We start from the raw sequence: 57,671 nt of genomic DNA on the forward strand, positions 1-57,671 counted from the left end.
CGTTACACCTGTGTCGTCCTTCGCACAGTCAGCGCACGAATCTCGGGTCATCATCGATACTGACATCGGCGACGACATCGACGATGTCTTTGCTGTTGATCTTGCACTCATCAGCCCGGAGACTCATGTCGTCGGTATCTCCGCCGCGTGGGGTGACACCGCTCTCCGTGCGCGCATGCTGGATCGACTGACCTGTGAGTTTGGACGGGAAGATATCCCAGTCCTGATCGGGCCCGAGACCGCAACCAAAACTACCTTCTCACAAAAACCCTGGGCCATGCAGGGGATCGCTCGTTCACATGGCGATGCCGTCGGCTTTCTACTTGATCAGATCGAGAAGTATCCGGGAGAAATAACTCTCCTTGCGCTTGGGCCGCTCACTAATGTCGGCGCTGCCATCGACCGCGACCCCGCCACCTTCCGCAAACTAAAACGTGTCGTGATAATGGGTGGATCTGTTTATCTTGGGTACGGTGACCTCGGCTACGCGCCTCCGCACGGACCGGATGCTGAATACAACATCGCCATGGATCCTCCGGCAGCTCAAAAGCTCTTTCGTTCAGGCGTTCCTATCTTCATGATGCCGCTGGACTCGACCCAGCTCAAATTCGATGAGACGAAGCGTGCTCTGCTTACGACGGTCAGCACGCCCATGACCGACAGTTTGCAGGTGCTAACGGCAGAATGGCAACGGAGTACGGGGCAAAGCGCTCCCACCATGTTTGACGCAGTCGCCGTTGCTTATGCCATCGACCCATCGACCTGCCCGGCAACTCCTCTTCATATCGAAGTCGATGACAAAGGCTTCACTCGCGTTACACCGGGCGCTCCAAATGTTCAGGCGTGCCTGCAGTCGAAAGAAGATGCCTTTCTCAAACTTCTTCTTCCGCGGTTGCTGAATCAGAAGTTAGCAGGCAAACAGGTCTGCACTGTGTTGAGCAGAGAGTAGCCAGCGATGCACTCAGGATGTAGCTAGCCCAGCACCTTCGCCGCATCCTTTGCGAAGTAAGTCACGATGAAATCTGCACCGGCGCGACGGATTGAAAGGAGCGACTCCATCATTGCCCGGTTCGGTTCAAGCCATCCGCGCTGAAACGCCGCATGAAGCATCGAGTATTCACCCGATACCTGATACGCGCCCATCGGCAGATCATATCTTTCCCTTGATGCACGAATGACATCCAGATATGGCATCGCAGGCTTCATCAGCAGCATGTCAGCACCTTCGGCGATGTCCTGATCGATCTCGCGCAGAGCCTCGCGTAGATTCGCGCCATCCATCTGATAGCTCCTTCGATCTCCAAACTGCGGAGCCGAATCAGCCGCCTCGCGGAACGGTCCATAAAAGGCGGATGCAAACTTCGACGCGTAACTCATCACGGGAGTCTGTTCGTGCCCACCTTCATCGAGAGCTTCGCGAATTGCCTCTACACGGCCATCCATCATGTCGGATGGCGCGACTATATCGGCACCGGCCTTTGCGAGCGACGCCGCAGCCTTCGCGATCAATGCAACGCTCGAGTCATTCTCAATCTCGTAGTGATCGCCGTCCCGCGCAACGACGCCGCAGTGTCCGTGCGATGTGTACTCGCACAGACAAACATCCGCAATGGCCACCAGGGAATCAAGGCTGCGATTCTTCTTTATTGCGCGTAGCGCCTGCTGGACGATTCCATCGTCAGTCCACGCTCCCGTAGCCTGCTCGTCTTTCTCCGCAGGCAGACCAAACAGGAGCAGTCCACCTAATCCCAGCGCGGCACAGGACTCCGCTTCCTTTATGGCCTCGTCAATCGATAGATTGAAGACGCCGGGCATTGAGCTGATCTCTTTGCGAACCCCTTCGCCGGGGCAGATAAACAGAGGGTAGATCAGTGCTCCAGGATGGAGGTGGGTCTCGCGAACAAGGGACCGTATCGCCTCGGTTCGGCGTAGACGGCGCAAACGCGTAACTGGGAAGTTCATCCCATTAGTTTACGACCAGCCCTCAGCTTCGGTCAGCGATCGCGTCGTACTCAAGGCCTGAAGTGCTCGGAGCCAACACCCATAGCGTATAAATCCCCAGCGCCGTACCGAAGAGCGGCTTCAGCAGCGTCAAAACCGCCACGATGATGGCGAATGTTCTACCCCAAGGTCTTCGCGTTAGCAGGCTATACCCAACAAACACTGCCAGCCCCGCTGTCACCACCGTGTACGCCGCAACTATAGGCAACAAAGCCCCCGTCCATGGTTGCCCAAAAACGTGTTGATGGTTGAATGGCCAATCATAGGCGAAGCTGTGGAATGCGAAGACTTTCAAGAAGAACATGCCCATCAGGCCGCTGATAACCCGGTAGGCCCCGAAGACACACCAAAGAATCCCCAGCGTTTGTAGATTCCGCTGCACGCGCGGCACCACTGTCGGCACTGGCGGTTGTGGATAAGCCGCATACATCGGCTGGGCAGCGACAACCTGCGCTCCGCATCTTGAACAAAAGTGAACACCATCCACTACAGGAGCACCACATCCCTGACAGACCATCTCACACCTCCAAACACGTAAGGCGCCGGGCCCTGCGCTCACATTGCTACGTACGGGTTCGGTCTACAGTTCCATGCGAGGGTACGATAAAAGAAGTGAATTCACCAGAACTATTGCCGATCATCCCGTCCCCGCTCCATGAATCGAGCGCAGCGTCCCTCGAGTGGCCCCGCCTTCGCGATTACATCGCCGCGCGCACTTTTTCGCCGCTTGGCCGTGCATGGGTGCTTGCGCTCGAACCGTGCGCCGACCTCGTCTGGATCGACCAGCAGCAACAGCGCACCGCCGAGTTGCGCGCCATGCTCACGAGGGGAGGTAGCTTCGAGTTTCGCGGTCTGTTCGATCCCACCGTGCTCCTCGACAAAGCTCGCATCGAAGGCGCCGCATTGGAATCCACGGAGATCCGCGACCTCCTCGTTGTGGTCGAGCGGGTTGCAGCGTGGCGCAACCTCATTGACCCGCCAGCTAATGGCACTCGCTACGAGTGGCCCAGCATCGCATCTCTCTCAGCTCCATTGCTTGATCATGATCTCGCTCCACTCCTCCGGCTTCTGCGTGGCAAGATCGAGCCCGATGGCAGTCTCAACGACGACGCTTCGCCGGAGCTTCGCCGCATTCGCCGCGCGATGGAGCGCCAACATCGCGCCATCGAAGCCAGCCTTCGCAGATCTCTGAAAAGTCTCAGCGAAGGCGGCAGCACGCAAGAAGACCTGGTTACGATCCGCGGAGACCGCTTCGTCATTCCAGTTAAATCTGAGTTCAAACGCAGGGTCCCCGGTGTTATTCATGGATCCTCTTCCTCCGGACAAACCGTCTTCGTGGAGCCTCTTGAGACTATTGAGCAGAACAACGAGCTCGTCCGCTTACTCGACGAAGAACAATCCGAGATTCACCGGATTCTTGTTGCGATGACAGGCGCGCTTGGCCAGCAATCCGTTGCTATTCACGTTGGTTGCTGCATTCTCGCCGAGGTCGAATCTCACGCTGCCCGTGCTCGCTTCGCCGAGAGTCTCAACTGCGTTCGCCCCTCCTTCACGCACGAGCTGTCGCTCACCGCAGCACGTCACCCTCTCCTCGAAATTCGTATGCGAGCCTCGGCGTTGGCAGAAGGCAGCGAACCCAGAAAGCCGGTTCCTCTCACCATCATCCTTCCTTCCGACGCAAAACAGCTGATCATCAGCGGCCCAAATACCGGTGGAAAGACAGTATCACTCAAAACCCTCGGCCTGCTGTCCCTTATGGCTCAAGCCGGCATTCCTGTCCCGGCTGATGAGGCAAAGCTTCCTCTCTTCACAAGCGTCTACGCCGATATCGGCGATGCACAATCCATCGAGCGCGATCTCTCCAGCTTTTCAGCCCACGTCGTTAACCTCGACCGCATCTCTCGCGAGGCCACCGCCGACTCCCTGGTCCTGCTCGATGAGCTTGGCTCTGCGACCGATCCTGAAGAGGGTGCTGCTCTGGCTGTCGCTATCGCAAGTTACTTTCTCAGTCTCAAAGCCTGGTGCTGTATCACGACTCACCTTACGTCGCTGAAGGTCTATGCGGCCAATCATGCCGGCGTGCTCAACGCGGCTGTCGGCTTTGACCAGCAAACCCTCACCCCTACCTACGAGCTGCGCCTTGGCGTGCCGGGAGCTTCAGCGGGTCTCAACATCGCAGAACGTCTTGGCCTGCGCCCGGACATCATTGCCTCGGCCCGCGCACAGATGACAACGCAGACCGCTGATATCGGTGCGTTCCTCGATCAACTGCATGACCAGCTCAGCGCCGCGATCCTCGAACGCGAGACCATGCAGCAGCGAGAGCGCGAGCTATCGCGAGAGAAGGCGCGGGTCGAAGTCGAAGGCCGCGTCGAACAGAAGGCGCGCACCAAAGAACTTGAAGGCAAACTCAACTCCCTCCTCGAAGACTTTGCCTATCAGCTCCGCGAGACTGTCAAATCCATCGACGACAAGGCACTCGCGAAGAAGATCTCGCGCGACTCGGAACTTCGCATGGCCACACTGCGTCGAGAGTTCTCCGAACAGTTCAACTCCACCGTTGTCGCCCACACCAACCGCGCCGATAAAAATGATCCGGCTGCCCAGCCCCATATTCCCAAAGGCATTAAGGTCGGCGATCTCGTTAAACTCAAATCGCTTGGCCGTCAGGCAAGAGTTGATCGCATCATCGACGCAAAGAACTTTGAGGTCTCCATGGGGCCCATGAAGATGCGCGCTGCCATCGACGATATCGCCGAGGTCGAATCGGTCAAAGTCGTTACGCCTCTTGAAGCGGCTCGCAAACGTGGTGGCATCACCGTCGCTACAGCCAACGACGACACCGACTACATGACATCCGAGATCAACGTGATTGGCCGCACCGCCCACGAGGCACAGACTGAGGTCGAGCGCTTCCTTGACCGAGCTTTTCTGGCCGGTCTGCCTCGCATCCGTATCGTGCATGGCACTGGTATGGGTGTTTTGCGCCGCACCCTGCGTGAATATCTTCGCAACCACCCGCACGTCACGACAGTTACTGAGCCACCGCAAAATCAGGGTGGGCAGGGAGCGACTGAGGTCGAGCTGCGCCAGTGATTCCATCAAAAAGGCTGGTGTGATTCTTATGCTGCGGCGATACGTTGCAGGAGATTGTTCTGTTCTTTCTGAGACTCGGCACCGATCGTGAAGGCATCTAAAACGCCTGTGCCCAGGGCATATCGAATCGCCTCAGAGGGCCGGTTGCGAAGATCTCCCTGACCGAGAATCTTCATGCCAACGATCCCTTTTCCTTGAGCGCGCATCTGTTTGATGACGCTGACCACCGTCTCGGGGTCGGCATCCATGTGGGAGCCAATTGGGTTAAGGCGGACGAGATCGATATCGACCCATGAAGATGCGGCTGCCGCTCGTAGTGCTTCAATACTGTGACAGGAGACACCGTGAGCGCGGATGACACCCTTCTGCTTGGCTTCGGATAGAACGTCCATGACACCGCGGTAGCGTGTCGTCCAGTCACTCTCCGTTACGCAATGAATGAGCACAACGTCGATGTGGTCGATGCAGAGTTCTCTCCTGAAACGATCAAGATCGGCACGAACGCCGGCGGCATCGCGCGTGTCAGTTTTAGTTAGAACGGTGACTTTATCGCGTGGGAGTTGCTTGATGGCCGCGGCAACATAGGGGTGGCTGCCGTAGGAGTCCGCAGAGTCAAAGAAGCGCAGGCCATTCTCGTGGTAGCCGTTGAGGAGGAGGTTCGTCAGGGGAGATGTTCCAAGTCGGGTTTGATTGGATCCACCAGCGAACCCCACTGTGCCCGTACCCATCGCTAACCTGCTGGTTCGAATACCTGTTTGGCCGAGAACGACTTCATCCTGAGCAGTGAACTTGTGTGGCAATGGGTCAGGATCGATAAGTGCAGCGCGAGCGACAGCGCTTTTAGCGAGAAAAGCAGCGCCCAAGCTATTGGCCGACCGGCGAAGGAAGTCTCTCCTTAGCATGGTGCGATCTCCTTGCGGGTTATGATACGCCTTCAAAAAACTGAAAGACCCTCCTTCTGCTTCGGGCACCCTAGGTGCAGTCCGGGCATTTGATTAAAACAACGCCGTTGATATCAGATTAAATAGGTCGTATATTGATTTAGCGGACTAATTCTGACGAAGACGTTGCCAAGTGATGACTGCCTTCTTCGGACCAAATGACCTACTTACTTTTGCCAATGCGCCTTTGTGGCGTAGCAGCCGAAATGCGTCTTAAAGGCGAATGACGATGAACCTAATCTTTTCTCAACGCAGCTTTTTCATTTGCTGCGCGACTGTTCTTCTAAGCGTTGCTGTTCCGAGGTCGGAAGCTTACGGCTACGCTGATCAAATCACGGTGAAGACTCCTCGTGTTCTGTGTCACCTTCGGCTTCGTTCGCTGACCTTATGATTCGGGTTACCGATCCGACTGGCGCAGTCGTAGACCGGGCGGAGATCGAAGCTCGTTGTGGGCTAACGGTGGTAAGCGCTATCACGGGTGGCGATGGCAGCGCTGCGATCCATCTGCGCGGTGGTAACTACACTCTTACGTCCAGTGCTCCTGGCTTCGCAGAAAAGACCCTCCAGATTCATCTTCCCCTCGACGCTCCTCTATCGATAAAGATGGACCTGGGCTCTGCTACCGATATCGTCAACGTCTCTGGCGACAGTGGCTTCGTTCCCTATGCGTCGAACGCTGGATCGAAGACCAATGCGCTGCTCATCGAGGTGCCGCAGTCGATCTCGATCGTCAGCGAGCGGGAGAGGGAAGCACGCGAAGTAATTATCGGGTGACTTCTCTCATCGCGACATCATCACGTCGTCAACGGCAGACGCCCGCGTTCTCACCATCTGGCATTATGGTCAGAATCACACCGCAGGCGACTGGATTCTATGGGCCATGCATCCTCTCCACTTCGGCACGTTGTGGGGCACATCCATTAAGATCCTCTGGGCTCTCTGCGGACTGGCCCTCGCGATCGTTGCGGTCACCGGGCTATTGATGTACTGGAATCGCTTTCTTCGCCATCAACTCGAATGGTTGAATACTCGATCTGAGTCTTGCGAATTGCACCAATAGGTCAGACTGATGATGGAACCTCGAGTTCCCGTTTGGCGCTCAGCGCTTTGTTCCCGGTGATGACCGACAGGGCAGAGCCCCTTCCGACCCGGGCGTCGGCGATAGGCTTTTGGCCAGTGCGGATGCAGTCGATGAAGGCTCGGCATGCGGTGGTCGTAAGATCTTCTGTGACGGGAATGTCGAGACGCTTCCCTGCACCACGGTACGGCATTTCTCCTGCGGGACGATAGGATGCGCCGGCTGTTATCGCTTTGACCTTATCGCCGGGCTTTGACGCGAGTTGGTTGGCGCGTTTTGGCTCGTAGAAAAATCCCGCGTCTTCGAAAGTGAGATTCAGGCTGCCCTTTGTGCGGTAGATCCAAAGCTGGTTGCCTACCTCGGCGTTGTCGGTCAGAGAGCTGAAGACGAAACGCCGGCCCTTGGAGTAGCTGAGTATAGCCTGAACGTTGTCGTCATTCTCGCGGCCGTCGTGGTAGACCGCGATGCTGCCGGTGGCGTACGCAGCTTGTGCCGTTTCACCGAAGACCCAATTTGCGATGTCTATGTGGTGTGAACCCAATTCGGCCAGCAGTCCGAGGGAGTATTCGTTATAGAGGCGCCAGTTGATGAGACGTTCAAGAGACGGGTCGGCCACAGGGCGGCGCCAGTCGCTATTGCGATGCCAGTAACCATAAACGTGTGTCACGTCGCCGATTTCGCCTCGACGTACGTAATCGATGGCGGAGCGAATCCAAGGGGCGTAGCGGTACTGATGGCCTACCTGAAAGATCTGTTTGCCGGCATCCACGGTTTTTACAATGTCATTTACTTCGGCTACGGTGAAGGCCATCGTCTTCTCTCCGTAGACGTGGCGTCCACTTTGCAGCGCTGCGATGACATGTTGTGCGTGAAAGCTGAGTGGAGTTGCGACGACGATAGCATCAAGGTCTTTGCGGTCAACGAGAGCACGATAGTCGGAGTGCGCTGCTACGGTGTAGCCGCATAACTGGTTGAGTTCCTGAAAGCGCGGCGCGTATACGTCAGCTGCCGCGCCAATGGTCACTCCGGGTACGCGTAGAAAATTCCGGATAAGCTCTTTTCCTCGGCTTCCGGGCCCAATGATTCCAAGGCGAACAGGTGCAGGGGCAGCAGGATCACCAACATTCGCCTCTGCGAAGGAGGTTATCGACTTCGCTAGGAGTGTCGCCGCGGATAGACCTTGAACAAATAAACGTCGATTCATCATCGTGTTCGTATTCCCTCTTCCTGTTTCGTTTCATGTCGCGTTTGAAGTGGATTTGGCCATTGAATGGCGCGATAGCTCGGGCTATCAGGAGTGCCTGACACAATCACAGCCGCAGTTTGCGGGAGGTCTTGCAGAAGACGCGCTGACGCATCCGCACGCATGACGAACATCGCCTTAGTTAAGGCGTCGCTGTCAGTAGCGGAGGGTGCTATGACGGTTGTCTGAAGCATGTTCTCGATTGGATGCATCGTGTGTGGATCAAGAATATGGCAATAACGATGGCCGTTCTTGATGAAGAATTTTTCCGTACAGGCGGAGGTGGATAACGAAGTATCGGTAAGGAGTACGGTGCTGAGGATGCGTCCGCTACGCGCGGGATCGGCAATGTTTATCGGCCAGCCCTGCGATCCGGGAGGCGCGCCAATCGCGTAGATAGTACTGCTTCCGGCGGAGATGAGCGCGGCAGAGACATGTTCCTGGTGTAGCAGCGCGACGATGCGATCGACCGCGTACCCTTTACCAATTCCACCTGGATCGAGTTCCATCGCACTCCCGTTGATGAACGAAACAGTGCGGGCCGATGCATCGAGATGTATGTTGGTCCAGCCCGTTTGCCTTTTTAGAGCGAGAAGCTCTGCCTCCGACGGGATGCGCCCCTGATTAAAGAAAAATCCCCACGCGCGCATTATTGGGCCGACGGTGATGTCAAAGGCTCCGTTCGAACGACTGCTCCATGAGACTGAGGTCTGAAGGAAATCGAATGTCTCGGGATCAATGGTGACGGGATGTGTGCCGGCTTCACGGCTGATTCGTGAAAGTTCGCTGGAGGGACGATAGTTGCTGAGGAGCTTTTCGATCCGGTCAACCTCTTCGAAAGAGAGCTGCATCCATCGGTCGGCCGTCTCCTGATTCGGAGCATACAGATCGATGGAGAACTCGGATCCCATGGCCCGGTGGACGTCATGGAAGAGCATGCGAGGTTCCGGTTGGGCGAGCCCCGATCCTGCGACCAGGAGTGTAGATGCAACGAGAATCGTTGCCGCGCGAAGTGTCCGAATCAATCAGTGCCTCTTGGAACAGGATAAACTGCGCCCTTTAGCCGCCTACACAACTGGGATTGGATCTTTGGCAGAGGCCGGAGGGAACACTTGCACGACCCTGCCTGTGCATTGCGCTGTTGTCCCCCGTCGCACCTACATCAATAGAAGGAGAAGGAGAAGGTGACATCTCGGACAATGACTCATGATGCAAACACAAGTTTTCTGTTGGAGGGCGATGAAGAAATTGGGAGTGTTCTTCAAGTTTGAAAACTACCGAGGAACCAAATAGCAACTGCAACAATGAAATACAGGGACCTTTCCTTCAGCTGGCTCTGGGCAGGATGTCAGCGCCATAAGGGCAGTCATCCGGCTATTCTTTGACGTTAAGCGGGTGCCAGCCACAGAGTTCTTCGAGGTGCACACGATGGCTACTAGCCTTTGGTAAGGCTGGCGGTCGGCGAGGTGGAGATGGTGGTGGATGGCGGCTGGGTGACCGGTGCTGCGGGTATAGCTGGGACTGCGGCTTGTATACCGAGGTAGCTGTCGACGATGGCGGCGGAGAGGCTGAGGCTGGTAGCGATCTGTGAGACGGAGTCGCCTTGCTGGACGAGCATTTGAACCTGCTGCGACTCGGTGAGTTGGACGGTATCGTGCTCCGGGGCTGGTCTTCTGGCCGGCCGGATTGGGTGGGTGGGCGATTCGGGAGTTGGCCGGGTTGATGACGGGCCTGAGATGGGAATAGTCATGGAAACCTTTCTATGGAAGAGGATCGGCGACATAGATCGATTGCATTAGGGTGTGTCAGATCTGGACATCTTTTGTTCGACAAGGTGGGTGCTCAGTAGGGGTTTGGCTGGTTGCTGAGGATCTCTTTGCCGCCGCTCTGGGCGATGAAGTAGGCTCTGCCTGCGAGGTCGGGGAGGGGCTGGCTCAGGTCCTGCCAGAGGAAGACGCGGTGACGGTCGGTCCACTTGAGTTTGAGGGAGGTGGCGTCTTCGAAGATGGGTGGGGCGTCGGGGAAATAGGAGCCGTACCAGAGATTGGAGCTGCGGCCTTCGAAGATGTGAAGGGGCTGGGTTTCGGCGCCGGGGCGCTGGAGGTAGAAGCCGAGGGTGCTGGCGCTCTCGTACTCGCCGTGGATGATGATGACGTCGTCGGGCTTGAGTTGGGGGGCGATGGCGTTGGCTAGTTGGTAGGAGGTGAGTACAGGCGAGAAGATCTGCAGGCCGGTGTGGGCGGCGAGCAGAAAGGCGAAGGTTGCGGCAGCGAGCCAGAGGTTGCCGAAGTGAGGTTTGTAGTTGCGGCGGCAGAGCCAGTTGGCGAGGGTGCCGGTGAAGAGCGCTGTTGCGGTGAGGATGAGGGGGCTACGGAAGGCGCCCATGGCTCGGGCGTTGAGGTCGAGGAAGTGTCCGAAGGAGAGTGCGTAGTCGCTGGGGTTTTGTTTGAGGAGTGAGGCGAGGTCGGTGCCGGGGTTCGGTGTGTGAGAGTGCAGGACGAAGAATCCGGCGATGAGGGTAGCGATGGAGCCGAGGGCGAAGAGGATGACGGAGATGCGCTGGCCGGCGCGGACGAGTGGGTTGGGGACGATGAAGGATTCGGCTTCGGTGGCTTCGCGGTCGAGCCAGGTGGCGATGAGAAGCATCATGGGGGGAAGCGCGGGGAGGACGTAGTACTCCTGGCGGGTGGAGAGCGAGAAGAAGAGGAGCGGGATGAGCGCCCAGAGGCCGAGGAGGAGGTGGGTGCTTTCGTTTTGACTGAGCGTGCGGACGGAGACTAGCGGACGGAAGGCTTTGCGCCAGGGGACGGTGGCGAGGGCGCGGAAGAGAAAGGCGCTCCAGGGCATGAGCCAGATGAGGATGAGGCCTAAGAAGAGGGCGAGGGGGACGGTGTCGTAGTCTCGGGGGACGCGGAGGTTGAGGTAGCGGAGGAGATGCTCGTTGACGAAGTAGAACCAGAGCCAGCCGTGGACGCTGCCGTCGGTGGGCACGGGGACGGACCAGTGGCCGTGGGTGAAGGTGATGTTGCCGGGGGTGCCCTGAGTGGGATTTGCGAGGGCGATGAGGATGTGCCACGGCGCGGCGATTGCTAGGAAGATAAGGGTGCTTGAGATTGGGTGGAGCTGGCCGAGGCGCGTGAGGACGGCGCGGAGGTTGCGGCGGGTGAGGAGCAGGTGAGCGAGGACGACGAGGATGGGGAAGACGATGCCGATGAGGCCCTTGGTGAGGACGTTTAGGGCGCAGCCGGTGGCGAAGGCCCAGCAGAGGATCCTGCTTGGTTCACGGTTTTGCTGTGCATCGGTCTGCTCGGTCAGCCAATAGCAGAGGATGGAGAGGGTGAGGCAAAGGCAGAGATCGGCGTCGGGGATGATGATGCGGGTGAAGATGAAGATGCCGAAGCTGGAGAGTAGGATGAGGCCGGCGTAGAGGCCTGCTCGCGTGGAGTTGAAGGCGCGACGGGCGAAGCCTTCAAGGGTTAGCACAAGGGCCAGGACGGTGAGGGCGAGGGGAAGGCGCGCGGAGGCGGTGTGGATGCCGAAGAGTTTGTAGCTGAGGGCCATGCTCCAGTAGAGGATGGGGGCTTTCTCGAGGTAGCGGATGCCGTTGGCGTAGAGGGTGACCCAGTCGTGACGGAAAAGCATCTCGCGAGCGACCTCGGCGTGGACGGAGTCGGCGTCGTCGAGCAGAGGAGGGGTGATGAGGGCGAGGCTGGCGTAGATGATGAACCAGAGGACGAGGAGGATGAGGCGATTGCGGTTTGTGGGCGAGATGGAGGAAGGGATGACGGTCTGCATTGCGGGAGGTGCTCGGCTGCCTGCTCAGTTTACGTGAGGGGGCGGTGGGATCTGTGACACTGAAGGCGGCTAGTGAGAGCGGCGGCTATGATGGGGGAGCGCGATTGTTGCGCGGTGTGTTTTGGTCGATGGGATGAAAGGGACGGGCGTCTGATTGAGTGAGCTGGTGCGAGTTGCGGAGGTCGCGGGGCCGTCGACGGAGCTGATCTTCGGGGATTGGTACCCGGCGCTGCGAACGAGAGCACTGCGTGAGGGCAAGACGGCGAAGGCGATGCTGCTTGGGGTTCCTCTGCTGCTGGGGCGCACGACGGGCGGGAAGTTGTTCGCGATGCGTGACCTGTGTCCGCATCGGGGGATTCCGCTGTCGGCGGGGTGGTTCGATGGCGAGACGGTGACGTGCAAGTATCACGGGTGGCGGTTTGAGCCTTGCAGCGGGCAGTGTAGGGAGATTCCTTCGCTGACGAGCCATGAGACGCTCGACCCGACGAAGATTTATGCGAGCGCTTTTCCTTGTGAGGAGAGGGATGGGTTTGCGTGGGTGTATGTGCCTGCTCCGGGTGCTGGTCGTTTATTCGAAACGGGCAGGGTGGGTGAGGCGCTGCCGCCTGTGCCGGAGGTGCCGAAGTTTTCGGCGAAGTTTCGGAGTGCGCACCTTGTGGCAGAGCTGCCATGCAATATCGATCATGGGATTATCGGGTTGATGGATCCGGCGCATGGGCCGTTTGTGCACCAGGCGTGGTGGTGGCGGAGCCGGGCGAGTATCCATGAGAAGACGAAGCACTTTGAGCCGATTCCCGAGGGGTTTCGGATGTCGTCGCATGCTCCTAGCGCGAACTCGGCGCCTTATAAGTTGCTGGGGGTTTATGGGGAGCCGATTACGACGACGATTGATTTTGTGCTGCCGAATCGGCGGTACGAGACGATTCGCGCTGGAGAGAAGTGGTTTGCAAGTCTGACGACCGTGACGCCGATCACGCCTTCGAGTTGCAGGATCGATGTGATGGCAGCGTGGAATGTTTTTTATCATGTTCCATTTGTGACTTCGATCGCTACGCTCTTTGGGGCGCGGTTTGTGCGGCAGGATCAGCAGACGATGGTGGAGCAGGCCGAGGGGTTGCGGTTCAATCCAGGGCTGATGCTGATTGACGATGCGGACAAGCCGGCGAAGTGGTACTTCGCGTTGAAGCAGGCACGCTTGAAGGGGACAGGGGAGCATCCGCTGTCCGGGCCGGTTACGTTGCACTGGCGAAGTTGAGCAGCTTGAGTACCGTTCGCCACTCCACGTAGCGACGCTGCGTATTCCATGCTGGATTCACGTAGTTGTGGTTTAGGACTTAGCCGCATCGGTGCATACTGGATGGAATGGTTCGATCAAGACAGGCACCTATGAAGATGGCGGGACAACAGGGGCATGCACAGCGGTTTATGTCCGCGATTGAAGGTGTTATCGATCGTGAGGTTCGTCCCGACAAGGATGTTGTCGATGCGCTGCTCGACTTTTCTCCACCGGAGATGCGGGCTCTGATGTGGGTGGGACGTCGGGGTAAGTCGGTGATGAGCGATTTCGCAAAGGGGATTGGGGTACCGCTGAGCACGGCGACGCGAATCGTGAATCGACTGGTAAAGAAGGGGATCGTGGTGCGGCGGCGGTCGGACCTGGACCGCAGGATTGTTGAAGTGGATCTGAGTCCGACTGGTTATGAGTACAAGGCCAACTTCTATGCGAAGCGTTTGAAGGCGACACAGCGGCTGCTGGCTCCTTTGGACGATGAGGAGCGCGAGACGCTGCTCTCTTTGATGGAGAGGGCGTTGCAGCTCTCCTTGCCGGGGGCGGCAAAAAAAAGCAAAACAGTTTGAATCCTTTTCAACGGCGGGAAGTCTTAACGCTAGAAGATTTCACATAGCAATATTTCCATTAATCAAGTATTGTCGAATGGAAGGATCTATATTTTTGTGGCCGCGTAGTCAGCAAAGGGAGATGCAAATGAAGACCGATCTGCGAGAGCCAAACGAACAGAGTTCAATCAGTCAGCAGGTTCGCGAATGTCTTGCCGGTGATGCTTCTGCCTGGAAGGAGCTGTTTGTTTCGTACTACAGGCTTATCTACTTTCTCTGTTACAGCTTTACGAAGTCGAACAGCGATGCGGAGGATTTAACGCAGGACGTATTTTTGAAGCTCTATTGCAGCCTGTCCCGGTTCGACAGCGAGAAGGGGAGTCTTCAGAACTGGATTCGAAATATTACGCGCAACCATCTCGTGGATCACTTCCGCGCGACACATCTGATTCGTGTGAGCGACTCGCTCGATGCGAGCCGCGAACAGAAAGACGGTTGCACGATAGCGTCTCGTCTGAGGGATTCGCGGCCAACGCCGGAGCAGAGTTTCGCAACGCTTGAGATGAAGGAACGGATCTATGAAGCTCTCGGTGAACTGACTGCTTATAGTCGGAACGCAATCGTCATGTGCGATCTTGAGGACCGCAACTATCTCGAGGTGGCACAGATTCTCGGCATACCGGAGGGGACGGTGAAGAGTCGTCTTAGCCGTGGACGCGGAGAGCTGGCGAGGGCGCTTGCTGTGGACTCGGCTCGCAGGCCAGTGAGTGCAGACCGTACGCGTGCTCGTAAGGCCAGAGCTAAAGCGAGGCCGAGATTCGGATATAAGGTCGAGTACCAATCGAGCCTTGCGTAAGGCATAGGAAATAACGTGCGCGTTATGGATTGGTTTTGGCGATGGCGGCGCGAAGTGCGGGGATGCCGCCGGGATTGACTGCACCGTGGCCGCATGCGAAGCGCTCGATAGGGAACGCGAGTAGTTTTTTAGCGCTGGCTACGGCGGTGGCCTTGCTCCAGGTACCGACGTTCGGGAAGAACCACGGTGGATAGCCGCTGACGGTGAGAGCGCCTACGCTGGCGAGAGCGTCACGCCGTAGAGTGTGCCGTCACGTTCGTCGAGGAACGCGAGATGGCCGGGGATGTGGCCGGGAGTTTCGATACAGAGCAGTGAGCCGTAGCGTTCGCCTTCGGTGAGGAGACGGGTGGGACGGGCGTCGATGCCGGGGAGACTGCCTCTGATCGGTTCGTTGGACTCACCGGGTAGAAGAGATTTATCGGGTGGTTTTTGCAGGAGCGGCAGAGTGCGGGCGTTGGAGGTGAACTCGATCTCTGGGCCTAGTCTCGCGAGAAGGGCGTCGACGGAGCCGACGTGGTCGACGTGGGCGTGGGTGAGGAGGATGCGACGAATGGGTGCGCCGAGGGCGCGGGCGGCGGCGAGGATGTCGTCTGCGGAGCCGGAGAGGTTGGCATCGATGAGTGTGAAGCCGTCGGTTTCGTGGACGAGGTAGCAGTTGACGAAGCGAAGGCGAGTGAGTTGGTGGCCGTTGGCAGTGACCGGTGTCGATCTCATGTTGGATTGGATGCAGCCGCTTGGCGTGGGATTAAATTCAGAGGCGAAATTGGTTGGGATATTTCAGAGTTACTCATTTCAGATCCGAACATTCGTTTCAGTGTTCGTGTGGCGCACTTAGTCTATGCGTAATGAGTCGTGATAAGTTGGGCGCGGAGAGTGTGCATGATCCGGACCGTTTCCAAGGTGGCAAACTCAGTGTTGGCCGTTATGTTTTCGTTCTCTCTTTTGACTGCCGCTGCTCACGCGAGCGATGCGCTTCATGTGAAGACCGATAAAGGCAAGGTGGAGGGTAGCCTGACGGATGACCAGAAGGTTCGGGCCTTCAAGGGGATTCCGTATGCTGCGCCGCCAGTGGGGAATCTTCGCTGGCAGCCGCCGCAGCCTGCAGCGAAGTGGAGCGGCGTGAAGTCGGCGAAGGACTTCGGCTCTCGCTGTATCCAGTCGAGCGGCTACCCGGATATGCACTTTCATGATCCGGGACAGAGTGAAGATTGCCTGACGTTGAATGTGTGGGCTCCGGCTGGCGCTAAGCACGGCACTCTTCCTGTGATGATCTGGATCTATGGCGGAGGCTTTGCTTCGGGGAGTACCTCGGAGTCGCGGCAGGACGGCCAGTTTCTTGCGCATCGCAATGTTGTTGTTGTCTCGATGAACTATCGGCTGGCTATCTTTGGATTTTTTGTTCATCCTGAGCTGACGGCAGAGTCGCCGCATCATGCTTCGGGGAACTACGGCCTGATGGATGAGACTGCGGCGTTGGAGTGGGTGAAGAAGAACATCGCTGGGTTCGGTGGCGATCCTAAGAATGTGACTATCTTGGGTGAGTCGGCGGGCTCGTTTGCGGTGAGCGCGCAGATGGCTTCGCCGCTGGCGCAGGGGCTGTTTTCAAAGGCTATTGGGGAGAGTGGCGGAGCTTTTTATAGCGGGGGGCTGCGGTTTGAACCACGTGAGAGCCTTGAGCGGAGGAACGTTGAGTTTGCCCAGGCGGCCTTCCATACTTCAACGTTGGCGGATCTTCGCAAGTTGTCTGTCGATGAGATTCTGGAGGCGGTTCATGCGAAGACTACACCGCCACCGCCGCGATTTGGCCCCGACGTGGATGGGTATTTCCTGCCTGACTCGGTTCCTAACATCTATGCTGCGGGGAAGCAGGCGCATGTTCCGCTGCTTGCGGGTTGGAATGCCGACGAGGAGCGCGATATGGTGCTGCGGGCTAAGCCGCCGACAACGGCCGAGAGCTTTACTGCGATGGCGCAGAAGGAGTTCGGCGACAATGCGCAGAAGTTTCTGGCTGTTTATCCTGCGGGTACGGACGCTGAGGCGGTGGTCTCGGCGGGGGATTTTGCGGGCGATCGATTCATCAAATATTCGACGTGGCGATGGCTGGAGGCGCAGGTGGCTACGGGTGGTTCGCCGGTCTACCGATACAACTTTGGTCTTGGCTCGCCTGGCGACAAGTACCACGATGCGAGTCTTGGAGCTTTTCATTCGGACGATATCGAATATGTCTTCAACACGCTTGACTCGCGCGCTGAGGCTACGTGGCGACCTGAGGATCGTAAACTTGCCGATCAGGTGGCAGCCTACTGGACAAACTTTGCGCGGAACGGTGATCCGAATGCGGCGGGTTTGCCTACGTGGCCGACGTACAACGCTGCAGGTGGATGGCAGGTGATGCACCTCGATCGAACTTCTGAGTCGCGACCGGACAAACATCGTGACCGGTATCTGTTTCTCGATGAGGTCTGGGGCAAACCGAAGCAGTAGCATTCAACCTGGTGAATGCTACTGCCTGGGCTTCAGTGGAGAACCTACTGTCCGCCGACGGGCTGGTAGTTTGCGTTGGTGGTGGTGACTACGAGCTTCTTGGCGGTGGCGTTGAGCACGGACTGCTGGACGTAGTTGGTGTTGTCGGGCAGGCTGGAGAACTGTATCGCGAGGGTGACGACGTCCTTGGGGTCATCCATGTAGGTGTTGACGTTGATGCCCACGATCTTCTTCGCGGCGGTGTTGAAGGTTACGGTCATCTGGTCGCCGGGCTGGGCGTAGTCCTTGAAGACGATGTTGGTGGTGCCTGAGCCGGGGGATGGGTTGATGGAGACTTTTCCGGCTCCGAAGGCCTGCTGCATACGCTGGGCGTTAGGTGGTACGTACAAGGCGAGCAGGGTCTTGACCTGTCCCATGTAGTCCTGCATCTCACCCTTCTTTTTTTCGATGATTCTTTGTTTGAATCGGCCACCGCTTGGAGGGGGTGGGGGGGGGGAGACGAGAGACTTTTGAACGGTTCCGTCGGGGCCGTATCGGCAGATGTTCTGCGATGCGGGCTTGGCGTCGCCGTTGAGCGTGAGTTGCGTGGTTTCGAGCCACTGGTACTGATGCAGTTTCTGCTGGTTTTCAGCGACCGACTGTTTGAGAGCTGCCATCTTCTCTTGCATATCGCCGCCGGCTTGTGCCGCGGCGGGAAGGACGGAGGACAGGAGCGCTGCGGCGAGGACGAAGGCGCTCGCTTTGTTTCCGCGAAACCTGACGTCGGCGACGTGGGTTGAGCTTGGGGTGGTTCGACTCATTTGAGGATCCTCTGTACAGGAGTATGTCCTCATAGATGAGCGCGGGGAACCTGCAAATTTAATAGTTTTGCTGGCCGATTCGGGTTAAGTGGGAGTTTCCGGGGCTGAGACTAGAAGATGGTGACGCCTTCTTCGATGACGAGTTGATCGACCTTGATGTTCATGGTCTCGCCGAGCTTCTTGAAGTCGTCCTTCCACTGGTCGGTCCAGTAGTTGGTGTCGCTGCGGCGGAGGAGGTCGTTCCAGATGTTCTGGGCCTGCCAGATGGGTACCTCGAAGGGCATCTTGTGGATGGTTTCGGCGACGATGAGAGCGGTCGTAAGGGCGTCCGCGGCCGAAGGATCGCCGGCAGCGGCAGCCTCGAGGCTAACCATGGCTCGCTTCATTCGCTGGCCTGCGGCGTAGCCAAGGAGGGCGCCGTCGATGGCGATCTGGTCGCTGGTGGCGCGGCTGAGGAGTAGCTCGATGTGATTGCGGTCGAACTGGTCGGATTCGAAGGCGCGGCGGAGGCTTGCGTTGATGGCGAAACGAGCGGCGGTTGCGAGTGCGGGTGGCGCGGTCATGCCGGACTCGGTGAGGAAGTGCAGGAGCGAGGCGTGGTCGTCGTAGATCTTGCGGAGGGACTCCTCCATCTCAGAGAGGGTCTGGTTGAGGATGGTGCTGATGATGCGGTGCTGCTCGTCGGCGAAGAGTGAGGTGAGGGAGTAGGAGGTCGTGGGCTGATTGGGGGCTTCGCCCCGGTCAAAGAAACGGTCGATGAGGCGGATAACTTCAGGGAGATTGGCGCGGCGGATGGCGGTGCTGATGTCGGTGGAGAAGGTGGCGAAGGCTTCAACCTCGACCTTGTCGGCGGAGTTGTAGGCGCGGACGGCGGCGGAGAGGTTCTGGTCGCCGAGGTGAAGGACGGCGAAGCATATCTCTTCGTTCTCTTCGGTGATGCGGGAGTAGACGAGGGCGCGGCCGAGAGCGACGCGGCCACGGCCGGAGTTGAAGATCTCCTGGCTCTCGCGATGGACGTCGAAGCAGAAGAGCTCACCATGCTCGGGATAGTTCCGGAAGATGGAGCTGATGGCGTAGTGAGCGCCTACCTGCTCGAGGCCGATGCGCATGCCAGTGACGTAGCGGCGATAGACTTCGGCGCCATCGCCCATCTCGGGAACGTTGCTCTTGGCGCGGGCGAGGATCGCAAGGAATTTTTCTTCAAGGGCGGCGCCGGGTTCGCCGAAGAGCTTGGCCGCAAGCTGAAGGACACGTCCTGCGTAGGCGATGATCTGGATGGTCTCGATGCCGGATATCTCGTCGAAGAACCAGCCGCAGCTGGTGTACATGAGCTGGGCGTGGCGCTCGAGCTCCATGAGTTCGAGAGCGGTGGTGCGTTCGGTTTCGCTGAGATGGCGGGCGGCGTGGTCGGCGAAGAAGCGAATGATAGAGGCGGGGGAGCGGTCGAGGACGACATGGATGTAAGCATCGCGGGCGGCCCATAGATCTTTGAATAGGCCTGCGGAGCGCTGCTCTGCCATTGGCGCGGTCGCGTCACGAAGGTAGTCGAGGGATTCGCGGAGGGGTGCTCTCCACTCCTGATTCCATCCGGGCTTGCCGCCGTTGCAGCCACAGTTGGAGCGCCAACGTTCGACGCCGTGGGCGCAGGACCAGGAGGTATCTTCGGCGACTTCGGCTTCCCATTTCGGGGGGAATTTTTCGAGGAACTCACCGTAGTTGGTGAGCTTGGCCTGCTGACCCTCTTCGATCCAGTGCATGGCGTAAGAGAGAGCCATCTCGCCGTGTTTGTGATGGTGGCCGTAGCTCTCGCCGTCGGTTGCGACGTGTGAGAGCTGTGCTACCTCGGGGTCGCCGGGCGAGGCTGGATGGAAGCCGGCGAGGAGACGGCTGCCGAAGTTTTCGCCGCTGTTGAGAAGGCCTTCGAAGGCGATGGCGCGAGAGCTGGGGCCGTCGTAGAAGAAGACGGCGATGCTGCGGCCTTCGTCAAGGTTGATCAAGTAGGGATGTGTGGGTTCGACGTTGGCGCTGGGGGTTTGGGTCCAGGGGATTTCTGATGGGGAGGCAGTGGATGAAGAAGCAGATCCCTCCGCTGCGCTGCGGGATGACAACAAAGAGGACTCTGATGGTGATAAAGACGAGTGTGATGATACTGCGGGCTCTGTGGCTATCTTTCTGACACGGGCGCACTGGACGGGGGCGAGGATGGTGAATTTGATACCCTCCTGCGCCATGAGATCGAGGACGCTGCGATTGACGGCAGTTTCGGCGAGCCACATGCCTTCGGGCTTGTGGCCGAAGCGTGATTCGAAGTCGGCGATGCCCCAGCGGATCTGAGTTAGGGCGTCGCGAGGACTGGCCAGGGGCATGATCATGTGGTTGTAGACCTGGGCGACTGCGGAGCCGTGTCCGCTGTAGCGCTGCGCGCTGAACTTGTCGGCGTCGACGATCATGCGGTAGGTGCGAGGAGCTTTTTCCTGGAGCCAGCTGAGCAGGGTGGGGCCGAAGTTGAAGCTCATCCGCGCGTAGTTGTTCATGATGCGGATGATCTCGTCCTGCTTATTGGTGATGCGTGAGGCGCCGTTGGGGGCGTAACACTCGGCGGTGATGCGGTCGTTCCAGTCGTGGTACGGGGCTGCTGACTCCTGGGCTTCAACAGTTTCGAGCCAGGGGTTTTCGCGAGGCGGCTGATAGAAGTGGCCGTGGATGCAGACGAAGCGAGGCGCATCGGTAGCAGCGATGCTTGACTTGGCGCTCTTGGTTGATGTGCGTAACTTTGCCATGATTCCTTCGATGATGATAGTGCCGCGGCTTTGTTGCGAATGGGTATGCTGCCAGATTTTGTGATGCTTTCTTTCGATGCGCTTTAGGCAGCAGGCGGAATTTTGCCCGAGGCAAGGTCACAGGCGCGCCAGAGGTACCAGCTGGCAACCGAGCACCAGGGGTGCCACTTTTTTGCACGGCGATGCATGACGTCAGGTTTGGGTAAGTCCATCGGCGTGACTTTGTCGGCGGGTTTCAGTTTGCCGAAGGTGAGGGCGAAGCCTTTGCGTACGCCGTAGTCGTCGACGGGGAGGACATCGGAGCGCCCGAGGCGGAAGATGAGAAGCATTTCGACGGTCCATCGGCCGATGCCGCGAACTTGACTGAGGTGCTCGATGATGGCTTCGTCGGACATGCGACGGATGCGGGGGAGTGTGGGTACGGTGCCGTCGAGTGTTCTGGCGGCGAGGTCGCGGAGGGCGAGAGACTTGTTGTGAGAGAGGCCAGCGGCGCGGAGCTGCTCGTTGGGGCAGTCGAGGAGATGCTGGGCGGCGAAGTGCTCGTTGCCAGTGACGGGATAGAAACTTTCGAGCAGGCGACGATGGATGGTGGCGGCTGCTTTGCCGTGTAATTGCTGATAGATGATGCTCTCGACTAGCGCCTCGAAGGGAGATTGCGCGCTTGCAACACGCATGGTGAAAGAGCCTGCGCGTTGAATGAGTTTGCCGAGCTTTGGATCGGCAGCGGAGAGATCCATACAGGCTTGAACGGCATCGTAGCGAGGAGAACGCGGAGTGTGGAGCGGACGCGGCATAGAGTGACGGTATCGCAGGAGCGGGCGCTGCGTCTTGCGCGAGGAAGGGAATTCGGACTAAGTTGGTTTGGATTTACAAGTTCGATACATTTCCGGCAGGGTAGATGTTGTGGCGTTTTTCAGCCGATGAACAAGCATGCACGAGATGTTGTGCAGGCGCTCAATAAGCGGGTTCGATAATCGGATGTTGCAGGAAAAAAATCAGTTGCGAGTCGTTGTGGGTGGGTTGAGTCGAGCTTTTCCACTGCTATACTCGGAGTTTCGTAGAGAAGAATTTTCGCGGCGCTTCCAATTGCGGACGCCTCAATCGCCGGCTGGAGAATGCCTGGCAAACGTAGTCGGATGAAGCATAACCATTGACAGCAACTTCTCAACCCTGAGCTCAGGTAATGCAGAGGAAGCAGGAACGCACTCATGGCGCAAGTTTTTGACCGCAGTTCGAACGCGCTGGCTCGATTCAGCCTGGTATTGACGGGCGTAATCGTCATCGCGCTCGGCGTAACCCTGGACCAGCTACAACGATCACCGTGGGTGACGCGGCAGGGCCAGCGGCCGGATCAGCCGGTACCGTTCAGCCACAAACACCACGTTGAGGGACTCGGCCTGCAATGCCAGTACTGCCATACGCAGGTGGAGAAGGCTGCGTATGCGGGTATTCCTCCGACGAAGACCTGCATTAACTGCCACGCGCAGATCTGGACGAATGCAGAGTTGCTTGAGCCGGTTCGTCAGAGCTGGGCGACTGGAGCTTCGATCCAGTGGATCCGGGTGCATGACCTGCCGGACTATGTCTATTTCAATCACGAGATTCACGTAAACAAGGGCATCGGCTGCGCAAGCTGTCACGGACGCGTCGATCAGATGCCGTTGATGTATCAGCAAAACACGCTGCAGATGGAGTGGTGCTTGAACTGCCATCGCAACCCTGTGGTGAATCTGCGGCCTACCAGCGAGATTTACAACATGACCTGGGCCGGGCCTTCGAGCGAGAAGCCGGTGTGGTGTACGAGCACAACGACAACTGGCGGGCCGACCGCGCAGAACGTCAGCTGCACGACGACGAATCCTGCGGGCAAATCTCCTGAGGTTGCGATGCTGCAGATGAATACTGAATCGAATGGCCCAACGTCTAGCGATGTGCCGCCACTTGGAATTGCGATGCCCGCCAGCTATCAGAAGTTCACAAGCCAGATCGACCTGGGCAAATATCTAACGGCTCAGTACCACATTCGCAATCCGGAACAGCTGTCGAGTTGCGAGACGTGCCACCGATGATGAAGACGACTGGATTCGAAACGACTGGGAACGGAACAGAAGAGACGATGGCTGAGATGAAAGTACCGGCAGGACAACCCGTAGTGGTCACGCAGATCGCACCGGCGAAGATGACGCTTGCTGAGGTTCGTGCCAAACTGGACGGCCAGACGGGCCGGCGCTTCTGGAAGAATCTGGACGAACTGGCGGAGACGCCTGCGTTCCACGAGTTGATGGCGGAGGAGTTTCCCCGCCAGTCGACGGAGTGGGTCGATGCGGTGAGCCGGCGCGGATTTTTGAAGGTAATGGGCGCGTCGCTGGCGCTGGCCGGATTGGCTGGCTGCACGAAACAGCCGGATGAGGCGATCTTCCCGTACATCAAGCAGCCTGAGGATCTGGTTCTCGGCAAGCCGATGTACTTCGCTACTGCCTTTCCGTTCCCGACCGGGGCGATTCCGGTATTGATCAAGTCGGATTCGTTCCGTCCGATCAAGGTAGATGGAAATCCTGAGCACCCGGTCTCGAAGGGCAAATCGGACGCTTTTACCCAGGCAACGCTGCTTGATCTGTATGATCCCGATCGCTCGCAGCACGTGCTGCACCGCGGTGAGGTTTCGTCGTGGGGTGAGTTCCAGCAGGCGTTTGCGACCGCGGCGAAGAAGACGTCTGGCGGGCAGGGTATCTATTTCCTGAGCGAGACGATTACCTCACCAACGCTGGCTGCGCAGTGGAAGCAGGTGGAGGCGGCTTATCCGCAGGCGAAGATGGTGCAGTGGGAGCCGGTGAATCAAGACTCCTCGCGCGCGGCTTCGAAGGCGGCGTTCGGTAGCTATACGGACGCACAGTACAAGCTGGAAGAGGCAGACGTCATTCTTTCGCTGGATGCCGACTTCCTTGGCGGTATCGCCTACCCGGGATTTTTACCGTTGGCTGCCGGGTATGCCGAGCGGCATCGGTACGAAGTAGGCAAGACGATGAACCGTCTGTACGTCGTCGAGACTATGCCGACGGTGACCGGGTTCAAGGCGGAGCATCGGCTGGGTCTGAAGCCGAGTGAGATTACGACTTTTGCCTTGGCGCTGGCGAATGGCGCGGCTCCGCAGAGTGCCACGGCCGAGCAACAGAAGTTTTTTGCTGCGCTAAGCTCTGATTTGAAGAACAGTGGCGGCAAGTGCGTTGTCATTCCTGGTGAGCAGGCTTCGCCAGCGGTTCATGCGGCAGCTTATGCGCTGAACTCTTCGCTGGGTGCGGTCGGCAAGACAGTCATCTATACCGAGACTGTGAATCCGATGCCGAGTGAGCAGGTGGCTGATCTGAAGTCGCTGGTTGCCGATATGAGGGCTGGCAAGGTGCAGTGGCTGGTGGTCCTCGGCGTCAACCCGATCTACTCGGCACCGTGGGATCTGGGATTCCGGGATGCCTTTGCGAACGTTCCGGTGACAGTGCAGCTTGCATCGCATGTGGATGAGACAGGCGTGATCTCAAACTGGCATATCAATAAAACGCACTACCTCGAGAGCTGGTCCGATGCGCGTACGTATGACGGAACGATCTCGATTATTCAGCCGATGATCGATCCGATGTATGGCGGCAAGTCGGCGCATGACGTGCTACAGGCATTGCTCGCTGATCCGCAGCAGTCGGCTTACGACGTTGTCGTTGCGAATGCAAAGACATACATCAAAGGCGACTTCGCCGCTGGTTGGCGTAAGGCGTTGCACGATGGTTGGGTAGAAGGAACTGCGTTCACGGCGAAGGCCGGTGGTGCGGGTAAGAGCGCCGTGGCATCTCTCCCGTCAGCTGCAGCGACTAGTGGCCTTGAAATTTCCTTCCGGCCAGATCCTTCGATCTATGACGGTCGTTTCGCAAACGTTGGCTGGTTACAGGAGCTTCCCAAACAGGTGACCAACCTGAGCTGGGACAATGCAGCGATCATGAGCATCAACACGCTGGCGGAGCTGAAGCTTGATGAGTCCGACCCGGTGAAGATCTCGCTCAACGGACGAGAGGTAATTGCGCCGGCGCTGATGATCCCTGGTCATCCGGACGGCGTGATCACGGTTCACCTTGGCTTTGGTCGCGGCGTTGAGGCTGGTCGTGTTGGTCAGGGCGTCGGATTCGATGCTTACCAGATCCGTACTGTGGATGGGCTCTTGTCCGTTTCGGGTGCGACGGCAAAGAAGGTTCCGGGAACGTATGACCTTTGCATCACGAAGGTCCACAACATCGAACACCGCGGCAGCTTCGCTCAGCACGATCTGGAGAAGCCGCTTTCTGATAAAGACGGTGTCTATTCGCTGGCCGGACACGAGGCAGAGGAGCGGTCGATCATTCGATACGCAACTCTCGAAGAGGTAAAGAAGAATCCGAACTTCGCGCATGAAGGTGGCGCGAGCGGCACTCTGATCGACAAGGTTGGTTATTCGCCACAGGGCGAGACTATTCCGAAGAGCAACTCTTTCTTTCCTGACGCTTGGAACTACGAGAAGCAGGACCCCTCGACGCTGAAGATTCAGAACGCGTGGGGAATGGCGATCGACCTGAACAGCTGCATTGGCTGCAATGCCTGCATCGTCAGCTGCTATGCAGAGAACAACGTTCCCGTAGTTGGCCGCGAGCAGGTGAAGGTCGGACGTAATATGCAGTGGCTGCGGATCGACACTTACTTTGAGGGTGATCTGCATGCCCCGAAAGCACACTTCCAGCCGATGGCGTGCCAGCACTGCGAGAATGCAGGTTGCGAACAGGTTTGCCCGGTAGGTGCAACGGTGCATACCCCGGAAGGTCTCAACACGATGGTTTATAACCGTTGCGTTGGAACTCGCTACTGCTCCAATAACTGCCCGTACAAGGTTCGCCGGTTCAACTTTCTGCTGTACTCGGACTTCGACACGGAGAGCCTCAAGTTCATGAGGAATCCCGATGTTTCGGTTCGTTCGCGTGGTGTGATGGAGAAGTGCAGCTACTGCGTACAGCGGATTGAAGCGGCAAAGATCACAGCGGACAAGGAAAACCGCGAGATTCGTGATGGTGAAGTAGTGACGGCATGCCAGCAGGCCTGCCCGACCAACGCTATTACTTTCGGCAATATCAACGACAAGGCAAGCAAGGTGGCAAAGCTCAAGGCTGAGGAGCGCGATTACCAGGTACTCGCTGACCTCAACTTCCGTCCGCGCACGACCTATACGGCCGGAGTCATCAACCCGCATCCGGAGCTGGCATAATGGCGACCAAAGGACCCATGCAAGACCCGATCGTCGATCCTATGATCGAGCCGCGTACTGGCGAGTATGCGGTTATTGCGCCGGGCCATAACTTCAAGTCGGTCACGCAGAAGATTGCTGGAATCGTACTGACGTCGAACACCCCGCTGGGGTGGTTCTTTGGCCTGATTGTTGGGGCAGGCGTTGCGATGGGCCTCGTCATCGGGTGCACGTGGCTGTTTCTGAAGGGCGTTGGAATCTGGGGTGTTACGATTCCCGGAGCCTGGGGATTCGCCATTATCAACTTTGTGTGGTGGATCGGTATCGGCCACGCAGGAACCCTGATCTCTGCGATTTTGCTGTTGTTCAAGCAGACATGGCGTAACTCGATCAACCGGTTCGCCGAGGCGATGACGATCTTTGCAGTCGTCTGCGCCGGAACGTTCCCGTTGATTCACGTTGGGCGTCCATGGCTGGCATACTGGCTCTTCCCTTACCCGAACACGATGAACGTGTGGCCGCAGTTCCGCAGCCCGCTCGCCTGGGACGTGTTTGCAGTGTCAACGTATGCGTCGATCTCGATCATCTTCTGGTACATCGGAATGATCCCGGATTTCGGAACATTGCGCGACCGGGCGACGATGCCGTTGGCGAAGTACTTCTACGGTATGTTGAGCCTGGGATGGCGCGGATCGACTCGGCATTGGATCCGGTATGAGTCGGCTTCCCTGCTGCTCGCAGGACTTTCAACGCCGCTGGTGCTCTCGGTACACACGGTCATCAGCTTCGACTTCGCGGTGGCGGCGCTCGCAGGCTGGCATACGACGATCTTTCCGCCGTACTTCGTTGCGGGCGCTGTGTATTCAGGATTTGCGATGGTGTTGACGCTGGCAATTCCGATCCGCAAGTTCTACCACATGGAAGATCTGGTCACGCTGCGTCACCTGGACAACATGGCAAAGGTGATGCTCGCTACCGGTTCGATCGTGGCCTATGGATACGGCATGGAGGTCTTCATGGCGTGGTTCTCGGCCAGCCACTGGGAGTTCTTCATGATGTGGAACCGTATGTTTGGGCCAATGGGCTGGGCGTACTGGATCCTGATCCTGACCAATATTGCGATTCCGCTGACTACGTTGTGGTCGCGCAAACTGCGCGTGAACGTTGTGTGGCTGTTTATCCTGTCACTCATCGTCAACACGGGTATGTGGTTTGAGCGTTTCGTAATCGTTGTGACGAGCCTGTATCGCGAGTATCTGCCGTCGAGCTGGGGTACCTACCGGGCGACGAAGTGGGACTACATGATCTATGTGGGAACGATGGGATTGTTCACCTTCCTGTTCTTCCTGTTTGTTCGATTCCTGCCGATGATTCCGATGTCCGAGATTCGAATGATGCTGCCGCAGACCAAGGTCACCCGCGGCGGACCCGATGCTGAGACAGTCAGTAAGGAGACCGTTTAATGCCGCCCCGCGAAGGAGTTTACGGATTGCTGGCCGAGTTCAATACGCCCAGTGAGTTAGTGCATGCCACCGAGGAGGCGCGCCGCGCCGGCTATCGCCGAATGGAGTGCTATACCCCTTATCCTGTGGAAGAGGCGGCTGAGGCACTCGAGTTCCATAAGACACGCGTTCCTATGGTGTGTTTGATTGGCGGTCTTATGGGCGTTACGACTGCGTTTCTGATGGAGACCTGGATCAATGTATGGGCCTATCCACTGAATATTGCAGGGCGACCGTTGTTCTCGTGGCCAGCGTTCATTATCCCGGCCTATGAGTGGACGATTCTATTCGCCGGTTTCTCGGCGGCATTGGGAATGCTGGCACTGAATGGCCTGCCCCAGCTCTATCATCCTGTCTTCAACGCGCCGAACTTCAGGAACGGCGCTACGACAGACAAGTTCTTTCTGTGTCTCGAGGCGGTCGATCCCAAGTTTTCGCTCAGCGAGACGCGAGCGTTCCTCGAGCAGTTCCCTGCGGTCTCCGTGGTGGAGGTGGATCATTAATACGCAAGTGAGATTGACATCCCGACGCATGACCTTCGCCACAGCCGCTCTGTCGCTGTTCGTTGTGGTGGGTTGCCGTCAGGATATGCATAATCAACCGAAGTTCTTCCCGCAACGCGGTACGGATTTCTATGCCGATGGCCGCTCGGTGCGCCCGCAGGTCGAGAATACGGTTGCGCGGAATCAGCTGCATGAAGATGCGTACTTTTACACCGGTCTGGTGAATGGGAAAGAAGGCGACGGGTTGCCTTTCCCAGTGACACAACAAGTGTTGGAGCGCGGACAGGAGCGATACAACATCTACTGCACACCGTGTCACTCGCGGGTGGGTAATGGTATCGGGATGATTGTTCAGCGCGGGTATATGAAGGCTGGCAGCTTCCATTCGGCGCGGCTCGAATCGGCTCCGCTCGGCCACTTCTTTCATGTCATCTCGAATGGATATGGCGCGATGCCTGACTATTCCTCGCAGATTGTGCCGGCGGATCGGTGGGCAATTGTTGCCTACATTAAGTCACTGCAGTTGAGTCAGAAAGCGACGCTGGCCGATGTTCCCGTGGGAGCCCATGTTGAGCCATTGGCCAGCATCTCTGAGCGTGAGGGCTTGCCGGCCTCATTTGCAGACGAGTGGACTTTGCCCCCAACCGCAGTGACTGGAACGCCTGACAATGGGCTATTTGTCCTCCCGGCGCCAGGCTCTGGATCTCCCGCGACGGGAGCAGTTGCTCCGTCACGTTCTAACGCTGTTCCTCCGGCAGGCAGTTCCGCCGGACAAACCGTACCGAAGCAGTAACCTCGGAAGCTTCCGAATGAAGGCTTGAAACGCATGTCATCTGGACACGAATATTACGGAGAAGCAGGCGGCCACCACGATCATCATGGGCCGAAGACATTGCCTGCATCGCTTGCTGCACCGGAGGTTCTCTCCGCATGGCGGATACGTGCGCTGATCGTCTTCGTAGTCGCCACGCTTCTCACGGTTGCCTTTGCCTTTAGCCACGAGGGTAAGAACCACATCCTGCGCGCTTATCTGATGGGCTACATGATCTGCTTCAGCTTCGCTGGCGGTGGGCTGGTGCTGCTGATGCTGCAGTATGTCAGCGGCGGTAAGTGGGGTCTGCTGCTTCGGCGTCCGCTGGAGGCGATGACCCGCACGATCTGGCTGGTTGGTTTGATGTTCGTGCCAATCATCTTCCTCTGGAAGCACCTCTATCAGTGGGCGGCATTCCCGACCGCAGGAGCTGTGGCTCGGGCGCTATCCAACCACGCGGTTACGCTCGAACAGGCGCTGACGCTGAATGCGAAGCGCAGCATGTTGAACCCGAGTGCGGCGATCATTCAGACGGTCTTTATTTTCGCCATCCTCCTACTCTTAACGTTTCTTCTTAATAAGTGGTCTGTTGAGCGCGATGCTGACCCGGCGCGCGGAACCGAGCCCAGTTTTGACCGTTGGCGCATCAAGTTTGAGAATCTTAGCGGTATCGGGATCCTGATTTACGTCATTCTTCTCACGGATGGCGCTATCGTCTGGATCAAGTCACTGGATATTACGTGGTACTCGTCGATCTGGGGACTTCAGTTCCTGGTTGGACAAGGTTACGCGGTGCTCGCACTGTCTATCCTGACTGTGATTTTGTTATCGCGGGTTGAGCCGATGAAGACGATGCTGAGAGTTACCGAACAGCACGACCTCGGTAAGCTGGCGTTTGCTTTCGTGATGCTCAACATCTACCTTTGCTTCGCGGAGTTTCTGATCATCTGGTCAGGTAATGTTCCGGACGAGATTCCCTGGTATCTGAATCGGATTCACGGTGGCTGGTGGTATGTGTGCACGGCGGACTTCATCTGCCATTGGTTGATTCCCTTCTGTCTGCTGCTGTCGCGTGATTTGAAGCGAAACAAGCAGAAGATGATCTGGTTGACGTGCTTCATGATCTTTGCTCGCTGCGTGGATATGTTCTGGCTGATCGAGCCGAACTTTGCTGATGCTGCCGGGAATCTACGTATCGCGGGCAATGTCGGGATCCTTGCCTACATAACGGTTCCTGTAGCCCTGATCTCGCTGTGGGCCGCCTACTATATGACGCAACTGCAAGCACGTCCTTTGATCAACGTGAACGATCCTCACGTTGAAGAGATGCTGGAGCCTGAACATGCCCACTAACGATCACGAGATGCACCAAACACCAGGACCGCACGACCAGCATGTTCGTGATGCGGAGTCGCCGGGATATGAAACGACAGACGTTAATGCCAGTGGTGTCGCCGTATTTCTGGCTGGTCTGTTTGGATTCGTATTGGTCTTCTTTGTCTTCTGCTTTGTGATGGGTAAGGTCATCAACTCCGCGATTCAGAAGTCGGATGGGCCAACGACGAAGTGGAACAAGTTGTCGGCATTTGCAGGGGCGGAGACGACTGATGGCAAGCGGCAAGATCTTGCCAGCAATCCTGAGATGCAGCAGAAAGAGTTTCAGCAGATGACGTCGACCTTTCCGGAGCCGCGCCTGGATATTGACGACGGTAACCAAGCAACGGCCGATCTGCATGCTCGCGAGGATCTGTTGTTGGACAATTACAGTAGTACTCCTGCTGAAAACGGCTCGATTCGAATTCCGATCTCGAGAGCCATGGAGTTGATTGTGCAACGCGGTCTTCCTGTAAACGCACAGGCGGCAGCAGCAACCACCGAGATGGCTGGGGATGAAAAGCCGGTGGTCCAGGCTCCGCTGACTTCAGGATTTGCTCGAACGGGCTATGAGCTTGAGACGATCGAGGCAAGGGCGCAAAAGATGAATTACGGCAAAGCTGAAGGTGGCTTACATGCTGAACTAGCACCCGCGAAATAAAGCGCTTGGCTGAGCGGATTTAAGATAGAGAAGGGACATTATGAAGAACTGGCGAACAATACGAGGTGGATGGCAGGCGGCGATTCTTTGCTGCACTCTGCTGAGTGCGCCTTTGTTCGCGCAGGTCTCAAGTTATGGCGACAAGCAGAGCGGCGACAACGCGGGGGATCAGTTGCCGCAGGTGCTCCAAAAGGTGGGAGTATCGCAACACCTGAATCAGCAACTGCCTTTGGGTTCATCTTTCGTCGATGAAACAGGTAAGACGGTAAAGCTAGGCAACTACTTCGGAAAGCATCCGGCAATACTCTCGCTGGTGTACTACACCTGCCCTATGCTTTGCTCTGAGGAGTTGGATGGCCTGACGAGTTCGTTGGAGATGGTCAAGCTGAATCCGGGAAAGGACTTCGATGTTGTCATCATTAGCATCGATCCAAGCGACACGCCGGAGCAGGCTGCTAAGTCTAAGGCTCTCTATGTCAAGCGTTATGGACGTCCGGAGACTGCGGGTGGCTGGCATTTCCTGACGGGTCAGCGGCCAGCGATTGACGCTGTAACGAATGCAGTTGGCTTTGGGTATGTTCGCGTTCCGGGACCCGACGGAAAACTATCCCAGTTCGCGCATGCCAGTTCCATCGAGATTGTGACAACGGAGGGCAAGCTGGCTCAGTACTATCTTGGGGTTGAATACTCGCCGAAGGATATGTTACTGGGCTTGATTGACGCATCCGGAAATAAGATTGGTTCCCCTGTTGCGAATATTCTGACCTATTGCTATCACTACGATCCGCAGACGAATAAACACTCGCTTGTCATCGCGCGCGTTGTACAGCTTGGCGGGATGATTACAGTGGCGGGATTAGGCGGATTTATGTTTTTGATGTTTCGAAGAGACGCTAACCTCGCGCGCGAACACGACCTGACGAAGAAAGAGAACGGATAAAGGGTAACGATGCATATCAGTCCAGTCCTGTGGCAATTTTTGGTGAAGTGGCTCAACGCTTCGGCGCTCTTTCCGCGCGAAGCATCGACCATTGCGCCCTACGCTGACGCGCTCTACTTCTTCCTATTGTTGATCACGGTCGTCGGTCTGACGCTGGTGGGCATTCTCATCTTCGGCTTTTCGATCCGCTATCGCAAGGAGAAGCACCCAGTTGCCATTCAGGTGGAGGGTTCGACGCTGCTTGAGGCTACCTGGACCATCATTCCTCTGGCTCTCTTTTTGATTGTGTTTGTCTGGGGCGCGCTGCTTTACTTCCGCATCTATAACCCGCCGACGAATGCGATGAACATCTACGTCGTTGGCAAACAGTGGATGTGGAAGGCGGAGCATCCGGGCGGACAACATGAGATCAATGCATTGCACGTGCCGACCGGCCGTCCTGTTCAGCTAACGATGATTTCGCAGGATGTCTTCCACAGCTTCTCGATTCCCGATTTCCGGGTCAAGCGAGAGGTGATTCCAGGCCGGTATTCGACGGTGTGGTTTCAGGCAACGACTCCGGGGACGTACCATATATTCTGCACGCAGTATTGCGGGACGAACCATTCTCAGATGATTGGCGAAGTGACAGTTCTGACCCCGGATGACTATGACAAGTGGACGCAGGAGTCCACCAGCGGTATGTCGTTGGCGCAAAATGGGGAGAGACTGTTTGCGAGTATGGGTTGCAACTCGTGCCACTCCGGAAGCGCCGCAGCGCGGGGACCGAATCTTGCTGGGGTTTATGGATCGAAGCTTCAACTGGCGAGTGGGTCGCAGGTTCTTGTGAATGATGCTTATTTGCGCGATGCAATTCTGAATCCTTCGCAACACATCACGGCGGGTTATGCGCCGATTATGCCTACGTATCAAGGGCAGATCAGTGAGGACGGCCTGATCGACCTGGTGGAGTACATCAAATCTATACAGAGTAACTATCGTGTGCAGCAGACGCTGACCACGTCAACGTCGAACCAAGCGGCGCCGACAACGCCAGGGGTGGTAAAGCCATGAGTGCAACGAGCTACACAATTGTCAATCTGCCTGACCAGAGAACGGCGACACTGCCGAAGCGCAACTACCTCAACAATGAGGATGGTCTTCTGAGCTGGCTGTTTACCGGCGACCATAAGCGCATTGCAATCCTGTATCTGATCTCGATTACCTTCTTCTTTTTTATTGGTGGTGCATTCGCAGGTCTGATTCGGTTAGAGCTTTTGACGCCGCAACCTGATCTGGTAGCCTCGGACACGTACAACAAGTTCTTTTCCATGCATGGCATCGTCATGATCTTCCTGTTTCTGGTGCCCTCTGTGCCTGCAACGCTAGGGAATTTTCTGATACCGATTATGCTGGGCGCGAAAGACCTGGCTTTTCCGAAGGTCAATCTGCTGAGCTGGTACCTGTACTGGATCGGCGGTCTCTTTACACTTGCGGCGCTGGTACTTGGTGGTGTTGATACGGGTTGGACATTTACGACCCCTCTGTCGACGCACTATCTAAACACTCATGTGGTCACCGCTGCGACTGGCGTCTTTATCATCGGCTTCTCGTCGATATTTACGGGGCTGAACTTCATCGTTACGATCCACCGCATGCGTGCCCCAGGCATGACGTGGTTCCGGATGCCTCTGTTCTGCTGGTCGAACTATGCCGCTTCGATCCTGATGGTGCTCGGTACGCCGGTCTTGGCTATCACTCTCGTTCTTGTTGCTCTTGAGCGCTTGGTGGGGATCGGAGTTTTTGATCCGACAAAGGGTGGCGATCCTCTACTGTTCCAACATCTCTTCTGGTTCTACTCGCACCCAGCTGTGTACATCATGATACTTCCGGGTATGGGTGTGATCTCTGAGGTCATTAGCACCTTCAGCCGTAAGCGTGTGTTTGGATACACAGCAGTTGCGTTTTCCTCTGTGGCGATTGCGCTCTTTGGGTTCTTTGTCTGGGCGCACCACATGTTCATCATGGGAGTGTCGAACTACTCCGCTTTGGTCTTCTCGCTGCTGACTATGCTGGTTGCAGTGCCCTCGGCGATCAAGATCTTCAATTGGGCGTTCACGCTTCAGAAGGGCTCGATCACCTTTGAGACGCCGATGCTGTATGCCTTCGGATTTCTTGGCCTCTTCACGATCGGCGGTATGACTGGGGTGTTCCTTGGCGCGCTAGGCATGGATATCCACCTGACGGAGACATACTTCATCGTGGCTCACTTCCACTTTGTCATGGTGGGCGGGATGCTGATGGCGTTCCTGGCGGGCGTCCACTTCTGGTGGCCGAAGATGACGGGGCGCATGTATCCGGAGTCGTTGTCGAAGCTGGCAGCGGTAACGACTTTCATCGGATTCAACCTCACCTTCCTGCCGCAGTTCATTCTTGGATACCTCGGTATGCCGCGGCGCTATCATGCGTATCCGCCGGAGTTCCAGGTGCTGAACGTTCTCTCGACCGCGGGAGCGACGGTGCTTGGCGTTGGCTATATGCTTCCACTGCTGTATTTGGCGTGGTCGCTGAAGTATGGTGCGATCGCTGGCAACAATCCATGGCAGGCTACCGGACTTGAGTGGCAGATTCAATCGCCACCGCTGACTGAAAACTTTATCGAGACTCCGATCGTGGATCATGAGGCCTATGATTACGAGTGGCTCGCTCACAAGACTGCACAAGAGGTGACGACCGTTGGATAATGCGATCGTAGCTACGCATCCACATACGCATGAGACCGCGATTGCGGCCGAGCACGAGCATATTGTGCTGCCGCAGCACCGCCACCACTTCGAGACACAAGAGCAGCAGCGCGAGGCAGCGACATTTGGGATGTGGCTGTTCCTGCTGACTGAAATTATGTTCTTCGGCGGCCTGTTCTTTGCCTATCTGCTCTACCGAAACTGGTATCACGATGCGTTCGTAGTCTCTTCGAATCAGCTGAGTATTCCATTAGGCGCGGCGAATACGGCAATCCTGATCAGTTCCGGGTTCTTCATGGCGCTTGGAGTGTGGGCAGCCGAAGTCAAAAAGCAGGGCCTGCTTGTTTTATTTCTGGTGCTGACCACAGTATTTGGTGTCGCATTCCTTGGAATTAAGGCGGTTGAATACCACGAGAAGTGGGAGAAACACCATATTCCTGGCGCCAGCTTCGATGTCTCCCAGTTCACCAACCCACAAGCGTACGGTTTGCATGAGAAACCGCTCTCACCTGACATGGCCCAGAAGACGCAGATATTCTTCTTCCTCTACTTCGCTATGACCGGTATGCACGCGTTTCACATGGTTCTGGGGATTGGGCTTTTGTTCTGGCTTACATGGCGCGCCAGACGGGGTGAATTTTCCGCGGGATATGTCGCCCCCATAGAAAATTTCGGACTGTACTGGCACTTCGTCGATATTGTCTGGATCTTCTTGTTTCCTCTGCTCTATCTCATCAACCGACACCCTGGCGTGTAGCCGCGAACCGTAGCCATCGGTTACGGCTGGAAGGAGAAGATCATGTCTGAGTATCACGATCCGTCGAATGTACTTAATCCGGAGCACGCGGATCATCACATTATTTCGCCGCGTACTTACGCGGTTGTCTTTGTAACACTGCTGATTTTTACGGGGATCACAGTCGGGGCAGCGTATGTAAACCTCGGTATATTGAACCCTATCGTGGCTCTCGCTATCGCGAGCTTTAAGGCTGTGGTCGTGATTCTGTTTTTCATGCACGTGAAGTATCAGTCGCACCTCATCAAGTTGACGGTGGCGGCTGGCTTCTTCACGTTCATCGTATTGATCACGATGACGATGAGCGACTACATCAGCAGGGCGTGGGGGCTCTGGTAGTAAAGTTTTCGGTTTTGACAGGGGTGCGGCCAAAGTGGCCGCATTTTTGTTGCTGTGGAAACGGCATGTTTTCGCCTCGTACAATTTGACTATGGGTATTATGCGATCTGCGGCTTCAGAGGATCTTCTTCGATTGTCCAGCGATTCGCGGGTTACTGTGCGACGGGATGGGGCGCCAGATCCAAATGGAAAATGCGTTGTTTACTGGATGCAGCGTGCGCAACGCGGGGTGGAAAACCACGCGGTCGATCTCTCGGTGCGGATAGCCAATCTTCTGGGGTTGCCGCTTGTGGTTTACTTCGCAGGGATCTCAAACTTTCCGCACGCGAACCTTCGGCACTATGTTTTTCTCAATCAAGGACTGCCGGATATCGAGACAGACCTTGCGGCCCGTAATATCACGTTTGTGATGCGGCGAGCACCGCATGAATCACACGAGCAGTTGCTGGCCGATGTGCGCGCCGCTTTTCTGATCGGCGATGAGAATCCTATGCGCGTGCCGGAGCAGTGGCGCAAGCATCTCGCTTCCAAAGCCAGGATTCCGTTCTGGACGGTCGATACGGATGTGGTCATTCCGTCGAAGCTGATGGAAAAGGCGCAATACGGTGCCTATACGATTCGTCCTCGGCTCTATCGGCTTCTGCCGGAGTACCTACACCCCTACGAAAATCTGTACGCTCAACATGAATGGAAGAGACCGCAAGGATTCCAAGCCGATTCTGTTCACGAGGATATGACTCGCGATTGGAAGGACTTGGATCGTAGCGTCGCACCTGTTGAGGCTTGGACCGGGGGCACACATGCAGCACTCAAGCGGCTCAAGATTTTCACCGGGAAGCTTCTTGAGAACTATGACACGGAGCGTAATCATCCGGAGGCAGATGGCACATCCCGCATGTCGCCCTATCTGCACTACGGTCACATTGGACCGATCACCATTGCCCTTGCGGTTGAGGCTGCTGCAAAAGCTCATCCGAGTCTTAAGGGCGCTCGTGACAGCTACTTCAATGAATTGATTGTCTGGCGTGAGCTTGCAATCAATTTCGTTCGCTACACTCCCAACTACGATTCTCCGGATTGCGCAGAGAACTGGGCGAAAGAGAGCATTGCTGCGCACGCTCGCGACGAACGCGAACATGTGTACACGCTACGTCAGCTTGAGAGTGCCGAGACCTATGATGATCTTTGGAACGCGGGTCAGATTCAGATGGTTCGGTATGGCTGGATGCATAACTACGTGCGTATGTACTGGGCGAAGAAGATTCTGGAATGGACGCCGGACATTGCCACAGCAATGAAGTATTGCATCCATCTGAACGACAAGTATTTTCTCGACGGCCGCGATCCGAATGGATACGCGGGGATTGCATGGGCGATCTTAGGCAAGTTCGACCGAGCCTGGGGGACTCGACCGATCTTTGGCAAGATTCGTTATATGTCGGGCGCGTCAACAGGTAAAAAGTTCGATTCCAGGAAGTACATCGCGAATATGGAGATTCTGCCGCGGCAACGCTCGCTCACCTTCTAGCCCTCTTTGTGTTGACAGCATTTCTACATTGAAGAAGAGATGCTTCATTACTGACGATCGTTCAATCTACAACTATGATGAGATGGTCGCGCCGTCGTCGTAATGATAAATTCATGAGATGTGGAGCGATTAGCTCGATTGGAAATAGCTAGGATCGCTCTTGAACGGATTGAAGAGGTGGCCGAAAGAGTCACCGCAAACTTCAGGTGACGGGATTCATGAGAGATTTCTCATCCCGTTCTGGTATCTTCCTCTTTACTTCTCCAGCTCTAGCGTTGACTCATCCGATGCCTGCCTGCAGCATCAAGATAGATGGTTGCGCACGCCGGATTGCACGCTATGGGCCTGATAACACCTTCTCAACTCGCGCGCTTTGTACGATCGCCGCTTCGACGAACATCGCCCCGCTTTCTCCTGGTCGGCTTTTGCCTTGCTTTAGTTTGCGTAGGCAGCGTTGACGCTCAGCTGATCTCAGCCGCCGAAGTAGGTAGCCATGATATTGCTACGATGGCGGCCGCTCCAGCACACGCGATTAGGGCCCGCCGGTTTCTCGGCGGGCGTACTCTTGCGGGATCGGTCTCCGCTGCGAAGGCTATGGATGCTGCTCGTCAGCAACATGCTGCGATGATGACGCAGGAGGCGGCGTCTCCGGAACTTTCAAGCCTTGGGACGCCGTGGCAGCCGGTCGGACCGAACCAGGTTGCCAGTCTCGCATACGGCAATGTCACGGGCCGCATTAGCGCGATCACAATTGATCCGACGGACGCGAGTGGCAACACGGTGTATGTTGGGACCACCGGAGGCGGCGTGTGGAAGTCGACCAACGCAGCCGGTCCGACGTCGGGTGTGATCTTCAGGCCTCTCACGGACACGCTGCCGGTCTTCAATGCAAATGCCGGCACCTCAGCGATTCCATCGCTCAGCATCGGAGCGATCAGTGCCAATGCGGGCATTGTGCTGGCCGGCACAGGCGATCCAAATGACGCGACTGATTCATTTTATGGCAGCGGTCTACTGCGCTCCGCTGATGGCGGAAGCACCTGGACGCTCATTCGAGAATCTCAAGATACCAATGTCTCCGCAGACAATCACTCTTTTGTTGGGCTTGGATTTGCTGGATTTGCGTGGAGCACGAAGACATCGGGGACCGTTGTTGCAGCGGTATCCCAAGCTGCTGAAGGTGTACTCGTCAATGCAGCGAGCGGCGAATTTAGCGTTATGGGACTTTATTATTCAACTGATAACGGCCTCACATGGTTGATGTCCACGATCATGGACGGTAGCCAGGTCGTGCAGTCTCCAGCGTTGAGTGTCGGAGACTCTGGTAGAGCGGCAACGGCGGTCGTCTGGAACCCAATTCGCAAAAGCTTCTACGCAGCCATCCGTTATCACGGTTACTATCAATCGGCGGATGGCATTACTTGGACACGTCTGATCAATCAACCTGGAACGGGGCTTACACCGACAGCGTGTCCAACTGCCCACGGGACGATTGGTAGCTCCTCATGCCCAATCTTCCGTGGCGCTTTGGCTGTGCAGCCAAACACGGGCGATATCTTTGCACTAACGGTAGACAGCGGTAACGTCGATCAGGGGTTGTGGCAAGATGTTTGTTCCCTCTCTGGAACGAGTTGCGGCAATACGGCGGTTACCTTCGGCACGCAGCTGAACTCGTCGCCGATGGAAGTTGGCAACGGTAGCAGCGTCATTCAACAGGCAGACTATAGTCTTACCCTGGCTGCTGTGTCCTCAGGGTCTAGCGGGCCGACGCAGGATACGCTTCTATACGCAGGGACAATTGATCTTTATCGCTGTTCACTCGCTGCAGGGTGTGTGTTGCGCGATACTACAAACGCCGTGAACGGATGTGCCGCGCCTGCGCAGGTCGCGCCGTCGCAACATGCTATCGCGACGCTGGCTACCTCATCGCAGCCACTGATTTATCTGGGCAACGATGGCGGACTTTGGCGATCAATAGATGGAGTTGACGAACAGGGAACGCCTTGCTCTGTAGAGGATGCGACTCATTTTCAAAATCTGAATGGTGGTTTGGGGTCGCTCGCGGAGGTCATAAGCTTCGCGCAGCATCCAACGGATGTGGGAACGATTCTCGTGGGGCTCGGTGCGAATGGCACTGCTGCTACCTCCGCGGCAACCACTGCAGCATTGTGGCCGCAGATATCTGCGGGGGAAGGTGGCACCGTTGCTATAGACCAGACCAATCCTTCACTATGGTACGTTTCGACTGGCGCGGGCGTTAGCATTCGCCAGTGCGCCAAAGGCACGGCATGTACATCTGCGGACTTTGCTGGATCACCTACTATCGGTGCTGTACAAGTCAATAGCGACGAGTCCCTAATCGATGCGCCGTGGATCCTTGATCCGGCCCTCCCTTCGGACGTTCTTGTCGGTACTTGTCGAGTGTGGCGCGGGCCTAGTGGCAGTGGGTCTTCTTGGTCGTCGATAAACGCGATCAGCAGATTGCTTGCTGGCCCCCAGAATGCATCTTGTGTCAGCACAAACCCACTTGTGCGTTCTCTCGCGGCAGGGGGCCCTGCCAGCAACGCGTCTGCGTTGCAGAATGCAGGATCGACAGTGCTCTATGCAGGGATGGCTGGCTCGCTCGACGGAGGCGGCAGTTTTGGAGGTCATCTTTTTTCCACGACAATGGCAGCCACTGCGGATAACGCGACAGTGTGGAACGATCTCGCGACATCGCCTGTTACGAATGGTCAGGGTGCAGCATTTAATACGGCGGGTTTTGATCTCTCGTCGCTTATGGTGGATTCTCATGACACAAGTGGAGAGACGATCTACGCAACGGTGATGGGCTTCACGGGGAACGGTATCGGGGCAACGCATCTGTATCGCTCAATTGATGCTGGTGCGCACTGGATTAACGTAAGCAGCAATTTGCCCAATGCTCCGGCAAACAGCGTAGTCGTCGATCCGAATGACGCGAATACTGTTTATCTTGCTATGGATACTGGCGTTTATGTCACGACAGGCATCACGACGTGCGCGACCGCTAACTGTTGGAGCGTGTATGGTATCAATTTGCCGAACGCACCAGTGATCGCGCTAGAGGCGGCGCCCTCCATGGCGACCGGAGATGGCCGAACGGGCGAACTGAGGGCAGCGACCTATGGTCGAGGCCTGTGGCAGATACCGCTGTTGACGGCTGCAACCGGAGCGCAACCGGCGATGAGCTTGAATCCCACAGCGCTCACTTACGCCCCGCAGTCGGTTGGTACGGCTAGTCCATCGCAGATGATTACAGTTACAAATACAGGGTTTGCTCTGCTCACTGTGAGCGAGGTCGCCGTGTCGGGCGACTTCGATGAGACCGATTCCTGCATTGGCGTGTCAATCGCAGTCGGCGCGACATGCACAATTCAGATCAGTTTCTTACCGACAGCTACAGGGCCTCGGGGCGGTCTTCTGACGGTCTATGGAAATGTTGCTGGAGGACAGGCCACCGCACCGCTCTCGGGAACAGGATCACCCGCCGCTGCGATTGTTCTTACTCCACTGACGCTCAACTTTCCTTCGACCACGATCAACTCCACCAGCGCAGTCCAAAATATAACCATTTCAAATATTAGCAATGCTGCAGTTGCCATTCGGTCGGCGAATATTGCCGGCGGAGACTTCAAGATTACGGTCAATACTTGCGGGCCTAGCCTTGGGCCAGGCATCGGATGTACCGTAGGTCTCGCTTTCACTCCGACTGCTTCTGGAAATCGTAGCGGAACTCTCACCGTGACTGACGGCGCAGGTATGCAGACGGCTTCGCTCAACGGAGCGGGGACATCTCCCGCCACGGATTCACTCTCGCCGCTGGCACTTACGTTCGGGCCGCAGCAGGTCAATACCACGAGTGCCTCACAGCAGATTACGTTAACGAATACAGGGGATCAGCCTTTGACGCTTATCGCCGCGCAGATCACGAGTGGGGACTTCACCGTAGTCAATGCCTGCGGCAATTCGCTGAACCCTCACTCTACCTGCTCGATTAACGTCGCGTTCGTGCCGAAGAATGTGGGTGCCATCAGCGGCTCGCTCGCAGTCTCAGATCAATACCGAACCCAGACTGTCGCGCTGAACGGGATAGGTGTAGCTCCACCTGGGCTTTCGCTTGCCCCATTCTCGATGGTCACTTTTCTTCCCACTGGTGTCGGTGTTCAGTCGTCTACGCAGATTGTCACGTTGACCAACAATCGCAGTATCCCGCTTCAGGTGCAAAGTATCGCAGTAACCGGAGATTTTGTAATCTTGCCCGGCGACAGCACCTGCGGCATCACCGTGGCGATCGACGCTGCATGCACGATGCAGCTTGCGTTTGGTCCGACAGCAAGTGGTCCACGTTCTGGTACTCTTACGGTTACAGATAGCGATGGGAGTTCGCCGCAGACACTGACGCTTACCGGTACGGGTGTCGATTTTCAACTAGCTACAAACGGGATTCCCAGCATCACCATCACGAATGGCCAGAACGCTGTTTTCCCGTTGCTGCTTAGCTCTGCTGCGAACGTTCCCGGCTCCGCAACGTTCACCTGCACGGGAATGCCGGCGAACTCGACTTGCAATATCACTCCCTCTACTGTTTCGCTCGGCACTACAACTACGGTTTCAGTTACTGTGTTGACCGGGGTAGCCTCGGCCACGCCTTCTTTCCGCTCTGCAGCAACGGGACGACGGCCGCTTTTGTGGTTCGCAGTGCTGTCTCCACTGGGTTTCTTGGCATTGGGTCGAACTCGCCGTGCAGGGCTCGCTGGTTTCGTCGTACTGTGTCTGCTGCTTTCAGCTTCGGGATGTGGTGCGGGTCGCACAATTCCTTTAGCGGATGGCTCCAATCCAAATCCGCCACAGGGCCCGGTTACCGCTCCCGGAACTTATACTGTTGTCGCATCGGCTGCGAGTGCAGGCCTTACACGCAGTGTCAATCTCACGCTGATTGTTCAATAGGATTTATAGGAGAGCGTGGCGGGAGGTTTTAGACAGCTAGGCCCGCACTGTAGCCCGAGGCCCACGCCCATTGGAAGTTATAGCCGCCGAGCCATCCGGTCACGTCTACGACTTCGCCAATGAAGTACAGCCCGGGTACCTTGCGGCTTTGCATCGTCTTTGCATCCAGCTCTGCAGTGTCTACGCCTCCGACTGTGACCTCGGCTTTGGCGTAGCCTTCTGTGCCAGCCGGTGTTACCTGCCATGTATGAAGCCGCTGCTCCATGGCGTCGAGAGAGGCGTTAGTCCAGTTATCTGGCGTGTTGATTGCAACCCACCGCTCTGCCAGTCGGGCCGGCAGTACAGAACGCAACGCGGCTACTGCACCAGCGACATCACGTCGCGCATTGCGCAATCGCAGAGGAGCCATCAAGTCTACGCTTGGTGCGAGATCAATCGCCACGGTTTCACCTGGCTGCCAATAGGACGAAACCTGTAGAATCGCCGGACCGCTCAACCCGCGGTGAGTTATCAGGAGCTTCTCGCGGAAGGTGCCACGAGTCCGTTTTGCTCCGCCGGAGGTGACTACCTCCACGGAGACTCCCGCCAGATCGCACCACTGTTCGCGGTCCTCAGCGCTGAAGATCAGCGGAACGAGACCGGGCTTGCACTCCACGATTCTCAAGCCGAACTGTTCGGCGAGGCTGTAGCCGAATCCTGTTGCACCCATCTTTGGGATCGACAGGCCGCCGGTCGCGACGACAACGGCTTCAGCTTGCCAGGAGGAGTTTGTCGTCTGTATCAGGAAGTGCTCTTCTCGCGTCACTGAGGTGACTTTGGCGCTGATGATGGTTTGCACGCCTGCGTCGGTGCACTCCCGCTCCAGCATAGTCACGATGTCCATGGCCGAGCGGTCGCAGAAGAGTTGTCCGAGCGTCTTCTCGTGGTAGCGGATGCCGTGTCTTTCGATCATGGCGATTATGTCTGAAGGAGTGAAGCGGGCGAGTGCGGATTTTGCGAAGTGCGGATTCGCTGAAAGAAAGTTTTCTGGGCGACAGTGGATGTTTGTAAAGTTGCAGCGGCCACCACCGGAGATGAGGATCTTCTTTCCGACTTGCTCGGCATGATCGAGCAGGACCACGCGACGTCCGCGTTTTCCTGCTTCGATGGCGCACATCATTCCGGCTGCGCCTGCGCCGAGTATTACGACATCAACCTTCTGCACGTTCGGTTTCGTTGCCATGCCTCTTTTGTTTGGAGCTTTACTGCTCGCTGATTCTGGATTTGTTTTCAGGTTGGTTGCGTCTGTACCAACGGGTTTCGCGGAGAGTGTTTTGATCCGCTTCATTTTTCTCAGCTTTTTCTTACCCCACCCGGCAGATGAGGCACTTGAGGTAGCTGGTCTCGGGGAGGGTTAGGATCGCGGGATGGTCGGGGGCGGCACCCCGGGTCTCGAGGAGTTGGACGTGGCGGCCGGCGTCGGTGGCGGCGGCGGAGACGACCTCGGTGAACTCCTGCAGGGGGACGTGGTGGGAGCAGGAGCAGGTGACGAGGGTTCCGCCGGGGCGGAGCATCTTCATGGCGCGGAGGTTGAGCTCCTTGTAGCCGCGCATGGCGCCTTCGGCGGCGCGCTTGGACTTGGCGAAGGCGGGTGGATCGAGGACGATGGTGTCGTATTGCTGTCCGGTGGATTCGTACTCGCGGAGGAGTTCGAAGGCGTCGGCTTCGATCCAGTCGACCTGGGCAGCGAGGCTGGGGTTCAGGTCGCGGTTGCGGTCGGCTACCTCGAGCGCGCTGCGACTGGCGTCGACGCCGGTTACTTGGCGGCAGTTCTGGGCGAGATGGATGGCGAATCCGCCCTGATAGGTGCAGATGTCGAGGGCGTTTCCGCTGGCGTATCGGGCTGCAGCGGCGTAGTTGAGGCGCTGATCCAGGAAGGCCCCTGTCTTTTGGCCGGAGCCTGCGTCGAAGTGAAATTGCAGGCCGTTGATGGTGAATATCGTGGTGAGTTGTGGTGATTCGGTGGTGTTAGCGTGCAGCGGACCCGGGGTTGGCGGGGCGAGTTGTTCGAGTTCGCGGATCTTTGGGTCGGGGCGCTCCCAGATAGTGATGCCACCGGTGTCGGGGCGGAGGCGCTCGCGGAGGACTTCGGTGAGGAGTTGGCGGACGTCGTCTTGCGCGGTGCCCTGGGTCAGGAGTTGGAGGGTGATGAGGTCGTTGTAGCGGTCGGCGACGATGCCGGGGAGGTTGTCGGCTTCGGAGAAGATGAGGCGGTGGGCGTCGTTCTCCATGGACTCGGGTGCGAGTTCGTCGCGGAGGGCGAGGGCTGCGTGAAGCCGCTCGCGTACCTGCTCGAGATAGGTGGTTCGGGGTAGTGCAGCTTCTTTTGAGACGATCCTGACGGCGATCTGCGAGGCGGAGCTGTAGAGACCGGTGCCGAGGGGGATGCCTCGGCTGTCCATGACTGTGACCAACGCGCCGGGTGCTATCTCGGTGGCTCCGATTGGGGGTACGAGCGACTCTACGTCTGAGCGATATACCCACAGGTGTCCGGCTCGGAGCCGGTCGGCAGCGCGCCGGGTGATGGCTGCGGCTGGTCCGTGTGGCTGGGCCGCAACGACTCTGGGGGCCCGATCTTCTACTTTTGTGACCATACTCAATGGTCGCATAGGTGCTCAAGACCCCTCCCCCTCCCCCTAAAGGTATCTTGTACGGAAGTCTTTATTTTTCAACTGTTTGGCGTGATCGTGCGTTCATAAAATATTGATTCTAATCGGTTTACCCGCAAAATATTGCAAATAAAGCATTTATGACCCAACAAGAAAAGCCCCCAGTCAAACCGAGGGCTTTCTCTTCTCTGCAGTAAGTATAGCGGTTTGGGGGTAACTTATACGCCACGTGAATGTGCTGGATTGGCGCGGGGATTTGCGGTTTTGGGGCTTGACAGGTTTTGGCGGAGGTTCTGGGTTTAGTTGGTTGACCATGATTTGCATTGAGGTTGGGGAAGGAGTGCGGTTCGCGTTTTGCGCGAATGCCCACATCTCAAAATCGAGATATGGGGCACCCGGTTTGACGGGTAAGATGCGTGACTGTGATGTGATGGTCTAAAACTGCCGTGGACGCCTGATCTGCTTGCGGATGTAAAGATAAAAAACAAAGACGAAATACGGGGGTCTCTCCACTGCGCGGTTCACGATGAGACTGTGAACCGCTTCGGTCGAGATGACGGGTTCGCGGGTGGCGCGAATGCCCACATCTCAAAATCGAGATATGGGGCACTTGGCGTGGTGCGTTTGCAGAAGGATCGGTATTCCTTACGCGATCGCTAACCGTGCAATCGCATCGGCGTGAATGCCTGCACAGTCGACCAGCGGGAATTCAGCAGTCTGTTCGTTGAAGGCCAACGCAAGATCGGTGCCACCAAGCATGATCGCCTCTGCATGCTGGTCCTTGAGCAGGCGGTGGCATGCGGCGTTGAAGATCGAACGCTGATGCTCAGTCACAAAGCCTGATGCGGCCATTGAAACGTATGCCTGATGCACATCGTCCAACTCCGGTTTGGCTGGCGGAATGATCTCCGCAGTAGCGATGCGTCCGTAAAAGCGTGTTTCCATCACGGTGCGAGTTCCAATAATTCCGATCCGTTTGAGCCCGCGCGCTTCGATAGCGTGGCTCACTTCGGCGATCATGTCGATGACGGGAAGCGGGGATACAGCTTTGAAGTCATTGATGCAGAAGTGTCCTGCAATCGATGTGACGCAGACACAGTCGGCCCCTGCCGAAACGAGGCGGTTCGTGAGCCGGGTATAGATGGCCGTTTGCGCGGCTGCGTTGTTCGTGACCAGATTGTTCAGGAGCGTCGGCGTGTCGGCGTGCACGATGGTCAACTCGAGCGTCGCCTTCTTCGTGGCGAAGGTAGAGATCAATCGCCTGTAGTAAAAGTCTGTTGCGGCAGGGCCGATCCCTCCGATAAGGCCAATATGCATCTTTGCCACCTCCATCACCGTCGTTCGGCGTGGTTGTTTTGTTGCGAAGCTTGAGCGATGCCCTGCAAGGTTCCACGTCGGCCTGGAGCCTGTACGAGGGCGGCCTGAAATTCTTTGAGGGCGAGAACGGGTTGTTTTTGCTCGAGAAGCAGATCGCCTAGTTGTTCGCGGGCGGGTAGGATGGGGCCCGGTGTTACGGGCTGCTTTTCGATGGCGTCCTCCTGGTCGGCTGCGGTTCGCAGCAACACCACGGCTTGATGCGGATCACCGCTTGCTTGTGCGGACCACGCCAAGACTTCGCCGGCTAAGACTCCCGTCTGTGTGGACCAGTAGTCGTCACCTGAGGCATGAAGCTGCGTCTCAATCTGGCGAAGCTGGTCGGCCTCTTCGCGTGCTTCTTTTGTATGGCCGGTTCGTGCGAGTCCTAATCCTCTGGACCAGACGGCGATGGCGACGACGGATGGTGGCGCGGCTGAAGGGGGAACGATGTTTGCAGCATCGTTCCATTGTTCTCGCTCGACTGCGTAGCGGATGGGGATGGCGGTGACCGCATAGGCTATTCCGAAGTTGCTCATGTCCGGATTCGGCATGGACTTGATGTCTTGAATGATCTGGCTGACCTCGGCGTCGCGTTCGGTCTGGAGATAGGCGTAGACGAGATAGTCCATTGCGTGAAGCTCTTCTCTGATATCGCCGTGCTGGCGTGCGGCCTGTCTTGAGGCCAGGTTGGACGCGATGGAGTCGTCCCATAAGCCAAGCCGTGTGAAGATGTGAGACGGCATGTGGAGCGCATGAGGCGCTGATGGAGCGATCTGAGCGTAGGCTCTGGCTGCGGGTAGACCGCGTTGGGCGAGCTCCTGACTGTCGCAGGCGTGGATGAGATAGTGGGCGATTCCGGGGTGGTTTGGGTACTCGGCATAGAGCGGCTCTAGAATATTGATCGCCTGTTTTTGCTTTGCGTGCGTCTTGTCGGAGGGAGAGACGTTCGCGAGGATGGCGAGCGCGTAGAAGACCTGGGACTCGAGGTCGTTGGTGTTGTCCTTCGCGACCTTTGCCATGGCCTGCTCGTAGGCGATGGTGCGCATGGCTGGCGTTAGAGCGGCGGATTGCTGATAGAGCACGCCGAGTGCGTGGATGAACTCGCGCTCGCGGTCGGAGTTTGCACCGAGGCGCGTTGCCTCAAGCATCTCCTTTTGTCCGGCGGGAAATGTCTGGGGCGGAAGGCTCGGGGACCATACCGGATGGAAGTAGGTCATCGCTACTCCCCAGTGAGCCATGCCGCATTGTGGGTCCGCTTTGGCGATGCTTTGGAATGTCTGTTCCGCAGAGGTGAAGGCGAAGGAGTGCAGCAGAGCTACGCCGCGGTTGAACTGCTCCTGCACGGCGGGGGCGCACGAGATGGGGAACGAAACTTTGCCTAATTTTTCAGGGGCGCCGTGGTCGTGTGCCTCCTGCGCGGAGGACAGGGAGGCAATGAAGAACAAGCTGACCGCGACTCGTTTAAGACGGAGCATAACTACCTCTCTGGTCTCACCCTTGCGCGGGTGTTTTTTTGCCGCGTGCTCTTGTGGCTTATCGGCCCTCAGTGTACAGCGTGGAGAGCGTGGTTATGAGTTGGGTTACGGGTCTCTGTACTCGCGGCGCTTGAGTTCGCGGAGAGCCTGTTCGTGGCCTTGAAGGGCGGCCTGACGGGTCCAGTGGCGGGACTGGTTGTAGTCGTGCTCGACGCCCTGGCCGATGGCGTAGAGGTGGCCGAGCTGGAACTGGGCTTCGGCGTTGCCTTGATCGGCGGCCTTGCGATACCACGCGGCGGCCTGGGTGTAGCTGAGTGGGACGCCCTGGCCGGTGTAGTAGAGGTCGGCGAGTTTTTGCTGGGCTTCGGGGAAGTCCTGCGTGGCGGCGAGGCGATACCAGTGGGCGGCTTCGATGTTGCTTTGGGGGACGCCTTCTCCTTTGCGATACATGAGGCCGAGGTTGTACTGCGCCCAGGCGAGACTGCTGTGGGCGGCGCGCTGGCACCATGCGAAAGCTTCGGGGAAGTTGTCGGCGGCGTAGTAGCGGAAGCTGAGGTTGGCCTGGGCGTAGGCGTGGCCCTGCTCTGCGGCCTTGCGCTCCCAGTGGGCGGCCTGGGTTTCGTCGTGCGCGAGGCCCTGAGCGGCGTCGTACATGGTGCTGAGGAGGTACTGCGACTCGGCGTGGCCTTGCTCGGCTGCGAGTTGGAAGCCGGTTGCGGCTGCGGTGAAGTTGCCGGCGTTGAAGTCGGTGACGGCCTGGCGGTAGTGGGGGTTGGAGGCTGCGTTGGCGGCGTCGCGGCGGCCGCGGGCGATGATGCTGGAGCGCGTCGGCGAATGAAGCGAGAGCGCGGTGCCGGTGGGGATGTGCTGCAGGCCGGGTTTGGGTCTGGCTTTATCGTCCGTGGACATGTTTATCTTCCATGGGCGCTGATCTGGCGGTCGATGAGGTCGAAGCGTCGCTGGGCGTCGGCGATCTGGTCGCGGAGGTTGGTGGCGAGTTCGGTGAGGAGATCGCGGTGCTCGCGGGCGGCTGTCTCGGCATCGAGGTGCAGTTGAGCGATTTCGCTGGCGAGGAGGGTGTTGCGCTCGGCGTCGAGGGTGGCGATGTCGCGCTGGGCGTGGTGGATCTGGCGTGTGATGCGGAGAAGCTCGGCGGCGGGGCCTTCGCCGGCGATGGAGGCATTGATCTCGCGGTGATCGTCGAGCAGACGCTGGAGGGTTTCGGTGTCGCCGCGGGTGTAGGCCTGATTGGCGCGGGCCATCAAGAGGGTGAAGTGTTTTTGTTCGGCGTCGTCGCGGGCGAAGTCGGGGTGGACGCGCCTGGCGACCTCGCGGAAGAGGGTCTTGAGGCTGGGTGGCGGGTCGAACTCTTCGGCTTCGCGGGCCTCGCTGAATGCGGCGTCGTGGGTCTCCTGCGCACGCTGGCGGGTCTCCTCAGCTCGGCGGCGGGCGGAGTCGGAGTCGTAGAGGTCGACTTCGCGCTCGGCGATGCGGGCTTCGAGGTCGTCGAGCTCGGCGTAGAGGATGCCAACTTGGCGGACGTAACGGCCTTCAAAGGTCTTGAGCTGGGCGCGGATCTGAGCTAGTTCGGATTCGCGCTCGGCGAGCGTGGTGCGGACGGTGGCAAGTTGCTCGCGCTTGTCGAGGAGGAGGGCGTCGTCCGGGGTTTGCTGGAGGATGATTTCGGCTGGCATGCGGCTTCCCGTCAGGGGAAGTTCCAGTTTATCGGAGTTGATACTTGGGGAGAGAGACGTAGGCACCGGACCCCTTGAGTCTCCCGTTTTTGATATTTAGGTCGAGCGAGATTCGGATGTTGGCGAGTGAACGCTTCTTTCCCGTCGTAAGCCCTCCTTGTACAAGAATGTCCACAAGTTCACCTCTCTTCATCCTGCCCCCATGTTCTCCTAAGACTTGCTCGACCGCTTTAATGGGAACCCACCCATAGAACTTTAGTGTGGGCTCTCCGTATTTTTGCTTCGTCAGCAGAAGGCTATTAAGTTGGGCTTTTTGCTCGACAATCCGGCGTTCAAGGTCTTCGATTTTAGCCTTTATTACGTCTTCGGGTTCCATCATCACGTCCTATTTTCCAAGCGGTCTATTCATAGCGGCTACATCTGACTCAAAGCTTCCTGTTTATCAACGAACGTCCATACAGAAGTCTGAGCATAGTTCTAGCCACACACGGGGCGATCGTACCGGCTTCTTTAGCGCCAAGAGGCAGACGCTAAATGCTTATCTCTCTACGATATAGGAAAAATATGCTACGGGGTTGCCGCGCCTAGGGTTGGTGGTGGAGCGGAAGCTTGCTGGCCCAGGGTTGCGTCGGCGGTGCCGATGCGGCCTGAGGAGGTGACACGGATGACAAAGCGCGCTCGGACAGCCTTGGGGTCGTGGTCGATGGTGTAGACGAGGTTAAGGCCGCGATCGATTCTGCCCGTCGGTGCGACGTCGTGAGGGGCACTGGCGTGGATCACCTTAGCTACGCTCTTTAGCTCTTTGCCTTTTTTGTCGAAGGTGGAGACGACGAGGATGACGTCGGCGTGGCGTGGTTCGGTGTCGGTGGCGGGAGACCAGTAGAGGCCCTGGCCGTTGACGTGGACGGTGAAGCTGTCGGGGTTGGTGGGTGAGGGTTCGAGGGTGAGGGGGACGCCGTCGTAGACCATGGTGCTGGAGTCGGCGGAGATGAGATCGGCCATGAGGCGGCGTGAGGGATTCGCTGGGTCGACACGGCCGGGACCGCGCTGGAGATAGTAACCCTGGCGGGTGTAGACGGTGAGGCCGGGACGGTCGAGGGTGACTTGGATCTTGCGAAACTTCGAGGGGTCGAGTGATGTGTTCTGTGGCCTGTAGGTGATGGTGTAGAAGCTGGCGCCGTCGCGGATGGCGGTGCCGATCTCGGCGTCGACGTCGTTGCGGCCGTAGAGGGTGCGGCCACCGGTGGCTTTGGCGAGGCGGTTGAATTGGTACTCGCCGCCGAAGGGGTCGTTGAAGGCGGCGGCGGCGCCGTAGGCTTGAGGATCGATTTGAACGCCGGCAGGGTCAATGGTGTAGAGGGTGACGCGGGCGTCACGCAGGATGTTGACGCAGTCCTGTACGGCGTTGTTGACGCGATTTTGGGTGTCGACGGGGACGTCGGCCCAGCGGATGGCGGGGAAGCCGCGGCCAACCCAGATCATATTTTTGTGGCCGGGATGACCGATGACGGCTTCGCCGACGCGACGGAGGGTGAGGAAAGCTGTGCCGATGCGGTCGGAGCGCCACTGCCCCTGCTGCGCCTGCCAGGGATAGGCGGCGAAGTGATGGTCCAGCGCGGTGATGATCTCGTCTTTGTTCTGGGTGTAGTCGCGGAGGACGGTGAAGTGCTCGACGTCGACGGCGACGAGCATGGTGGGGGTGTCGAGTTTGCCGGGCTGGCGCTCGAGGAACTTTTTGAGGGAGTAACGGGCGAAGGCCATGTCTTCGAAGCGGGTATTGAACTCGTCGAGCAGGATGATGTTGACGGGAGCGTTGGGTGCGAGGCGATCTAAATCTTGCGTGGAGTTAATGGTGGCCTGGGGATCGAGGGCGTGAGCGCCTGCGGCTTCGAAGTTGAGAATGGTCTCGGGTTCGTTGGCTTCGGTGACGTGAAAGTCGTCGCGCTTCAGGTCAGTGACGATGTTTCCTTTGGAGTCGGTGACGACGAGGTCAAGAACGACGAGGCGGGCGTTGCGGCGAATGGTGTAGACGCCGTTTGCGTCTCTGACGGGCTCCGAACCGACGGGCTGAGCTTGAGGCGGCTGCGTCTGCGCTGGTGGTGCGGCGGCTGTTTGCGGTGGGGTGGCGGGAGCTGGCGGAGGCGGTTGCTGTGCTGAGAGGGTGCTCGAAAGACCGGCAGAGAGAGCAATGAGGAAGAGTGTGCGGGGGAGCGTAAGTCTCATGGAACCCTCGGAGTTGATAGTACAGACACGGTCGATCGAGGCTTGTTACGGTGGGGACAAAAAGATTTGAGGGCTTCGAGCGTGATCGGCAGAGAGGCTGCGCCTCATTTTGTTGGAACTATTTCTTCGGGTTTGGCGTTTCTTCTAGTGTTGGTTGTTCTCTACAGCGCGAATTGTCGAGGAGAGCGTGTCTTCTCGACAATTAGGCTTGGTTTACACGGATATACTGGCTGGCGTTGGATACGGCGTTTGGGAGCGTGTGAGGATGTTGATGAATCGGATGTGGATTGGTGTGTCTGCGGGGGCTTTGCTGGTGTCGGCTGTGTCGGCGATGGGCGCGAGGCCGCAGGAGAAGAAAGACGCTGATAAGAAGAGCGAAAAGGTTGTGGTGACGGGGACGCCGGTGGCTACGCCTGCGGAGCCTCCGGCTGACTCGGTGACAGAGGGTTCGGTGACGGTGGGTGGACAGGCGATTGCGTATAAGGCTGTGGCCGGCACGCTGACGGTGGGGTCGAACGATTCGCAGGACGCGATGCTGGGGCTGGATGGGAAGATGCTGCCGGATACGGGGGAGAAGGCTCCGGATCCGGAGAAGCCGGAAGACGCAACGGCGACGGCGCGGATGTTTTATGTGGCTTACTTCAAGAAGGATGCGAAGCCGGGGCGGCCGGTGATGTTTTTGTATAACGGTGGGCCGGGGTCGGCGTCGATGTGGCTGCATATGGGGTCGTTCGGGCCGCGGCGCGTGGTGACGACGGATGCGCAGCATGATGAGGGGGCGCCGTACAAGATCGTCAATAACGAGTACAGCCTGCTGGACGTTACGGATGTTGTGTTCATCGATGCGCCGGGGACTGGGTTCAGCCGGATCATGGGTAAGGATAAAGAGAAGGCGTTTTGGGGGACGGATCCGGATGCGCATGCGTTTGAGCGGTTCATACGGCGGTTTTTGACGAAGTATGACCGCTGGAACTCGCCGAAGTATCTGCTGGGCGAGAGCTATGGGACGCCGCGGAGTGCGGTGTTGTCGGCTGATCTTCAAAACGTCGATTTGAATGGGATCGTTTTGCTGTCGCAGATCCTGAGCTTCGATAACAGTATCGATGGGCCGAAGTGGAACCCCGGTGTCGATCAGGCGTATGCGCTGGGGCTGCCTACTTTTGCGGCGAGCGCTTTTTATCATCACAAGCTGCCGTCGCAGCCTGCGGCGCTGGAGCCGTTTCTGGCTGAGGTGGAGCAGTATGCGATGGGCGATTATATGAGCGCGCTGTTGAAGGGCTCTGAGCTGTCCGACACCTCGAAGCAGGCGGTGGCGGAGAAGCTGCATCAATATACCGGGCTGCCGGTGACTTATTTGTTGCGTGCGAATTTGCGCGTGACCGGGGGAGCTTTCAGCAAGCAGCTGCAGCTTGACGACGAGACTACGACGGGGCGGTTGGATACACGGTACAAGGGGCCGGATCTTGATCCGCTGAGCTCGGATGCGGAGTATGACCCGCAGAGCAATGCGATCTCGTCGGCGTATACGGCGGCGCTGAACCAGTATATGCGGATGGAGCTGAAGTATGGGCAGGATCAGACGTACAAGCCGGGCGCTTATACGGATGCTAACTTTACGTGGGATCTGCGGCATCAGGCTCCAAATGGGCCGCCAGCGAATCAGCAGTGGGGGGGTACGAATGTGATGCCGGACCTGGCTTATACGATGAAGTCGAACCCGAGGATGAAGGTGATGCTGGCTGGAGGGTATTACGATCTGGCGACGCCTTACTTCGAGGGCAAGTTCGAGATGCACCATCTGCAGATTCCGCAGAAGCTGCAGTCAAACATCAGCTATCACTACTACCAGAGCGGGCACATGGTCTATGTGAATGAGGATGTGTTGAAGCAGTTCCATGCGGATGTGGCGGCATTCGTCAAGGGGACTGAAGATGGGAAGTAGCCGTATATGAGTCTGGACATTCGAAGCCGCCTTCGGGTGGCTTTGGTGTTTAAAACTGCCTAAGTTGTTCATTTTGATAGACAAGTTTCAATAATTAAAATGTGAGTGTATTTACATCATATTTTATGCAACCATTGGAGCTGTATTACGTCTAACTAAGTGCAGGACGATGGAACGAAGTCGTTCTGGACATTCAAGTATTTGATTCAAGGAGGATTTATGACAACGATGACTCGATTTGTGCCGTTGCGTACGCCGTTTGAGGATGTTGCCGGATTGCAGAAGCGTTTGAACTCGATCTTCAATGACTTTGCAGGATCGGAGGGCTCGAATGCCGGGTTTACTCCCGCAGTCGATGTCTACGAAGATGCAGAGAAGCTGGTTTTGAAGCTGGAGATTCCTGGGGTGAAGCAGGAGGATCTGGATATTCGGCTGGAGAACCACAAGCTTGTCATCAAAGGCGAGCGCAAGTTCGAGCAGACCGAGAAGGCAGAGAACTTCCACCGGATTGAACGCAGGTTTGGAAGCTTCGTCCGGAGCTTCACGCTGCCCCAGACGGTCGACGCCGAGGGTGTAACTGCTACATCTGATGCTGGGGTCTTGACGATCTCTCTGGCCAAGAAGGCCGAGGCTCAGCCGAAGCAGATCAAGGTGCAGGTTGGTGCGGCGAAGCAGGTTGAGACGCCGGCAGCGCGGTAAGTGTGACGAATGATTGCTTATGGGGAGGCTTGATGCCTCCCCTTTTTATTTGGTGATGTGCTTCTCGGTCAGGAGCGCAGGCTTCGAGCGCGCAGGGCGACGATGAAGAGGAACGGCTCTGCGAACCAGAGGGTGTGGTTGGCGAAGCGAGGCGCGGCCCAGGCTCCGATGACCGCTCCGGCGAGAAAGCAGAGGCAGATGAGGCCGAGGTAGAGTGCTTTGGCCCGGCCCTTGTCGCGCACCGCCGGGGTAGCGCCTGGTGTGATGGCGTCGTAGAGGCCTTCCACTGTGTCGCGCAGATTGCCTGTGACGAAGGTGGAGTTGTACCCGAAGCCTTCGACGTGGCGATAGCTGGCGACCTGAAATGCGCCGACGATGGCGGTGGTTGCGGTGATGACCATGTGGGGCATATCGAGGGGGAGCCAGCCAAGTGCGAAGAGGGCAGCGATCTCAAAGGTGAGGCCAAGCAGGAGGAGGGGGCGCTCCTGCAGGTGAGAGCGCACGAGTTTTGAGGCAGCAACGCCCACGATGAAGCCGCAGATGGGGACGAGATGGGGGACGATATCTTTCCAGTCGCGACCGATGAGGGCGATCCCGAGGAAGACGACGTTGCCGGTCATGGCGTTGGCGAAGACGTGGCCATGGTTGAGGAAGATGAAGGCGTCGAGCAGGCCACCGGTGGTGGCAAGGAGCATGGCGTCGGGGAGCGCGTTGGGTTTGACGGTGATGCCGGTGGTGGTAGGCATGGATTGTGCTGTTGTGCTCAGAGCTGATGGTAAAGGGCGAAGAGCTTTGTTGGGGGCTGTTTTGTGAGTTGCACGAATCGGATGTTGCAGGTGGCAATACGCTGAGGACTCTGCTCTAATGTGATTGCTCTCTCCCTCCCGCCGGGCCAGTCACTAAAAATCTACGTTCTAAAGGCTTGCTTATGCGTGTGATTCGACTCTTCGTGTTGGTTGCGGCTGTTTGTTTGTCTGCGAATTTTCAGGCTCTAGCGGGGGATATGCTGACCCCGGTGGTGGCGTCGGCGATGAAGCCTTCGACGAGTGCCTTTCGGGGGACGGACAAAAAACTGCATCTTGTCTACGAGCTCGAGATTACAAATACGGGAAGCGCGACGGCAACGTTACAGGGTGTGGACGTTGTGAGTGCTGCTGATTCGAAGCAGGTGCTTGCCAGCTTCGAAGGCGCAGCTTTGTTGTCTCGTCTGCGTTATGTCGGGCGCGGCGACGCGATGGCTGCGGCGACGATCGGGTTCAGTGAGACTCGGCTACTGCTGATTGATATCGCCCTTGATGAGGATGCTCGGCCACCTGCTACCTTGATGCATCGATTTCATCTGCTGGCGGGTGGGCCTCCGGGGTCGCCAAAGGATCTGGTGGTTGAGCAGGAGTACACGATTGCGCCGATTGCAGTGAGCACGGATGTGATGGTGCTGGGGCCACCGCTTTCGGGCAAGGGGTGGGTGGCTTTCAATGGATGCTGCGAGGCGGGAGGTGTGCATCGTGGCAGTGGCCAGCCTGTCAACGGAGTGATGCAGTTTGCGCAGCGGTTCGCGATTGACTGGATGCTGCTGGGTGCGGATGCGAGGATCTTTCGCGGGGATGGAAAGGGTGTCAAGGACTACTTCGACTACGGCGCTAAGGTGATTGCCGTGGCCGATGGCACCGTTGTCGATGCGCTTTCGACGCTTGACGATCAACTGCCGGGAGATCTGCCTGATCCCAAGACGATCACTATCGAAAACGTGGACGGCAACCATATCGTGCTCGATCTTGGTCAGGGCAGATATGGGTTTTATGCTCATCTGCAAAAGAACTCGCTGCTGGTTCATAAGGGGGACCATGTGAAGCGTGGGCAGGCTCTGGCGCTGCTCGGGAACACGGGCAATACATCGGCTCCTCATCTGCACTTTCATCTGATGGATGGCACCTCAGTGCTGGGGTCGTCGGGGCTGCCTTATGTCATCGACCACTTCGAGGTATCGGGTCAACTGCCGGTTGCGCAGTTCAATAAGGATGGGATTAGCGGGGAGTGGAGCAAAGACCTCCTTGCCACTCCATCGAGCAGGAAGTTGGAGTTTCCCGTCGACCTGACGGTGGTGGATTTTTAGAGTGGATCTCAATCGCTCTCTTGCGCGCTGATTGAGAATCATCGATCTGAGTGTAACTAATTCGAAATTGACGATTTCATCGGAGAGTGGTGGACGGAAGGTTTGTGATGCGCGCGATAGACGTAATGACCCACTAACCATCCAACCGCACTCCCCACAATGACATCCGTCGGAAAGTGTTCCTGGCCTAAAACTCTTGTCAGGCTTACGCCAGTTGCAAGGGTGTACACCGCCAACTGAGTCCAGTGAGAGGGGTATTCTCCGGCGATCACAGCAGCAGAGGACCAGGCGAGAACACTATGGGCGGAAGGGAAGGAGGAGTCTACGCCGGCATCTGACTGGAAGAACAGGCCGTGTGCATTGTTCACAGCCGGTCTTTCTCGCCAAAAGATGAGCTTCATAGCCTGTTCAACAACAACTCCGTCCACAAGCGCTTCGCCGCCCAGAATGCCGGCTTCACGAGCATGCTCATCATCTTTGAAGTGGCCAAATCCGTATAGCGCTACCGGGGCTGCAATGAAGCCTCCGAGGAGTCCGTTTGAGACGTCGATGTTGGTCTGGTTGAAGTTGGGATCTTGAGAGACGACGGAGGACATGACGTGATGGTCGGTAGCGATTCCTGCGCCAGTGGCGGCGGCGAGAGGGATCAGCCATTCGAGATCATGCGTGCGAATGTGAAGCGGACTGGTCCAGATCGCTGCCTGATCTTTCAGGATGTGAATGGGAGTGTTGCGGATTGTAACCGCATCTTTCTCCGGGAGTTGAGGGGTGGGCGCATTGGGCAACGAGGAAGAGCTGCTTTGGGAGGGCTGTGCCGCATCTACCGTCTGCGCTCGTACATATCCACATAACCCCAACACAAGGGGGAGAGTGAGGAGAGCCTTCCGATAGATGCCTGTGTGATCTCTTTTCATTCGATTAGCAATTTTGCTAGTCGCGGCGGTCGCCTCTGCGGTTCACACTAGCTGAGTCAAGAATAGAGGATGAATTCCGAGTTAGAGAGATCTTTTCACCTTCACTTGGTTTTGGTGATGTCGCCTGGAAGTGGAGTTGAGTTTGGACAAGGGAAGAATCGAAAGCCTATGAGCTCAGTGGCGGTAAGCTCGATCGTATTTGCGCTGATCTTCGGCGGATCGCTCGTTGGGATGGCTCTGCGCTGGGCCTTGCCAGTAGAGCATCTGGGACAGGATGCAAAAGATACGATGAGGCTTGCGA

Annotated in this window: 47 protein-coding genes (2 of these 47 cut by a window edge); 26 read left to right on the top strand and 21 right to left on the bottom strand. The window is 57.3% G+C overall.

Going from position 1 to position 57,671, the window contains the following annotated elements; genetic code table 11:
* Window positions 1-949: the 3' portion of a nucleoside hydrolase gene (locus RBB82_RS10415; protein WP_433975061.1), read on the top strand. Its footprint begins 56 nt before the window's first position; 949 of the gene's 1,005 nt are visible here — the last part of the coding sequence; its start codon lies beyond the left edge, outside the window; the stop codon is at window positions 947-949.
* A 23-nt stretch (window positions 950-972) separates the two neighbouring features.
* Here the strand turns inward: RBB82_RS10415 and hemB are convergent, their stop codons facing one another.
* On the bottom strand, window positions 973-1,962 hold the full coding sequence (gene hemB / locus RBB82_RS10420) for a porphobilinogen synthase (RefSeq protein WP_433975062.1): 990 nt from the start codon (window positions 1,960-1,962) through the stop codon (window positions 973-975).
* Window positions 1,963-1,984: 22 nt separating this feature from the next.
* Window positions 1,985-2,518, bottom strand: coding sequence for a zinc ribbon domain-containing protein (locus tag RBB82_RS10425; protein ID WP_433975063.1), 534 nt, complete (start codon window positions 2,516-2,518; stop codon window positions 1,985-1,987).
* A 95-nt stretch (window positions 2,519-2,613) separates the two neighbouring features.
* Here RBB82_RS10425 and RBB82_RS10430 point away from each other — a divergent pair, with 95 nt between their 5' ends.
* The gene (locus RBB82_RS10430) at window positions 2,614-5,097 is read left to right on the top strand and encodes an endonuclease MutS2 (protein ID WP_433975064.1); all 2,484 of its coding nucleotides are present in this window, start codon (window positions 2,614-2,616) and stop codon (window positions 5,095-5,097) included.
* Window positions 5,098-5,123: 26 nt separating this feature from the next.
* Here the strand turns inward: RBB82_RS10430 and RBB82_RS10435 are convergent, their stop codons facing one another.
* Window positions 5,124-5,999, bottom strand: coding sequence for an aldo/keto reductase (locus tag RBB82_RS10435; protein WP_433975066.1), 876 nt, complete (start codon window positions 5,997-5,999; stop codon window positions 5,124-5,126).
* Between the two features lie 426 nt (window positions 6,000-6,425).
* Between RBB82_RS10435 and RBB82_RS10440 the strand changes: the two genes are divergently transcribed.
* Both RBB82_RS10440 and RBB82_RS10445 read left to right on the top strand, forming a co-directional pair.
* Complete coding sequence (locus RBB82_RS10440; protein WP_433975067.1) at window positions 6,426-6,812, top strand: carboxypeptidase regulatory-like domain-containing protein; 387 nt, start codon at window positions 6,426-6,428, stop codon at window positions 6,810-6,812.
* 55 nt (window positions 6,813-6,867) lie between these two features.
* On the top strand, window positions 6,868-7,098 hold the full coding sequence (locus tag RBB82_RS10445) for a PepSY domain-containing protein (RefSeq protein WP_433975363.1): 231 nt from the start codon (window positions 6,868-6,870) through the stop codon (window positions 7,096-7,098).
* A gap of 1 nt (window position 7,099) precedes the next feature.
* On the opposite strand, the gene RBB82_RS10450 is transcribed toward RBB82_RS10445, so the two are convergent.
* From RBB82_RS10450 to RBB82_RS10465, 4 genes are all read right to left on the bottom strand, one after another.
* On the bottom strand, window positions 7,100-8,323 hold the full coding sequence (locus RBB82_RS10450) for a Gfo/Idh/MocA family protein (RefSeq protein ID WP_433975068.1): 1,224 nt from the start codon (window positions 8,321-8,323) through the stop codon (window positions 7,100-7,102).
* A complete protein-coding gene (locus tag RBB82_RS10455) occupies window positions 8,320-9,384 on the bottom strand; it encodes an FAD:protein FMN transferase (RefSeq protein ID WP_433975069.1) in 1,065 nt (354 codons plus the stop codon). The genes RBB82_RS10450 and RBB82_RS10455 overlap by 4 nt, the downstream gene beginning before the upstream one ends.
* 410 nt (window positions 9,385-9,794) lie before the next feature.
* Window positions 9,795-10,109, bottom strand: coding sequence for a hypothetical protein (locus tag RBB82_RS10460; RefSeq protein WP_433975070.1), 315 nt, complete (start codon window positions 10,107-10,109; stop codon window positions 9,795-9,797).
* A gap of 92 nt (window positions 10,110-10,201) precedes the next feature.
* The gene (locus RBB82_RS10465; RefSeq protein WP_433975071.1) at window positions 10,202-12,154 is read right to left on the bottom strand and encodes an ArnT family glycosyltransferase; all 1,953 of its coding nucleotides are present in this window, start codon (window positions 12,152-12,154) and stop codon (window positions 10,202-10,204) included.
* A 154-nt stretch (window positions 12,155-12,308) separates the two neighbouring features.
* Here RBB82_RS10465 and RBB82_RS10470 point away from each other — a divergent pair, with 154 nt between their 5' ends.
* The 3 genes from RBB82_RS10470 (at window position 12,309) to RBB82_RS10480 (ending at window position 14,846) form a co-directional block, all read left to right on the top strand.
* Window positions 12,309-13,409 carry a Rieske 2Fe-2S domain-containing protein gene (locus RBB82_RS10470; RefSeq protein ID WP_433975072.1) on the top strand — a complete coding sequence of 367 codons (1,101 nt, stop codon included), beginning with the start codon at window positions 12,309-12,311 and terminating at the stop codon, window positions 13,407-13,409.
* 107 nt (window positions 13,410-13,516) lie between these two features.
* Window positions 13,517-14,011, top strand: coding sequence for a MarR family winged helix-turn-helix transcriptional regulator (locus RBB82_RS10475; protein WP_433975073.1), 495 nt, complete (start codon window positions 13,517-13,519; stop codon window positions 14,009-14,011).
* Between the two features lie 127 nt (window positions 14,012-14,138).
* Window positions 14,139-14,846, top strand: coding sequence for an RNA polymerase sigma factor (locus RBB82_RS10480; protein ID WP_433975074.1), 708 nt, complete (start codon window positions 14,139-14,141; stop codon window positions 14,844-14,846).
* 213 nt (window positions 14,847-15,059) lie between these two features.
* Here RBB82_RS10480 and RBB82_RS10485 read toward each other — a convergent pair whose 3' ends face one another.
* Window positions 15,060-15,560, bottom strand: a complete 501-nt coding sequence (locus RBB82_RS10485; protein WP_433975075.1) for an MBL fold metallo-hydrolase — start codon at window positions 15,558-15,560, stop codon at window positions 15,060-15,062.
* A gap of 165 nt (window positions 15,561-15,725) precedes the next feature.
* On the opposite strand from RBB82_RS10485, the gene RBB82_RS10490 reads away from it, so the two are divergent.
* Window positions 15,726-17,330, top strand: coding sequence for a carboxylesterase/lipase family protein (locus RBB82_RS10490; protein WP_433975076.1), 1,605 nt, complete (start codon window positions 15,726-15,728; stop codon window positions 17,328-17,330).
* A gap of 44 nt (window positions 17,331-17,374) precedes the next feature.
* Here the strand turns inward: RBB82_RS10490 and RBB82_RS10495 are convergent, their stop codons facing one another.
* The 3 genes from RBB82_RS10495 to RBB82_RS10505 all read right to left on the bottom strand — a co-directional run bounded on the left by RBB82_RS10495 (window position 17,375) and on the right by RBB82_RS10505 (window position 21,704).
* Complete coding sequence (locus RBB82_RS10495) at window positions 17,375-18,130, bottom strand: hypothetical protein (protein ID WP_433975077.1); 756 nt, start codon at window positions 18,128-18,130, stop codon at window positions 17,375-17,377.
* A gap of 110 nt (window positions 18,131-18,240) precedes the next feature.
* Complete coding sequence (locus RBB82_RS10500; RefSeq protein WP_433975078.1) at window positions 18,241-20,910, bottom strand: DUF3536 domain-containing protein; 2,670 nt, start codon at window positions 20,908-20,910, stop codon at window positions 18,241-18,243.
* 83 nt (window positions 20,911-20,993) lie between these two features.
* Window positions 20,994-21,704, bottom strand: coding sequence for a DNA-3-methyladenine glycosylase family protein (locus tag RBB82_RS10505; RefSeq protein ID WP_433975079.1), 711 nt, complete (start codon window positions 21,702-21,704; stop codon window positions 20,994-20,996).
* 414 nt (window positions 21,705-22,118) lie between these two features.
* On the opposite strand from RBB82_RS10505, the gene RBB82_RS10510 reads away from it, so the two are divergent.
* From RBB82_RS10510 to RBB82_RS10575, 14 genes are all read left to right on the top strand, one after another.
* The gene (locus tag RBB82_RS10510; protein ID WP_433975080.1) at window positions 22,119-22,979 is read left to right on the top strand and encodes a cytochrome c3 family protein; all 861 of its coding nucleotides are present in this window, start codon (window positions 22,119-22,121) and stop codon (window positions 22,977-22,979) included.
* A complete protein-coding gene (locus RBB82_RS10515) occupies window positions 22,976-26,182 on the top strand; it encodes a TAT-variant-translocated molybdopterin oxidoreductase (RefSeq protein ID WP_433975081.1) in 3,207 nt (1,068 codons plus the stop codon). The genes RBB82_RS10510 and RBB82_RS10515 overlap by 4 nt, the downstream gene beginning before the upstream one ends.
* Window positions 26,182-27,624, top strand: coding sequence for an NrfD/PsrC family molybdoenzyme membrane anchor subunit (gene nrfD / locus RBB82_RS10520; RefSeq protein ID WP_433975082.1), 1,443 nt, complete (start codon window positions 26,182-26,184; stop codon window positions 27,622-27,624). The genes RBB82_RS10515 and nrfD overlap by 1 nt, the downstream gene beginning before the upstream one ends.
* Window positions 27,624-28,166 (top strand): DUF3341 domain-containing protein, encoded by a 543-nt coding sequence (locus tag RBB82_RS10525; protein ID WP_260735716.1) that lies wholly within the window; start codon window positions 27,624-27,626, stop codon window positions 28,164-28,166. Before nrfD ends, RBB82_RS10525 begins: the two co-directional genes overlap by 1 nt.
* Window positions 28,167-28,173: 7 nt before the next feature.
* Complete coding sequence (locus tag RBB82_RS10530) at window positions 28,174-28,959, top strand: c-type cytochrome (protein WP_433975083.1); 786 nt, start codon at window positions 28,174-28,176, stop codon at window positions 28,957-28,959.
* A gap of 33 nt (window positions 28,960-28,992) precedes the next feature.
* Entirely contained in the window at window positions 28,993-30,330 is a 1,338-nt protein-coding gene (locus RBB82_RS10535; RefSeq protein ID WP_433975084.1) for a hypothetical protein, read from the top strand.
* Window positions 30,320-31,012: a hypothetical protein gene (locus RBB82_RS10540; RefSeq protein ID WP_433975085.1), complete on the top strand. Its 693-nt coding sequence runs from the start codon at window positions 30,320-30,322 to the stop codon at window positions 31,010-31,012. The genes RBB82_RS10535 and RBB82_RS10540 overlap by 11 nt, the downstream gene beginning before the upstream one ends.
* Before the next feature lie 40 nt (window positions 31,013-31,052).
* Complete coding sequence (locus tag RBB82_RS10545) at window positions 31,053-31,952, top strand: SCO family protein (RefSeq protein WP_433975086.1); 900 nt, start codon at window positions 31,053-31,055, stop codon at window positions 31,950-31,952.
* A gap of 9 nt (window positions 31,953-31,961) precedes the next feature.
* Window positions 31,962-33,005 carry a cytochrome c oxidase subunit II gene (gene coxB / locus RBB82_RS10550; protein ID WP_433975087.1) on the top strand — a complete coding sequence of 348 codons (1,044 nt, stop codon included), beginning with the start codon at window positions 31,962-31,964 and terminating at the stop codon, window positions 33,003-33,005.
* Window positions 33,002-34,675 (top strand): cytochrome c oxidase subunit I, encoded by a 1,674-nt coding sequence (locus tag RBB82_RS10555; protein WP_433975088.1) that lies wholly within the window; start codon window positions 33,002-33,004, stop codon window positions 34,673-34,675. Before coxB ends, RBB82_RS10555 begins: the two co-directional genes overlap by 4 nt.
* On the top strand, window positions 34,668-35,432 hold the full coding sequence (locus RBB82_RS10560) for a cytochrome c oxidase subunit 3 (RefSeq protein ID WP_433975089.1): 765 nt from the start codon (window positions 34,668-34,670) through the stop codon (window positions 35,430-35,432). The genes RBB82_RS10555 and RBB82_RS10560 overlap by 8 nt, the downstream gene beginning before the upstream one ends.
* Before the next feature lie 42 nt (window positions 35,433-35,474).
* Window positions 35,475-35,810: a cytochrome C oxidase subunit IV family protein gene (locus RBB82_RS10565; RefSeq protein WP_433975090.1), complete on the top strand. Its 336-nt coding sequence runs from the start codon at window positions 35,475-35,477 to the stop codon at window positions 35,808-35,810.
* Between the two features lie 133 nt (window positions 35,811-35,943).
* Window positions 35,944-37,338 carry a deoxyribodipyrimidine photo-lyase gene (locus tag RBB82_RS10570; protein WP_433975091.1) on the top strand — a complete coding sequence of 465 codons (1,395 nt, stop codon included), beginning with the start codon at window positions 35,944-35,946 and terminating at the stop codon, window positions 37,336-37,338.
* Window positions 37,339-37,845: 507 nt separating this feature from the next.
* The gene (locus tag RBB82_RS10575; protein ID WP_433975092.1) at window positions 37,846-42,306 is read left to right on the top strand and encodes a choice-of-anchor D domain-containing protein; all 4,461 of its coding nucleotides are present in this window, start codon (window positions 37,846-37,848) and stop codon (window positions 42,304-42,306) included.
* A 28-nt stretch (window positions 42,307-42,334) separates the two neighbouring features.
* On the opposite strand, the gene RBB82_RS10580 is transcribed toward RBB82_RS10575, so the two are convergent.
* The 8 genes from RBB82_RS10580 to RBB82_RS10615 form a co-directional block, all read right to left on the bottom strand.
* Window positions 42,335-43,528: an NAD(P)/FAD-dependent oxidoreductase gene (locus tag RBB82_RS10580; RefSeq protein WP_433975093.1), complete on the bottom strand. Its 1,194-nt coding sequence runs from the start codon at window positions 43,526-43,528 to the stop codon at window positions 42,335-42,337.
* Window positions 43,529-43,649: 121 nt separating this feature from the next.
* Window positions 43,650-44,954, bottom strand: coding sequence for a class I SAM-dependent rRNA methyltransferase (locus RBB82_RS10585; protein WP_433975094.1), 1,305 nt, complete (start codon window positions 44,952-44,954; stop codon window positions 43,650-43,652).
* A 645-nt stretch (window positions 44,955-45,599) separates the two neighbouring features.
* The gene (locus tag RBB82_RS10590) at window positions 45,600-46,271 is read right to left on the bottom strand and encodes an aspartate/glutamate racemase family protein (RefSeq protein ID WP_433975095.1); all 672 of its coding nucleotides are present in this window, start codon (window positions 46,269-46,271) and stop codon (window positions 45,600-45,602) included.
* Between the two features lie 14 nt (window positions 46,272-46,285).
* A complete protein-coding gene (locus tag RBB82_RS10595; protein WP_433975096.1) occupies window positions 46,286-47,785 on the bottom strand; it encodes a hypothetical protein in 1,500 nt (499 codons plus the stop codon).
* Window positions 47,786-47,890: 105 nt separating this feature from the next.
* A complete protein-coding gene (locus tag RBB82_RS10600) occupies window positions 47,891-48,694 on the bottom strand; it encodes a tetratricopeptide repeat protein (RefSeq protein WP_433975097.1) in 804 nt (267 codons plus the stop codon).
* Window positions 48,695-48,696: 2 nt separating this feature from the next.
* Complete coding sequence (locus tag RBB82_RS10605) at window positions 48,697-49,479, bottom strand: hypothetical protein (protein ID WP_433975098.1); 783 nt, start codon at window positions 49,477-49,479, stop codon at window positions 48,697-48,699.
* 28 nt (window positions 49,480-49,507) lie between these two features.
* Window positions 49,508-49,858: a hypothetical protein gene (locus tag RBB82_RS10610; protein WP_433975099.1), complete on the bottom strand. Its 351-nt coding sequence runs from the start codon at window positions 49,856-49,858 to the stop codon at window positions 49,508-49,510.
* Window positions 49,859-50,046: 188 nt separating this feature from the next.
* The gene (locus tag RBB82_RS10615; protein ID WP_433975100.1) at window positions 50,047-51,702 is read right to left on the bottom strand and encodes a VWA domain-containing protein; all 1,656 of its coding nucleotides are present in this window, start codon (window positions 51,700-51,702) and stop codon (window positions 50,047-50,049) included.
* 271 nt (window positions 51,703-51,973) lie between these two features.
* On the opposite strand from RBB82_RS10615, the gene RBB82_RS10620 reads away from it, so the two are divergent.
* Both RBB82_RS10620 and RBB82_RS10625 read left to right on the top strand, forming a co-directional pair.
* Window positions 51,974-53,644 carry a S10 family peptidase gene (locus tag RBB82_RS10620; RefSeq protein WP_433975101.1) on the top strand — a complete coding sequence of 557 codons (1,671 nt, stop codon included), beginning with the start codon at window positions 51,974-51,976 and terminating at the stop codon, window positions 53,642-53,644.
* Between the two features lie 219 nt (window positions 53,645-53,863).
* The gene (locus RBB82_RS10625; protein WP_433975102.1) at window positions 53,864-54,343 is read left to right on the top strand and encodes an Hsp20/alpha crystallin family protein; all 480 of its coding nucleotides are present in this window, start codon (window positions 53,864-53,866) and stop codon (window positions 54,341-54,343) included.
* Window positions 54,344-54,411: 68 nt separating this feature from the next.
* Here the strand turns inward: RBB82_RS10625 and RBB82_RS10630 are convergent, their stop codons facing one another.
* Window positions 54,412-55,089, bottom strand: a complete 678-nt coding sequence (locus RBB82_RS10630) for a YoaK family protein (protein ID WP_433975103.1) — start codon at window positions 55,087-55,089, stop codon at window positions 54,412-54,414.
* Between the two features lie 182 nt (window positions 55,090-55,271).
* Here RBB82_RS10630 and RBB82_RS10635 point away from each other — a divergent pair, with 182 nt between their 5' ends.
* Window positions 55,272-56,456, top strand: a complete 1,185-nt coding sequence (locus RBB82_RS10635; RefSeq protein ID WP_433975104.1) for a M23 family metallopeptidase — start codon at window positions 55,272-55,274, stop codon at window positions 56,454-56,456.
* Window positions 56,457-56,512: 56 nt separating this feature from the next.
* Here RBB82_RS10635 and RBB82_RS10640 read toward each other — a convergent pair whose 3' ends face one another.
* Window positions 56,513-57,370 carry a phosphatase PAP2 family protein gene (locus RBB82_RS10640; protein ID WP_433975105.1) on the bottom strand — a complete coding sequence of 286 codons (858 nt, stop codon included), beginning with the start codon at window positions 57,368-57,370 and terminating at the stop codon, window positions 56,513-56,515.
* 168 nt (window positions 57,371-57,538) lie between these two features.
* Between RBB82_RS10640 and RBB82_RS10645 the strand changes: the two genes are divergently transcribed.
* On the top strand, window positions 57,539-57,671 hold the start of the coding sequence (locus RBB82_RS10645) for a hypothetical protein (protein WP_433975106.1). 629 nt of this gene lie beyond the right edge of the window; the window shows 133 of its 762 coding nt (coding positions 1-133); the start codon lies at window positions 57,539-57,541; the stop codon falls past the right edge of the window.

The sequence above is a fragment of the Tunturiibacter lichenicola genome, from assembly GCF_051013355.1.
Lineage (GTDB): Bacteria > Acidobacteriota > Terriglobia > Terriglobales > Acidobacteriaceae > Edaphobacter > Edaphobacter lichenicola_F.

Coding starts and splice junctions, on each gene's coding strand:
- hemB (WP_433975062.1), bottom strand. CDS start 1,962: ATGAACTTCCCAGTTACGCGTTTGCGCCGTCTACGCCGAACCGAGGCG.
- RBB82_RS10425 (WP_433975063.1), bottom strand. CDS start 2,518: ATGGTCTGTCAGGGATGTGGTGCTCCTGTAGTGGATGGTGTTCACTTT.
- RBB82_RS10435 (WP_433975066.1), bottom strand. CDS start 5,999: ATGCTAAGGAGAGACTTCCTTCGCCGGTCGGCCAATAGCTTGGGCGCT.
- RBB82_RS10440 (WP_433975067.1), top strand. CDS start 6,426: ATGATTCGGGTTACCGATCCGACTGGCGCAGTCGTAGACCGGGCGGAG.
- RBB82_RS10450 (WP_433975068.1), bottom strand. CDS start 8,323: ATGATGAATCGACGTTTATTTGTTCAAGGTCTATCCGCGGCGACACTC.
- RBB82_RS10460 (WP_433975070.1), bottom strand. CDS start 10,109: ATGACTATTCCCATCTCAGGCCCGTCATCAACCCGGCCAACTCCCGAA.
- RBB82_RS10465 (WP_433975071.1), bottom strand. CDS start 12,154: ATGCAGACCGTCATCCCTTCCTCCATCTCGCCCACAAACCGCAATCGC.
- RBB82_RS10475 (WP_433975073.1), top strand. CDS start 13,517: ATGGTTCGATCAAGACAGGCACCTATGAAGATGGCGGGACAACAGGGG.
- RBB82_RS10480 (WP_433975074.1), top strand. CDS start 14,139: ATGAAGACCGATCTGCGAGAGCCAAACGAACAGAGTTCAATCAGTCAG.
- RBB82_RS10485 (WP_433975075.1), bottom strand. CDS start 15,560: ATGAGATCGACACCGGTCACTGCCAACGGCCACCAACTCACTCGCCTT.
- RBB82_RS10490 (WP_433975076.1), top strand. CDS start 15,726: ATGATCCGGACCGTTTCCAAGGTGGCAAACTCAGTGTTGGCCGTTATG.
- RBB82_RS10495 (WP_433975077.1), bottom strand. CDS start 18,130: ATGAGTCGAACCACCCCAAGCTCAACCCACGTCGCCGACGTCAGGTTT.
- RBB82_RS10500 (WP_433975078.1), bottom strand. CDS start 20,910: ATGGCAAAGTTACGCACATCAACCAAGAGCGCCAAGTCAAGCATCGCT.
- RBB82_RS10505 (WP_433975079.1), bottom strand. CDS start 21,704: ATGCCGCGTCCGCTCCACACTCCGCGTTCTCCTCGCTACGATGCCGTT.
- RBB82_RS10510 (WP_433975080.1), top strand. CDS start 22,119: ATGGCGCAAGTTTTTGACCGCAGTTCGAACGCGCTGGCTCGATTCAGC.
- RBB82_RS10515 (WP_433975081.1), top strand. CDS start 22,976: ATGATGAAGACGACTGGATTCGAAACGACTGGGAACGGAACAGAAGAG.
- nrfD (WP_433975082.1), top strand. CDS start 26,182: ATGGCGACCAAAGGACCCATGCAAGACCCGATCGTCGATCCTATGATC.
- RBB82_RS10525 (WP_260735716.1), top strand. CDS start 27,624: ATGCCGCCCCGCGAAGGAGTTTACGGATTGCTGGCCGAGTTCAATACG.
- RBB82_RS10535 (WP_433975084.1), top strand. CDS start 28,993: ATGTCATCTGGACACGAATATTACGGAGAAGCAGGCGGCCACCACGAT.
- RBB82_RS10540 (WP_433975085.1), top strand. CDS start 30,320: ATGCCCACTAACGATCACGAGATGCACCAAACACCAGGACCGCACGAC.
- RBB82_RS10545 (WP_433975086.1), top strand. CDS start 31,053: ATGAAGAACTGGCGAACAATACGAGGTGGATGGCAGGCGGCGATTCTT.
- coxB (WP_433975087.1), top strand. CDS start 31,962: ATGCATATCAGTCCAGTCCTGTGGCAATTTTTGGTGAAGTGGCTCAAC.
- RBB82_RS10555 (WP_433975088.1), top strand. CDS start 33,002: ATGAGTGCAACGAGCTACACAATTGTCAATCTGCCTGACCAGAGAACG.
- RBB82_RS10565 (WP_433975090.1), top strand. CDS start 35,475: ATGTCTGAGTATCACGATCCGTCGAATGTACTTAATCCGGAGCACGCG.
- RBB82_RS10575 (WP_433975092.1), top strand. CDS start 37,846: ATGGCGGCCGCTCCAGCACACGCGATTAGGGCCCGCCGGTTTCTCGGC.
- RBB82_RS10580 (WP_433975093.1), bottom strand. CDS start 43,528: ATGGCAACGAAACCGAACGTGCAGAAGGTTGATGTCGTAATACTCGGC.
- RBB82_RS10585 (WP_433975094.1), bottom strand. CDS start 44,954: ATGCGACCATTGAGTATGGTCACAAAAGTAGAAGATCGGGCCCCCAGA.
- RBB82_RS10590 (WP_433975095.1), bottom strand. CDS start 46,271: ATGCATATTGGCCTTATCGGAGGGATCGGCCCTGCCGCAACAGACTTT.
- RBB82_RS10595 (WP_433975096.1), bottom strand. CDS start 47,785: ATGCTCCGTCTTAAACGAGTCGCGGTCAGCTTGTTCTTCATTGCCTCC.
- RBB82_RS10600 (WP_433975097.1), bottom strand. CDS start 48,694: ATGTCCACGGACGATAAAGCCAGACCCAAACCCGGCCTGCAGCACATC.
- RBB82_RS10605 (WP_433975098.1), bottom strand. CDS start 49,479: ATGCCAGCCGAAATCATCCTCCAGCAAACCCCGGACGACGCCCTCCTC.
- RBB82_RS10610 (WP_433975099.1), bottom strand. CDS start 49,858: ATGATGGAACCCGAAGACGTAATAAAGGCTAAAATCGAAGACCTTGAA.
- RBB82_RS10615 (WP_433975100.1), bottom strand. CDS start 51,702: ATGAGACTTACGCTCCCCCGCACACTCTTCCTCATTGCTCTCTCTGCC.
- RBB82_RS10620 (WP_433975101.1), top strand. CDS start 51,974: ATGAATCGGATGTGGATTGGTGTGTCTGCGGGGGCTTTGCTGGTGTCG.
- RBB82_RS10625 (WP_433975102.1), top strand. CDS start 53,864: ATGACAACGATGACTCGATTTGTGCCGTTGCGTACGCCGTTTGAGGAT.
- RBB82_RS10630 (WP_433975103.1), bottom strand. CDS start 55,089: ATGCCTACCACCACCGGCATCACCGTCAAACCCAACGCGCTCCCCGAC.
- RBB82_RS10635 (WP_433975104.1), top strand. CDS start 55,272: ATGCGTGTGATTCGACTCTTCGTGTTGGTTGCGGCTGTTTGTTTGTCT.
- RBB82_RS10640 (WP_433975105.1), bottom strand. CDS start 57,370: ATGAAAAGAGATCACACAGGCATCTATCGGAAGGCTCTCCTCACTCTC.